The 57,671-nt window shown below is 62.8% G+C and carries 52 protein-coding genes and 1 other RNA gene (2 of these 53 only partly in view); 33 read left to right on the forward strand and 20 right to left on the reverse strand.

What is annotated here, in order from left to right:
• Positions 1-941: the 5' end (the start) of an alpha-2-macroglobulin gene (locus GL4_RS03490; protein ID WP_045364604.1), read on the reverse strand. The gene continues 4,276 nt to the left of window position 1, outside the view; 941 of the gene's 5,217 nt are visible here — the first part of the coding sequence; its start codon is at positions 939-941; its stop codon lies beyond the left edge, outside the window.
• Between the two features lie 197 nt (positions 942-1,138).
• On the reverse strand, positions 1,139-2,068 hold the full coding sequence (locus GL4_RS03495) for a LysR substrate-binding domain-containing protein (protein WP_045364607.1): 930 nt from the start codon (positions 2,066-2,068) through the stop codon (positions 1,139-1,141).
• A 269-nt stretch (positions 2,069-2,337) separates the two neighbouring features.
• Between GL4_RS03495 and GL4_RS03500 the strand changes: the two genes are divergently transcribed.
• The 6 genes from GL4_RS03500 to GL4_RS03525 all read left to right on the forward strand — a co-directional run bounded on the left by GL4_RS03500 (position 2,338) and on the right by GL4_RS03525 (position 11,459).
• Positions 2,338-3,615 carry an imelysin family protein gene (locus GL4_RS03500; protein WP_082025440.1) on the forward strand — a complete coding sequence of 426 codons (1,278 nt, stop codon included), beginning with the start codon at positions 2,338-2,340 and terminating at the stop codon, positions 3,613-3,615.
• 148 nt (positions 3,616-3,763) lie between these two features.
• Entirely contained in the window at positions 3,764-5,173 is a 1,410-nt protein-coding gene (locus GL4_RS03505) for a carbohydrate porin (RefSeq protein WP_052464088.1), read from the forward strand.
• Positions 5,174-5,290: 117 nt separating this feature from the next.
• Entirely contained in the window at positions 5,291-6,757 is a 1,467-nt protein-coding gene (locus GL4_RS03510) for a di-heme oxidoreductase family protein (protein WP_082025441.1), read from the forward strand.
• Between the two features lie 59 nt (positions 6,758-6,816).
• Complete coding sequence (locus GL4_RS03515; protein ID WP_052464089.1) at positions 6,817-7,929, forward strand: imelysin family protein; 1,113 nt, start codon at positions 6,817-6,819, stop codon at positions 7,927-7,929.
• Positions 7,930-7,931: 2 nt separating this feature from the next.
• The gene (locus GL4_RS03520) at positions 7,932-9,029 is read left to right on the forward strand and encodes a DUF1513 domain-containing protein (RefSeq protein WP_045364615.1); all 1,098 of its coding nucleotides are present in this window, start codon (positions 7,932-7,934) and stop codon (positions 9,027-9,029) included.
• Between the two features lie 165 nt (positions 9,030-9,194).
• Positions 9,195-11,459 (forward strand): AsmA family protein, encoded by a 2,265-nt coding sequence (locus GL4_RS03525; protein ID WP_172653281.1) that lies wholly within the window; start codon positions 9,195-9,197, stop codon positions 11,457-11,459.
• 27 nt (positions 11,460-11,486) lie between these two features.
• Here GL4_RS03525 and GL4_RS03530 read toward each other — a convergent pair whose 3' ends face one another.
• Positions 11,487-12,080, reverse strand: coding sequence for an invasion associated locus B family protein (locus GL4_RS03530; RefSeq protein WP_208430896.1), 594 nt, complete (start codon positions 12,078-12,080; stop codon positions 11,487-11,489).
• Positions 12,081-12,243: 163 nt separating this feature from the next.
• Here GL4_RS03530 and rimO point away from each other — a divergent pair, with 163 nt between their 5' ends.
• Entirely contained in the window at positions 12,244-13,626 is a 1,383-nt protein-coding gene (gene rimO, locus GL4_RS03535; protein ID WP_197539059.1) for a 30S ribosomal protein S12 methylthiotransferase RimO, read from the forward strand.
• Here the strand turns inward: rimO and GL4_RS03540 are convergent.
• Together GL4_RS03540 and GL4_RS03545 are read right to left on the reverse strand one after the other, a co-directional pair.
• Positions 13,623-14,213, reverse strand: a complete 591-nt coding sequence (locus tag GL4_RS03540) for a TadE/TadG family type IV pilus assembly protein (protein WP_156137373.1) — start codon at positions 14,211-14,213, stop codon at positions 13,623-13,625. The genes rimO and GL4_RS03540 overlap by 4 nt on opposite strands.
• A gap of 11 nt (positions 14,214-14,224) precedes the next feature.
• Positions 14,225-14,692 (reverse strand): TadE/TadG family type IV pilus assembly protein, encoded by a 468-nt coding sequence (locus GL4_RS03545; protein ID WP_172653282.1) that lies wholly within the window; start codon positions 14,690-14,692, stop codon positions 14,225-14,227.
• A gap of 380 nt (positions 14,693-15,072) precedes the next feature.
• Between GL4_RS03545 and GL4_RS03550 the strand changes: the two genes are divergently transcribed.
• On the forward strand, positions 15,073-16,608 hold the full coding sequence (locus tag GL4_RS03550) for a vWA domain-containing protein (RefSeq protein WP_172653283.1): 1,536 nt from the start codon (positions 15,073-15,075) through the stop codon (positions 16,606-16,608).
• A gap of 93 nt (positions 16,609-16,701) precedes the next feature.
• Here the strand turns inward: GL4_RS03550 and GL4_RS03555 are convergent, their stop codons facing one another.
• The gene (locus GL4_RS03555; protein WP_082025444.1) at positions 16,702-17,211 is read right to left on the reverse strand and encodes a pilus assembly protein N-terminal domain-containing protein; all 510 of its coding nucleotides are present in this window, start codon (positions 17,209-17,211) and stop codon (positions 16,702-16,704) included.
• Between the two features lie 208 nt (positions 17,212-17,419).
• Between GL4_RS03555 and GL4_RS03560 the strand changes: the two genes are divergently transcribed.
• Positions 17,420-17,926: an A24 family peptidase gene (locus GL4_RS03560; protein WP_045364636.1), complete on the forward strand. Its 507-nt coding sequence runs from the start codon at positions 17,420-17,422 to the stop codon at positions 17,924-17,926.
• A gap of 23 nt (positions 17,927-17,949) precedes the next feature.
• On the opposite strand, the gene GL4_RS17690 is transcribed toward GL4_RS03560, so the two are convergent.
• Positions 17,950-18,099 carry a hypothetical protein gene (locus GL4_RS17690; protein ID WP_172653284.1) on the reverse strand — a complete coding sequence of 50 codons (150 nt, stop codon included), beginning with the start codon at positions 18,097-18,099 and terminating at the stop codon, positions 17,950-17,952.
• An 81-nt stretch (positions 18,100-18,180) separates the two neighbouring features.
• Between GL4_RS17690 and cpaB the strand changes: the two genes are divergently transcribed.
• Genes cpaB through GL4_RS03595 form a run of 7 tightly spaced genes read left to right on the forward strand, consistent with a single transcriptional unit; the run spans position 18,181 to position 26,168 of the window.
• Entirely contained in the window at positions 18,181-18,969 is a 789-nt protein-coding gene (cpaB, locus tag GL4_RS03565; RefSeq protein ID WP_045364639.1) for a Flp pilus assembly protein CpaB, read from the forward strand.
• A 38-nt stretch (positions 18,970-19,007) separates the two neighbouring features.
• Complete coding sequence (locus GL4_RS03570; protein ID WP_045369350.1) at positions 19,008-20,573, forward strand: type II and III secretion system protein family protein; 1,566 nt, start codon at positions 19,008-19,010, stop codon at positions 20,571-20,573.
• An 18-nt stretch (positions 20,574-20,591) separates the two neighbouring features.
• Complete coding sequence (locus GL4_RS03575; protein WP_045364642.1) at positions 20,592-21,350, forward strand: CpaD family pilus assembly protein; 759 nt, start codon at positions 20,592-20,594, stop codon at positions 21,348-21,350.
• A gap of 3 nt (positions 21,351-21,353) precedes the next feature.
• A complete protein-coding gene (locus GL4_RS03580) occupies positions 21,354-22,640 on the forward strand; it encodes a CpaE/TadZ family protein (protein WP_045364644.1) in 1,287 nt (428 codons plus the stop codon).
• A 9-nt stretch (positions 22,641-22,649) separates the two neighbouring features.
• Positions 22,650-24,197, forward strand: a complete 1,548-nt coding sequence (locus GL4_RS03585; RefSeq protein ID WP_045364647.1) for a TadA family conjugal transfer-associated ATPase — start codon at positions 22,650-22,652, stop codon at positions 24,195-24,197.
• Complete coding sequence (locus tag GL4_RS03590) at positions 24,184-25,176, forward strand: type II secretion system F family protein (RefSeq protein ID WP_342016317.1); 993 nt, start codon at positions 24,184-24,186, stop codon at positions 25,174-25,176. Before GL4_RS03585 ends, GL4_RS03590 begins: the two co-directional genes overlap by 14 nt.
• 14 nt (positions 25,177-25,190) lie before the next feature.
• Entirely contained in the window at positions 25,191-26,168 is a 978-nt protein-coding gene (locus tag GL4_RS03595) for a type II secretion system F family protein (RefSeq protein ID WP_045364652.1), read from the forward strand.
• Positions 26,169-26,321: 153 nt separating this feature from the next.
• On the opposite strand, the gene GL4_RS03600 is transcribed toward GL4_RS03595, so the two are convergent.
• Together GL4_RS03600 and GL4_RS03605 are read right to left on the reverse strand one after the other, a co-directional pair.
• Positions 26,322-27,320: a tetratricopeptide repeat protein gene (locus GL4_RS03600; RefSeq protein WP_052464091.1), complete on the reverse strand. Its 999-nt coding sequence runs from the start codon at positions 27,318-27,320 to the stop codon at positions 26,322-26,324.
• Between the two features lie 226 nt (positions 27,321-27,546).
• Positions 27,547-28,239 (reverse strand): glutathione S-transferase family protein, encoded by a 693-nt coding sequence (locus GL4_RS03605; protein WP_244462670.1) that lies wholly within the window; start codon positions 28,237-28,239, stop codon positions 27,547-27,549.
• 57 nt (positions 28,240-28,296) lie between these two features.
• Here GL4_RS03605 and GL4_RS03610 point away from each other — a divergent pair, with 57 nt between their 5' ends.
• Both GL4_RS03610 and GL4_RS03615 read left to right on the forward strand, forming a co-directional pair.
• Entirely contained in the window at positions 28,297-29,715 is a 1,419-nt protein-coding gene (locus tag GL4_RS03610) for a leucyl aminopeptidase family protein (RefSeq protein WP_045369354.1), read from the forward strand.
• Positions 29,712-30,569: a C40 family peptidase gene (locus tag GL4_RS03615; RefSeq protein ID WP_045364655.1), complete on the forward strand. Its 858-nt coding sequence runs from the start codon at positions 29,712-29,714 to the stop codon at positions 30,567-30,569. Before GL4_RS03610 ends, GL4_RS03615 begins: the two co-directional genes overlap by 4 nt.
• Positions 30,570-30,578: 9 nt before the next feature.
• Here the strand turns inward: GL4_RS03615 and GL4_RS03620 are convergent, their stop codons facing one another.
• The 7 genes from GL4_RS03620 to GL4_RS03650 all read right to left on the reverse strand — a co-directional run bounded on the left by GL4_RS03620 (position 30,579) and on the right by GL4_RS03650 (position 41,456).
• Positions 30,579-32,213 carry an ABC transporter ATP-binding protein gene (locus GL4_RS03620; protein WP_045364658.1) on the reverse strand — a complete coding sequence of 545 codons (1,635 nt, stop codon included), beginning with the start codon at positions 32,211-32,213 and terminating at the stop codon, positions 30,579-30,581.
• Positions 32,210-33,127 carry a cation diffusion facilitator family transporter gene (locus GL4_RS03625; RefSeq protein WP_045364661.1) on the reverse strand — a complete coding sequence of 306 codons (918 nt, stop codon included), beginning with the start codon at positions 33,125-33,127 and terminating at the stop codon, positions 32,210-32,212. Before GL4_RS03625 ends, GL4_RS03620 begins: the two co-directional genes overlap by 4 nt.
• 9 nt (positions 33,128-33,136) lie before the next feature.
• Positions 33,137-34,300, reverse strand: coding sequence for an ABC transporter permease (locus GL4_RS03630; protein WP_045364664.1), 1,164 nt, complete (start codon positions 34,298-34,300; stop codon positions 33,137-33,139).
• Positions 34,300-35,418 carry a microcin C ABC transporter permease YejB gene (locus GL4_RS03635; RefSeq protein WP_045364667.1) on the reverse strand — a complete coding sequence of 373 codons (1,119 nt, stop codon included), beginning with the start codon at positions 35,416-35,418 and terminating at the stop codon, positions 34,300-34,302. The genes GL4_RS03630 and GL4_RS03635 overlap by 1 nt, the downstream gene beginning before the upstream one ends.
• Before the next feature lie 381 nt (positions 35,419-35,799).
• The gene (locus GL4_RS03640) at positions 35,800-37,629 is read right to left on the reverse strand and encodes an extracellular solute-binding protein (RefSeq protein ID WP_425283189.1); all 1,830 of its coding nucleotides are present in this window, start codon (positions 37,627-37,629) and stop codon (positions 35,800-35,802) included.
• 43 nt (positions 37,630-37,672) lie between these two features.
• Positions 37,673-39,595 (reverse strand): extracellular solute-binding protein, encoded by a 1,923-nt coding sequence (locus GL4_RS03645; protein WP_244462672.1) that lies wholly within the window; start codon positions 39,593-39,595, stop codon positions 37,673-37,675.
• 298 nt (positions 39,596-39,893) lie between these two features.
• Positions 39,894-41,456, reverse strand: coding sequence for a c-type cytochrome (locus tag GL4_RS03650; RefSeq protein ID WP_052464092.1), 1,563 nt, complete (start codon positions 41,454-41,456; stop codon positions 39,894-39,896).
• 158 nt (positions 41,457-41,614) lie between these two features.
• On the opposite strand from GL4_RS03650, the gene GL4_RS03655 reads away from it, so the two are divergent.
• The 8 genes from GL4_RS03655 to recR all read left to right on the forward strand — a co-directional run bounded on the left by GL4_RS03655 (position 41,615) and on the right by recR (position 48,547).
• A complete protein-coding gene (locus GL4_RS03655; RefSeq protein WP_045364670.1) occupies positions 41,615-42,352 on the forward strand; it encodes a 3-deoxy-manno-octulosonate cytidylyltransferase in 738 nt (245 codons plus the stop codon).
• A gap of 31 nt (positions 42,353-42,383) precedes the next feature.
• Positions 42,384-43,259, forward strand: coding sequence for a prephenate dehydratase (locus tag GL4_RS03660; RefSeq protein ID WP_082025445.1), 876 nt, complete (start codon positions 42,384-42,386; stop codon positions 43,257-43,259).
• A 118-nt stretch (positions 43,260-43,377) separates the two neighbouring features.
• Positions 43,378-44,442, forward strand: a complete 1,065-nt coding sequence (locus GL4_RS03665; protein ID WP_244462673.1) for a linear amide C-N hydrolase — start codon at positions 43,378-43,380, stop codon at positions 44,440-44,442.
• A 112-nt stretch (positions 44,443-44,554) separates the two neighbouring features.
• Positions 44,555-44,655: signal recognition particle sRNA small type (gene ffs, locus GL4_RS17085), an RNA gene on the forward strand.
• Positions 44,656-44,738: 83 nt separating this feature from the next.
• Positions 44,739-46,583, forward strand: a complete 1,845-nt coding sequence (locus GL4_RS03670; RefSeq protein ID WP_045364674.1) for a DNA polymerase III subunit gamma/tau — start codon at positions 44,739-44,741, stop codon at positions 46,581-46,583.
• Between the two features lie 53 nt (positions 46,584-46,636).
• Complete coding sequence (locus tag GL4_RS03675; RefSeq protein ID WP_045364676.1) at positions 46,637-46,957, forward strand: YbaB/EbfC family nucleoid-associated protein; 321 nt, start codon at positions 46,637-46,639, stop codon at positions 46,955-46,957.
• 267 nt (positions 46,958-47,224) lie between these two features.
• The gene (locus tag GL4_RS03680; protein ID WP_045364680.1) at positions 47,225-47,773 is read left to right on the forward strand and encodes a peroxiredoxin; all 549 of its coding nucleotides are present in this window, start codon (positions 47,225-47,227) and stop codon (positions 47,771-47,773) included.
• Between the two features lie 162 nt (positions 47,774-47,935).
• Complete coding sequence (gene recR / locus GL4_RS03685; protein WP_045364683.1) at positions 47,936-48,547, forward strand: recombination mediator RecR; 612 nt, start codon at positions 47,936-47,938, stop codon at positions 48,545-48,547.
• A gap of 1 nt (position 48,548) precedes the next feature.
• Here the strand turns inward: recR and GL4_RS03690 are convergent, their stop codons facing one another.
• Together GL4_RS03690 and GL4_RS03695 are read right to left on the reverse strand one after the other, a co-directional pair.
• Complete coding sequence (locus GL4_RS03690; protein ID WP_045364686.1) at positions 48,549-48,773, reverse strand: hypothetical protein; 225 nt, start codon at positions 48,771-48,773, stop codon at positions 48,549-48,551.
• Positions 48,770-50,119 carry an AmpG family muropeptide MFS transporter gene (locus tag GL4_RS03695; protein ID WP_082025446.1) on the reverse strand — a complete coding sequence of 450 codons (1,350 nt, stop codon included), beginning with the start codon at positions 50,117-50,119 and terminating at the stop codon, positions 48,770-48,772. The genes GL4_RS03690 and GL4_RS03695 overlap by 4 nt, the downstream gene beginning before the upstream one ends.
• A 56-nt stretch (positions 50,120-50,175) precedes the next feature.
• Between GL4_RS03695 and GL4_RS03700 the strand changes: the two genes are divergently transcribed.
• The 5 genes from GL4_RS03700 (at position 50,176) to GL4_RS03720 (ending at position 54,455) form a co-directional block, all read left to right on the forward strand.
• Positions 50,176-50,637, forward strand: a complete 462-nt coding sequence (locus GL4_RS03700; RefSeq protein ID WP_045364688.1) for a VOC family protein — start codon at positions 50,176-50,178, stop codon at positions 50,635-50,637.
• A gap of 157 nt (positions 50,638-50,794) precedes the next feature.
• Positions 50,795-51,715, forward strand: a complete 921-nt coding sequence (locus GL4_RS03705; protein WP_425283182.1) for a metal ABC transporter substrate-binding protein — start codon at positions 50,795-50,797, stop codon at positions 51,713-51,715.
• Positions 51,716-51,742: 27 nt separating this feature from the next.
• Positions 51,743-52,648, forward strand: a complete 906-nt coding sequence (locus GL4_RS03710; protein WP_045364690.1) for a manganese/iron ABC transporter ATP-binding protein — start codon at positions 51,743-51,745, stop codon at positions 52,646-52,648.
• Positions 52,645-53,562, forward strand: a complete 918-nt coding sequence (locus GL4_RS03715) for a metal ABC transporter permease (protein ID WP_172653285.1) — start codon at positions 52,645-52,647, stop codon at positions 53,560-53,562. The genes GL4_RS03710 and GL4_RS03715 overlap by 4 nt, the downstream gene beginning before the upstream one ends.
• Complete coding sequence (locus GL4_RS03720) at positions 53,562-54,455, forward strand: metal ABC transporter permease (RefSeq protein ID WP_045364693.1); 894 nt, start codon at positions 53,562-53,564, stop codon at positions 54,453-54,455. The genes GL4_RS03715 and GL4_RS03720 overlap by 1 nt, the downstream gene beginning before the upstream one ends.
• On the opposite strand, the gene GL4_RS03725 is transcribed toward GL4_RS03720, so the two are convergent.
• Both GL4_RS03725 and GL4_RS03730 read right to left on the reverse strand, forming a co-directional pair.
• Positions 54,452-54,943: a potassium channel family protein gene (locus tag GL4_RS03725; RefSeq protein ID WP_082025447.1), complete on the reverse strand. Its 492-nt coding sequence runs from the start codon at positions 54,941-54,943 to the stop codon at positions 54,452-54,454. The genes GL4_RS03720 and GL4_RS03725 overlap by 4 nt on opposite strands.
• 30 nt (positions 54,944-54,973) lie before the next feature.
• A complete protein-coding gene (locus GL4_RS03730) occupies positions 54,974-56,212 on the reverse strand; it encodes a DNA recombination protein RmuC (protein WP_082025448.1) in 1,239 nt (412 codons plus the stop codon).
• Positions 56,213-56,341: 129 nt separating this feature from the next.
• Between GL4_RS03730 and def the strand changes: the two genes are divergently transcribed.
• Positions 56,342-56,860, forward strand: coding sequence for a peptide deformylase (gene def, locus GL4_RS03735; RefSeq protein WP_045364696.1), 519 nt, complete (start codon positions 56,342-56,344; stop codon positions 56,858-56,860).
• Between the two features lie 50 nt (positions 56,861-56,910).
• A protein-coding gene (fmt, locus tag GL4_RS03740) for a methionyl-tRNA formyltransferase (RefSeq protein WP_052464094.1) crosses the window boundary here: on the forward strand, positions 56,911-57,671 show its 5' portion. 166 nt of this gene lie beyond the right edge of the window; only the first 761 of its 927 coding nucleotides appear in the window; the start codon lies at positions 56,911-56,913; its stop codon lies off the right edge, out of view.

Consider the following 57,671-nt stretch of genomic DNA (forward strand, 5'->3'; position numbering starts at 1 on the left):
TCGCCGATGCGATACAGTGTGACATCGAGCGCGCCGGTATTGACCGATTGCAGCGGGATGCCCTGCTGGCCGGTGCTGGGCAGCACGTATGCCTTGCCGATGGGCCGCACCGACGGCGTGCGATCGCGCACATAGATCGTGAACGGGGCATTCTTGATCAGGTCCTCGTGGACGGACGAGGGCAGGCCCGCACGCAAGGTCACTTTGTAAGACTCGCCGTGTTTCAGGCCCTCCACGCAAAGCTGTTTGTCGTCGAGCGACAGGGCCGGTTTGTCCTCGCCGGCGACGGCGACGAAGGGGGCGTAGTCCGCGCGGGCAAGCAGGGGCTCGGTGAACTGGAAACATGCCCGAGGAGACGTTGCGTCGGAGTCCACGCTGAAATCGGCGACACGGAATCCGTACTTCTCGCGAAGCTGCGCGTAGGTGGCCGCCAAGCCCGGATCGTCGTCGAGCGTTGTGGCCAGCCGTAGCGCGTTCAGCGCCGGACGCCAGTCGCTGCCCTTGGCAAATGCGTTCGCGAGAGACCCGAGTGCGGCGGCTTCGCCCTTAGGAGTCTTCGCCTGGGTGTAGGCGATATAGGCGGCGGTCCTAGCATCGCGATAGCGCTCGCTGCCGTCGTCGTCTTCGTCCGGCGGGATCGCCAGCCAGATATCGGCCAGGCGGCGCCAGGCCTCGGAGTCGTTCGGCGCAGCGGTGACGATCTGACCATAGATAAAGGCGGCGTTCCCGAGATACTGCTTTCGCAATTGCGCCGCGGCCTGCTCCTTGAGCATCGGCACCGGCCGTTCGATCGTGCCGGACTCATTCTTCAGATCGGCTTTGAGCGTGATGGCCGCTTCGTCCAGCGCGTCGTCTTGATAGCTCTTGTCGGCGGCGAAAGCGGATAGGGAGACGCAGGCGAAAAGCACAGCGGCGAAGCCGGTGCGAAACCACACAACCATGGGTGTCCTCCAGGCGCCCGGCCCTCGGCGTCGAGCGGGCGAGGGCTCCATGGTAGCGGAGCATCATGACGGAAACAATTGAGCGGTTGTGGGCGCGTTGGCCGCAACGTGACCGCGCCGCTGACGCCTGATGGGTGAGGCATTTCCCACGCCGTGCTGCTGGCCAGACCGGTCAGCGCGCCGATCGGCCCGTCACGTCAGCCCGTCAAATCCTGGGCGAGAAGGTCCTGGGCCAGAAGAGAAAACTCGCCCCGGAGCCACTGATGGCATTCGTCCCGGTCATAACTCGTGTGCCACAACAGGCGCACCGGAAACGTTACGGGCTCGACCGGTTGTTTGATCCGCGAGAGGCCGAACTGACGTTCCAGCAAACTTGCCAGCGACGCCGGGAGCGTGAGCAAGGCGTCGCTGTTGAGCGTCGCCATGACGCCGACCAACGCGGAGGAGACCTGAGACGTTCGCCGGATGTCGAGCCTCGCCTCCGCCAGCCGTTCGGTGAGACCCTGGAAACCGGGGAGGGAGTGGACGGCTACGTGCTCCGCGGCGGCGAAGGCTTCGCCATTTGGACGCCGCTTGGAGAAGGGGTGTCCGGGGCGAGCCAGGGTTGCGAGCGCGTCGTCGAACAGCTTAGCGGCCCGCACGTCCGGCGCCTCGGCGCTCTCGCCCATGATGTCGATAACGAAGTGGCAGCGGGCGTTGCGCAGTTCGTCGATCGTCGACTCCATGTTCGACGAGGTCCAATCGACCTGGACGCTCGGTGCGCTCGCCTGCAAGCGCTTGCGCAGGGGCTCGACGAGGATCAATTCGCCGGCCTCGCTGGAGGCTGCGGCAAACGCGCGCATCGTCAGGGACGGGTCGAACGGCTTGTTGGGGCGAAGCAGGCTTTCCATGCCCGCCAGGATCACGTGGACCGTCGGCGCGAGTTCCTGAGCCCGGGCGGTTGGAACAAGCCGCTGCCCGGCGCGCACGAAAAGCTCATCGTCGAACAATTCCCGCAGCTTAGCCAAAGCATGGCTGATGGCGGAGGCGCTCCGCCCGAGCCGTTCGGCGGCCCGTGTGACGCTGGCGTCGACCAGGAGCGCATCGAGCGTCACGAGCAGATTGGCGTCGACTTCCTTAAGATGCATATCGCTCAACTATTATTATGAAAACAGTTCACTTCATTCATGATACGGCCCCCCCTAGGGTTATGGCAAGACATTCGGCCGCCCAGCCCGGGTGTCTGAAGTGTTTCAGCCCGAGCCGAAACGCTTCCTCATCTCAGCCTTGTGGCGGCCCACGGTCCCTGGCCGTTGGGTCGTCACATTCTTCGCCCCGCTGATAGGGTGAGACGATTGAAATTATAGATTGTGATAGAAAACGACCGGCGAGTCGTAGCAACGTGAGAGGGAGTTCGATGCTTCGAGGACTAAAGACGATGGTGCCGGCGGCAGCCCTGGCAATTGGCTTTTGCGTGGCGCCCGCGCTGGCCGATGGCCCCAAGGACGTCTTGAAGAACTACGCCGATATCGCGCAGGCCGGATACGAAGACTCGCTCGAGACTGCCAAGACCATGCAGCTCGCGATCGACGCGTTCTTGGAGAAACCGACCGAACCGAACCTGCGCGCTGCGCGCGCCGCCTGGATCGCCGCGCGTCCGTCCTACATGCAGACCGAGGCGTACCGCTTCGGAAACCCAATCGTCGACGATTGGGAAGGCAAGGTGAACGCCTGGCCGCTGGACGAGGGGCTCATCGACTATGTCGCCGAGGTCTACGGCGACGAATCACCCGAGAACGAACTCTACGTGGCCGACGTGATCAAGAACGTCTCCCTGTCTCTCGGCGGCAAGAAGATCGACACCTCCAAGATCACAAAAGAGCTGCTTGCCGACACGCTGCAGGAAGCGGGCGGCGTCGAGGCGAACGTGGCGACGGGGTATCACGCCGTCGAGTTCCTGCTGTGGGGACAGGACCTCAATGGAACCGAAGCTGGTTCGGGCGAGCGTCCGGCGACCGACTACGACCTGAACAACTGCTCCAATGGTAATTGCGAACGGCGGGCCGAATATCTGAGCACCGTCACCCAACTCCTGATCGACGATCTCCAGTGGATGGCCGATCAATGGAAAGAGGGCGGTGATGCGCGCAAGGCCGTCATGGATGCAGGCGATCAAGGCGGTCTGACCGTCATCATGACCGGTCTCGGCAGCCTGTCCTATGGCGAACTCGCCGGCGAACGCATCAAGCTCGGCCTGATGGTGCACGACCCGGAAGAGGAGCATGACTGCTTCTCCGACAACACCCATGCCGCACACTTCTTCGACGCGCTTGGCATCCACAATGTCTACACGGGCCGCTATCGCCGCGCTGACGGGTCCGTCGTGTCCGGCCCCAGCGTCTCCGACTTGGTCAAGGCCAAGGATCCGAAAGTGGACGCCGAGGTTGTCGCAGCGCTCGACGCCACCATGGACGCGATGAACACGCTCTATCTGCGTGCCCTGACCACCGAGAACTACGACCAGATGATCGGCGAGGGGAACGAAGAGGGGAACAAGGTCGTCCAGGACGTGGTCGACGCCCTGCTGGTTCAGACCAAGGCGATCGAGCGGGCCGTGGCGACACTGGACCTGAAGTCCATCGAGTTCGAGGGATCGGACAGTCTAGATGCGCCCGATAAGGTCGGGGCTGAATAGGCAAGGGACGACATAGGCAAAGGGACGATTTGACGACTAGAAGAAATTTTGTGAAATGTTATAATGTATCATTCCACATTCGGAATATCGGCAAAAGCCGAACACGATCGACGAAACACGAACCAGAAGCCGTTGGGGGGCTGATTAAATGGGATTGATTGAGAGAAATCGCGGTCCAGCGACCGAAGACTTGGGTGGTCTTTTCGGCACGTATGTGCGGAAGGCAGCCATCGCGGGGGCCGCGCTGGTTATGACAATGGTTGCTTCGCCGGGGCTCGCATCGGCCGCTTGCGAAGTGGAACTCGATCCGCGCGATTTCATTGGTGAAGAGAATGGCGAACTGAACGCCATTGAGCACCTCGCCGGAGGCACGGTCTCCAGCTTGAACCGGGCGGGCATAGATATCGGCGGCGCCTATGTCGCCGAGCCGTTCTACAATTGGGGCGGTATCGACGAAGGCGGCGAGTATCAAGGTGTGCTTGAGCTCTACGTCAACGCGGACATGAAGAAGCTCGGTCTGTGGGATGGTCTTTGCTTCCACGCGAACGGCTATCAGATCCATGGCAACTCCATCACGGGCTCCAATATCGGTTCCCTGATGCCTGTCACCAGCTTCGAGGCGAATGACGCGACGCGCCTGTTCGAGATCTGGTTCGAGCAGTTCCTGTTCAATGACACGGTTTCGGTCAAGGTCGGACAGCTGGCGGCGGATGCCGAGTTCTTCTTCGCCGAAGGCGGGGGCTACTTCATCAACGGCACATGGGGTTGGGCGCCGATCGCTGCCGAAAACAACCCCGGCGGCGGTCCGGCCTACCCGCTGGCGACGCCCGGCGTCCGTGTCGCCATCACCCCGACGGAGCAAACCAGCCTGATGGTCGGCGTTTACAACGGTAATCCGGCGCCGGACTGCGCTGCGGACGATCCGCAAGTGTGCAACAACGACGGTCTGGATTTCGGTCTGCGGGATCGGACGCTCTTGATGGCGGAAGGCGCCTACAGCTATTCGCTGGCGGGCGGTGAACTGCCGGGCCAGATCAAGGTCGGTGGCTGGAACCACTTCGGGGACTTCAACCACATCTATACCGATGCGGGCGGCAACCCCATTGCGATCTCCGGTAATGACGGCAAGCCGCTCGACAACGATTACGCGCTCTATGTGATCTTGGACCAGTTGCTGTGGCGTGTGCCGGGCAGCGAGGACCCGCAAGGGGTCGGCTTCTTCACCCGCTTCGCCGGAGCGCCGGACGATCGCAACTATGTCGACTTCTACTTCGACGTGGGTCTCACCTTCACCGGCATGATCCCGGGCCGTCCCGACGACGCCTTGGCCATCGGCTATGCCTATACGAGCATTTCCGACCAGGCGCAGGCGTTCAACGTAACCAATGGCGATCCGGCCGGCGAGGGCTACGAGGCTCTGATCGAGATCGCGTACACCATGGAGGTCATCGACGGTTGGACGTTGCAGCCGGACTTCCAGTACATCTTCAATCCGGATGGCGGCGTAGAGGCCGAAAATGCAACGGTCGTTGGCGCACGCAGCACGTTCGCATTCTAGAAAGGTGGGCGCGTGAACACAGCACGGTTCACGCCGTCTCAGAGTCAGTCGACCCCGACAGCACCGTCAAGTCACGCGAAAGCGTGGCTTGGCGGTGTCCTTCTTGTTGGGGGCTGCGTGCCTCTGCTGGCGGGCCTTGTATTGTATGCGGGCTCGGCCGGCGGGACGGGAGCGTCCGACGTTCCGGTGCCGCCTATCGACTTCACGAAGGCCGAGCCGGGGGAAGACCGGCCGGGCGGCGGCGCCACATCCCGCGCCGCGACCGACACTGCCAATGCGTTTTCCCAATCTTCCGGCAACATGGGTTTCCGCAAGGAACTCGACTTCAAGATCGGGAACAGCATTTTCCGACGGCACTGGGTTTCTGCGCCCGCCTCCACCGATGCCTCGGACGGTCTCGGGCCGCTCTTCAACGTGCGTGGCTGCCAGGACTGCCATATCAAGGACGGACGCGGCCATCCTCCCGTCGCCTCGAACACGCCGGGGCCGACGGGTTCGCTCCTGTTCCGCCTCTCGGTGCCCGCCAAGACCGATGACGAGAAGGCGCTCCTTGCCTCCGGCAAGGTGACCGTGCTTCCCGATCCGGTCTACGGCGGACAATTGCAGGACATGTCGATCCAGGGCCACCAGGCGGAGGGCGCCGTCAAAGTGACGTACGAGGAGGAGGAGGTCTCTCTCGCCGGTGGCGAGAAGGTCTCCTTGCGCGTGCCCCGCTACGAACTGTCCGGACTCAACTACGGCCCCATCAGTCCAGACGTGATGCTGGGTCCGCGCATCGCGCCGCCTATGATCGGACTCGGCCTGCTCGAGGCTGTTCCGGAAGAGCAGATCATGGCAAATGCCGACCCGGAGGATGCGGACGGGGACGGCATTTCAGGGCGTCCGAACCGTATCTGGTCAGAGCTGCACGACAAGGAGATGCTGGGCCGTTTCGGTTGGAAGGCGAATGTGCCGACCATCATCGAACAGAATGCCGGTGCGTTCTCCGGCGATATCGGCATCTCGACAACGCTCCATCCGAGCGGCGCGGGCGAATGCACGGAGCGGCAGACGTCGTGCACCGACGCGCCGTCCGGCAACTCGCCCAGATACCAAAACGTGGAAGTGGGCGACGAGCTGTTCGATCTGATGACGTTCTACACGCAGAACCTTGCGGTTCCGCCACGCCGCAATGTGGACGTCCCCGACGTGCTGAAGGGCAAAGAGCTTTTCTACCAGGTCGGCTGCGCACAATGTCACCAGCCCAAGTTCACGACCGGCGACGTGCCCGAGCAGCCCCATCTGTCGAACCAGCTCATCTGGCCCTACACGGACATGCTGCTCCACGACATGGGCACGGGGCTCGCGGACAATCGGCCCGACGGCAAAGCGACGGGGAGCGAATGGCGTACGCCGCCGCTCTGGGGTATCGGTCTGACCGAAACAGTGAGCGGCCACACCCAGTTCCTTCATGACGGCCGGGCGCGCAATCTCACGGAGGCCATCCTGTGGCACGGCGGCGAAGGGCAAGCGGCTCGCGACCGCTTTGCCGCGCTGGAAAAGGAAGACCGGGAGCGCCTCTTGGCGTTTTTGAACTCGCTCTGATTGCGACGACCAGGCTACGCCACGCGCAACGCCGGAAATCAGATGTTAGACACATGCCAATGACCCGTCTGCCAACGATCCGTTTCCTCCATTCGGTCCTGTCTTTGGGGGTTCTGCTTCTTGCTTTCTGTTCGGCCGGGACCGTAGCGCGGGCGGAGGCCGATCACGGCGCCGTTGCCGAGGCTGCGCTGACGAAAGTCATAAGGCCGGGCTACGACGCATTCGCAGCCGATGCCGCGACCTTGGCAGCCAAGACCGCGGTGCTCTGCACGGACCCCTCGCACAAGAGCCTCGCGGACGCCCGCGCGGCCTTTGTCCAAGCGGTGAAGGGCTGGAGCGCAGTCGAGAACTTTCAGTTCGGGCCGGTCAACCACGAGCATCGCTACGAGCGGCTTTTCTTTTGGCCGGATCGGAAGGGCCTTGGCTACCGGCAGGTGCAGCGGGCTCTTTCGGACAAGGACGAGAGTGTGACGAGCGTCGAGACGCTCGCCAAGAAGAGTGTCGCGCTCCAGGGCTTGCCCGCGCTCGAAATCCTTCTTTACGGTAAGGGCTCCGACGCACTTGCGAGCCGAGGGGACGATGCGGTGTTCCGCTGCCGCTTCGCCGCTGCGGCAGCCGGCAATATCGCGCAACTTTCCAAAGACCTCGTCCAGGCGTGGGCGCCTGGTGCACCCTTCACCAAGAGTTTTCTGGAACCCGAGCCCGACGGCGCGCTTTACCGTGCCCCGAAAGACGTGACGCTGGAACTCTTCAAGGCCTTCAGCGGCGGTATCGAACGCGTGCGTGATCAAAAGCTCGGCCGGGTGTTGGGCGAGTCCGCCAAACGCTCCCGGCCGCGTCTGGCGGCGTTCTGGCGAAGCGGCCAGACCTTTCCGAACATGGCCGGCAATCTTCGCTCCGTAAGGGCCCTGTTTGTCGACGGAGGCTTTGCCGGGATCGTTGCCGACCAGTCGCCGGGTGTCGAGGACTCGATTTTGTTCGACCTCAACCACAGTATCGACGTGCTTGCCGCCGAAACCGAGCCGGTCGCCGAGGCGGTGACCGATCCCGAACAGCGGGGCAAGCTCGAGGCTTTGCGTGTCGGGTTGAAGAGCGCCAACACCACCGCATCCGGATTGATCGCCGAGGGCGCGGGCCTCAGCTTCGGGTTCAACGCGGGCGACGGAGACTAGCCATGACACTCAACCGCCGCACATTCCTCACCGCGCTCGCCGGATCCTCGCTGGCGCTGACCATGCCCGCTCGTCTCGCCGCTGCGTTTTTGCCGGAGCGTTTCGCCGCTGCGCGCATGGACGATCAGGGCAACTACTCTGCGGCACTCTTCGATCTCGAACACGGTGATATCCGCGAGGTCCTGCTGCCGGCTCGCGGCCACGATGTCGCGCTGCGTCCGGGCGGTTCCGAATGGGTGGCCTTCGCGCGCCGGCCCGGCCGCTTCGGCGTCGCCGTTCCCATGGATGCGCGTGAGCCGGTTTGGTTCTCCGCGCGCCCCGGCCGGCACTTCTACGGGCACGGCGTATTCTCCGCTGACGGCAGGCTGCTCTACACAACCGAGAACGATTACGACGGCGGGCGCGGCGTGATCGGCGTCCGCGACGCAGGCGCCGGGTACCGTCAGATCGGGGAGATACCCAGCCACGGCATCGGTCCGCACGATCTGGCGCTGCTTTCCGACAAGCGCACGCTGGTCGTGGCCAATGGCGGCATTCAGACCCATCCGGACCGAAGGCGTGAGGAGCTGAACCTCGCCAGCATGGAGCCGTCGCTCGCCTACGTGGATATCGAGACGGGAGACCTGCTGGAACGGCACGGTCAGCCCGAGGAACTGCGCCGTCTATCCATTCGGCACCTGACGGTCGCGGGGAACGACATCGTGGCGTTCGGTTGCCAGTATCGCGGCGATGCCGACGATCTGCCGCCCCTGATGGGATTCCACCGGCGCGGCGAAACGCTGACCGTCATTCCGGCGCCGGAAGAGACTCAACTCACCCTGAAAAACTACATCGGCTCGGTAACAGCCGATTCGAACGGCTCGGTCGTGGCGGCGTCCGCGCCGAAGGGTGGGGTCGTGACCTATTGGGATCCGCAAGCGCGGCGCCTTCTCGGGTCGTGCAGTCTGCGCGACGGCTGCGGACTGGCGCCGACCCACAAGGGTGCGACATTTTTGCTCACCAGCGGCGAAGGCTGGCTCCTCTCCGGGAGTGCGGATGGCCTAGGCCCGCGCCATTCCACGCGTTTTCACTGGGACAATCACGCAATTCTCGTGAGCTGAGCGGCGCAACTCAACATACCGGATAGTTTGTCCGTGGGCGAAGCGCGCGGTCTTGCACTTCGTTCCAATTCTCACCGCATTTGTCGGGCTAATTCGAATAGTTCGTCCGGGGGATCAATGCAGCGCCACACATCTGACAAGACGCGACAGCGTTCGCGCGCACTCGTGCCTGTTTCGCGATCGCTGCACCCGGCAAATGTGCGGCTTCGCGGCGTCGAGTTGGAAGGCGCGGCGATCTCGCAACATCCCCGGCGCCGCGCCTGGCGCCTCGGACTAAAGATTCTCGGCGGAGTCATTGCCGTCTACGCCATCGCGTTGGCCTCCGCCAACATTCTGGCTCCGTCCGGCTGGGTCGAGACGCGAGCCGTTGCTTGGCTCAAGGCGCACACCGGCCGCGATCTTGTCGTCAACGGCACCACGCGGCTCCTCTTTTTGCCGACGCCGCACATCGACATCACTGATGCCGTCATCAGCGCGCCGAACGCCCCGGCGCTTAAGATTGCGAAGCTCGAAATCGATCTCGGTTTTTTCGAGCTTTTTGGCGCCCCCACCTCGTTTGAACGTGTTGTCCTCATCCAGCCGGTCTTGTCGCTGGACGCCGGTGGCGGCCTGCCAGACCTGTCGCCAATTCGGGGCGTCGGACAGACGGGTGACGCGAAGACGGAACGAGACTTCGCTATCGACGAATTGCTAATCCGCGACGGCACGATTCTTCTTCACAGCGCTCGCCGGGCTGCACCGCACCGCTTCGAGCGCGTCAACGCCACGCTGACCATCCCGGCTCTCACCGACCCGATGGCAGGGCGCGGACACCTCAACTGGAAGGGCAAGACCGTCGGCTTCGAGCTTGAGCTCGCATCCCCCGCCGCCATCGCAGGCCAAGGCGCCGCGCAGCTGCAACTGGCCGTCGAGGCGGATACCGTGTCCGCGCGCTACGAGGGCGACATCGCAATGGTCCCGCGCGTGTCGGGCCAAGGCACGCTCTTCGCCAAGACCCGCTCCGTTCGCCAATTCCTCGCTTGGCTGAAAGGCGTTTCCGGCGCTGTCCCGGTGACGGGCGAAGGCGAGATGCAGGCCGCGGTGGCTTGGACCGGTGATCAGGCCGACCTCAGCGACATACGTTTTGTGCAAGAGAATGCCCGAGGCGAAGGGAGCGCGAAGATCGCACTCACCGGCACCCGCCCCCGCATCGAGGGATCGTTCGTCGTCGACGAACTCAATCTCGGTCCGGTTCTGGCGCTGGCTAACCGGGGATCGCTGGCCGAGATCCAAGCCGCGGCGCCATTGGCATTCGCAGCTCCAAGGCCGGCCACCACGAGCGCGGGTTTCGCCACGCAGGTCGAACAGGACATCGCGCCGCCGCCGAACCCTCACGCCGCCTCGAACGGCCCGCGACTCTTGAAACCGGGCCCGGGCGTGGTGCAGCCCAGCCTGACGATTTCAATGCCTCAGGAGGCCATCGACCAAGTGCTGGCGACGGCTGCCGTCCCTCAGTCCAACGAACCGCTCTTCGACGCCGACGTCGACTTGGATATCCGAAGGGCGCAGCTCGACGGCGTGCAGATCGGACCGAGCGCGGTGAGTATCGACTTCGCGAACGGCACCCTCGCGGCCACGCTCTGGCACATGGCCTTCTATGGCGGCAGCGGGCGTGGAACGCTGACAGCCGCCTTGGCCGATTCCGTTCCGAGCTTCGCCGGCGATCTTCGCCTCGAGGATGTCGACACCCGCTCGCTGCTGAAGGATGCATTCGGAACGGAGCGGATCGGCGGCAAGGGAAAGCTGACGCTCAACGTGTCTGGCATCGGAGGGGACTGGGAAGAGATGGCGTTGTCCCTCATGGGCAATGGCGCCTTCGCGATTGCGGACGGTGTTGTCGACGGGATGTCGGCGCCCGCGCTCGTCAGCGCACTCGAGGCCGGGAAGCTCGACCTGCGCCTGGAGCCCGCAGCGACAATGCCGTTCAGCCTGCTCGCGGGCAGCTTCGACATCAATCACGGTCTGGCCTCGACACAGAACCTCAGACTGCGAAGCCCGTCGGCGAATATCGATGCCGACGGCGTCGTAAACCTTCCGCGCGATAGTCTCGATCTTGTGGTGAATCCGGGGCCGGTCGAGAAAACGCAAGGTGGCGGCGTGGCCTCGACGGCTGAACACCTGCCGCCGCTTAGGATTGCAGGCCCCCTGACGAACCCCCGGATCGGGATCGGGGGTAATCCGCTTGTGGCCGGAGGCGGCGAAACCGCCACCGAGATCGTCATTCCGGGCGTGGCTCTCAATGACAAGCGTGGCATTCGTCGCCGCACGCAGATCACGAGCGGTGCAGCTGCGGGCCAGAACCCGCAGCCGAGCGCGCTGGCGCCATCCTTCTCCGTGGCGCCGGCAGACAATGACGGCTCACCGCCCCTGCGGATGCAATCGCTACGCTAGGTTTCGCGATGCCGGGTCTTGCCGACGCTAGTTCTGCTTTGCCATGGCAGCGCTCTTCTTGTCGAGGGCTTCAAGCCCCAACGTGAGCCCGTCGAACTCGGCGACCGTCTGGATCTGTTTTCCGTTCAGCGCGTAGACGACGATCGTTCCCGTTTTCGACGCCAGCAGATCCTGCCGCATTTCGTCGGGCACCAGATAGAGCGCCTTGCAGCCCATGGGGAGACAGGTTTGATAGGGCATCGTGTAAACCTTGCCCGAGTCGGTCGCGAGTTGCACGCCCTGCTGGAGCGCGACGCCCGTCGGGCCGTCCACGCGAAGTACCAGCCGCGCCTTGGGTCCATAGACCAGGATCACGCGGAAGATCAGTTTCTGCGTCTTCTTCTCGATCAGCGGCAGGACGAGCGAGCACCGCTCCTCCGCGGTCTTCGGGTCCCCCTCCTTGCCGCACAGAAGCGTCCAGTTGCCGTAGCTTCCGGCGACCCGTGTCGTGGGCTTGTTGGGATCGGTTTGAGCGGGTGGGGTTTTTTTCGCCGATGTGGTTTGGGCCGAGACCGTGCCGAGCGGCGCGCCGCACACAAGGACGCCGGTCAAGAAGGCCAAAAACATCGGACGCAGTCGCATAAGCAGGACCCTTGTCGCGCGCTGAAGCGCCGTCGTGCCGGCGGCTCTCAGCCACCGGGAGATAAACGCCAAACGCGGTCGCATGCAACGGCCTTGGCCGGAGCTCTGCCCTTGCCGTTCGTTCTCTATTGTTTCGGGCCCCGGCAGCCTGTAAGTGCGACCGATGACTGAGATGAGCGAAACCGCACCCGACAAAGATGCGCCGCGCGGCGCTCCCGCCCCGAAGATCGGCCTTGTGAGCCTTGGCTGCCCCAAGGCCCTTGTGGATTCGGAGAGGATCGTCACGCGCCTGCGTGCCGAAGGCTACGAACTGTCGCCGGACTATGCGGGTGCGGATGCCGTCGTCGTCAACACGTGCGGCTTCTTGAATAGCGCCAAGGAAGAGTCGCTGCAGGCAATCGGCGAAGCCTTGGCGGAGAATGGCCGTGTGATCGTTACGGGCTGTCTCGGCGTCGAGGCCGGACGCATCCGCGATCAGTATCCCGACGTGCTCGCGATCACCGGACCGCAAGCCTATGAGGCCGTGGTCGAGGCCGTGCACAAGGCCGTGCCGCGCGCCCACGATCCATTCTTGGACCTCGTGCCGCCGCAAGGCGTACGGTTTACGCCGCGTCACTACGCCTATTTGAAGATCTCGGAAGGCTGCAACCATTCCTGCAGCTTCTGCATCATTCCGCATTTGCGGGGACCGCTTCGGAGCCGGCCGTTCACGGACGTGATGCGCGAGGCAGAACGGCTCGTTGACGCCGGCGTTCAGGAACTGCTGGTGATCTCGCAGGATACGAGCGCCTACGGCGTGGATCTCAGCTATGCGGAGACGGAGTGGAAGGGCCGGCAAGTGCAGACCCGCTTCGCCGATCTCGCGGCGGCGCTTGGCTCGCTCGGGGTTTGGGTCCGCATGCACTACGTCTATCCGTATCCGCACGTGGACCAGATTTTGCCGCTGATGGCCGAGGGACGCATCCTGCCCTATCTCGACATCCCGTTTCAGCATGCCAGCCCGCGCATCCTGAAATCCATGCGCCGGCCAGCCCATCAGGAAAAGACGTTGGAGCGTCTCGCGCGCTGGCGCGAGCAATGCCCCGATCTTGCCGTTCGGTCGACGTTCATCGTGGGCTTTCCCGGCGAGACCGAAGATGATTTCGTCCAACTGCTCGACTGGCTGAGCGAAGCGCGACTCGCGCGGGTCGGATGCTTCAAATACGAAGACGTCGATGGGGCGCCGGCGAATGCGTTGACGGGCCAAGTCCCCGAAGAGGTCAAGGAAGAGCGATACGCTCGTCTCATGGCGCACCAGCAGGCCATCAGTGCTGAAGTGCTCGGCGCCCGTGTCGGCGAGGAGCTCGAGGTCATCGTCGACGATGTCGATGCGGAGGGCGCGATTGCGCGCTCCCATTGGGATGCACCGGAGATCGACGGGAATGTCTTCATCGACGATTGCGAAGGTCTCGAGGCGGGCGACCGGCTATTGGCAAAGGTGACGGATGCGAGCGAGTACGACCTTTGGGCAAGTCCTTTGCACCAGCCCGCGGGAACCGCTGCCTAGCAGGAATTGTCCGTCTTCTTGACGGTCAGGCTTCGCCGCGGCCGCGCATAGAACGTCCGTTCCATATTATACGACCCGGGACTGAAGAACCCGCTGAGCCCGAGCAGCGGCTTGAAGGCATAGGTCACCTCAGCCACGATCACGCTGCTGTCGGGTTCGGTCAGTCCATTCGGGACTTTGAACGTCGAGCCCGTGGTGCGCGCGGCGCCTGTGTTGGCGCAACTCCACTCGACCTTGCCCACGTTGTTGTCGTTTGCGACCACACTCGTCAGGACGATCTTGAGAGGGCCGGTTGAGTAGGGAGTTAGGATGCTCGTTGCCGCGGCCTGAATGTCGGCGATGTCGGTCTTTGTGACGGTCTTGACCTGCGCGGTGAGATCGGCGGCCGTCGTCGCAACCTGCATGGTCCGGCGATAGACCGTCAGGGCGTTGTTCACCTCGACAGCACCCGTATACAGAATGAGCATGACGGGCAGGATGAACGCGAACTCGATGGCCGAGGCGCCGCTGCGTGCGTCGGCAAGACGGCGCATCAGGCGCTTCATGGAGCGCCGGTAACGCGATCCGATGCGTCGAGTTGATGGCACGCGGCGGCTCCCTACAAGTACGGTTCGTTACGGAACGCGGCCGTCGATACGAGCATGCGGTCTCCGTCGGCCATGTTACCCATGCTGCCGAGCCCATATGCGGACGGGAAGAGCGACCCGATCTCCAGCGGATAGAAGGCGCGGACGATGACCACCTGCTCCGGGCTGCCGGGATCGAAGGCCACGTTGTTGTTCATTTTTCCGTCCGAATCGAGAGGCGGGGTCAGTCCGGCCGCAGCCGCCGAGAAGTTGTCGTAGCTGCGCACGTCGAGCATCAACTTGCCGCATGACAGCGGGCCGACAAGCCCTTTGCACAATTCTTCTTTGAATTTTGCCGCATCGAAACCGTGCAACTGCGCTTGGCCCGTCCGGATGAGGCGCGCTCCGTTCGAAACCGCCCCGTCGAGGGCGAAGTTCGCGAAGTAGACGTATCCGATCTGCATGATGGCGAGCAGGAGGAAGATAAACGGAGCCGCCACGATGGCGAATTCGAGGGCGGAGGCGCCACTGTGATCGCGCGCAAAGCGGGCGCCGGCCCCGATGCGCCGCGACCTCGCGACTAGCTGTCTAAGCGGGATAAGCATGTTGAAACGAATAGAGGCTGTACGTTTAACGGTGAGTAAATGTTAAGTTCTGCTATGGGCAAAGGTAAACAGAGAAGTAATGCGTATTAAATCTAAGTATATTTGAATTTTAGCGAACTGGGAGACGGGCCGTAAGGACGTTTCTGCTTAAGTGACGCCCGCTGGACAAGGGGCGCGTCAAAGGATGCCCCTGCCGGCCAAACAGACAGGGGTGTCAAATGCTAAAGGCTTGGACGGCGTGCGCGCGCCGCTTTTCCCGTGACAAACGTGGCAACGTGGCGATTCTTTTCGGCATCGCCATCGTTCCGGTCATTCTTTTCGTCGGCGTGGCCGTCGACTACGGCAGGGCCATGACGGTTCGGGGCACGATGTCCGATGCTGCCGACGCGGCGGCTTTGGCCATCGGTTCATGGGTTGGGCTGTCCGAGTCGGAGCTCGAAGACAAGGCGAAGAAGTTCTTCGAAGCGAATTACGCGTCGACCCTGTCCTCGGACATCAAGAGCAACTTCGAGGTCCGTTTCGTCGGCGACGATATCGTCGTCAACGCAACGGCCTCGGTGCCGACAACCTTCATGCGGCTTGCCAACTTCAACGATATCAACGTCGGCATCCAGAATACGATCACGAAACGACAGCGTAATATTGAGCTCGCCCTGGTGCTGGACACAACAGGCTCCATGGGGTCCAGCGGCAAGATGAACGCCATGAAGGACGCGGCGAAAAAGATGGTCGATGATCTTTTCGGCAAGACGTCCATCTCGGACACGCTGGACGTCGCCGTTGTACCCTTTGCCGCTGCGGTGAATGTGGGCTCGGACAAGATCAACGAAGACTGGCTGGACAAGGGCGAGTACCCAAATATGTCGTCGATTTCCAAGGAGAACTTCGACTTCGAGAACGGAGAAAGCATTCTGGCGTTCTTCGAGAAGCTCAAGCGCAAGCGCAGCAGCTGGGCCTGGGATGGCTGCGTGCGCGAGCGTGCGGAACCTTACGAACTGACGGACGCAACGCCGGTGCAGGGCAACAAGGAAACGCTGTTCACGCCATACCTCGCGCCGGATGAGCCCGACGAGGACAACGGGGGCTCCTACAACGGTAATACCTACATCAAGGACGACGGCTGCGGCGCGAGCAACAACAACGGCGGCGGCTGGGGCTGGGGCTGGGGCTGGGGCGGCGGCTGGGGCGGAAACAATAATAACCCCTCGCCCGAGGAGTGCCAGGAATACACCGGGAAATACGCGTCTCCTTCGACCGACCGGAGCGGCGCCACACCCAATCTGTATTGCCCGCCCACAGCGATCACGGCCTTGAGCGATAGCAAGAGCACCGTGAAGGATGCGATCAACGCCTTGCAGCCCTCCGGCAACACGGTGATCCCGGCCGGTCTGCTTTGGGGGTGGCGTGTGCTGTCTCCCAGCGCCCCCTTCACGGAAGCCGAGGCCTATGACGAGGAAGAGCGGGTCAAGGCCATCGTGCTGCTGACGGACGGCGAGAACAACGTGAATGGCGGCCAAAGCTTCAACGGGTCTACGTTCAGTGCGTTCGGTTACAAATCGAACGGCCATCTTGGCAGCAACCCTAACGCCGAGCTGAACAATAAGACGCAGGCGGTGTGCAACAACATCAAGGCCAAGGGTATTCAGATCTATACGATCGGGTTTCGCGTCAACGACTGGACGACCCAAAATCTCCTGAGGGATTGCGCGACAAAGCCGGACATGTACTACAACTCGCCGTCCAATTCGCAGCTTGCGGCGATCTTCAGCGAGATCGCGCAAGGTTTGAGCGAACTGCGCATCGCGCAATAGCTTCGAGACTGAATGGAATGCTGTATCTCGAAGCCCGGCGAGCCGATCGCGCCGGGCTTCGGTGCATTTGGATGCGGGAAGGTGCGTGGCGGGCTATTCGGCGGAGGCTTGGCCTTCCGCCGATGTCTGACCGATACCTTGCTTGATGCGAACCTCTTTCGCGATCGAGTCGAAGTAGGTGGTGTGGTCGCCGATCACGAGCGGCGTCTCGCAATTGGGCGAGCAATGGACGGTCTCGCGGCTGGCGCCCCGGTAGACGGTGATGAATCCCCCGTCCGGCTCCTGAACAACGACGCGGCGATTCACGAGAACCTTCCCCTCCCGATCGGTCACGATCAGGTTGGTTTCGCCGAATGACTTGCCCGTCAGGACGAGCGTATTGCTGCTTTGCACCGCGACATCGGCGATCGAGGGATTGCCGATCACGATTTCCGCCGCGGGACGTTCCAGCCGCACCATCATCGCTTGGTCCATGAGGACCTCGATGTCCCGGCCCGAGGCGTTCATGCCCGAGGCCCACACGGGTAGGATGGAGGCCATGGCCACGGCAGCGGCAACTGAGATACCGCAGGCCTGACGACCCGGGCGAAAGCGGAATGCCATTGGCTTCCTATCCCCTACGCTCAACTAATAACGAGGACTGAATGTCTAGAGTGATCTCAACCGGAAAAGGTGAAGGATTGGCAAACCTTGTTCACCACCGATCGGTTAACGCGGTCTTTAATCCTTGGCAGCAAGACTTCGCCCGCTGCACGGAGTCGCCAGATCTCGTGCGAGGCCCTTAAAGCGTTCGGTAGAGGCACAACGTTACATGGTAACCGACCTACTCATCATCTCGATCTTTCCATTGGCGATGGCGTTCGCGGCTGCCTACGACCTGTTCTCAATGACGCTGCCGAATTGGATCTCGCTGGCGTTGATCGCCGGCTTCGCCGTGCTCGCCCCGCTGGTCGGCATCGGCTGGGAGACCGCGGGTCTCAGCGTCCTCTTGGCTATCGGCGCGCTCGTGCTCACCTTCGCGATGTTTTCCATGGGGTGGATTGGCGGTGGCGATGCGAAGTTCTTCGCCGCCACGTGCCTGTGGGTGGGGCCCGAGAGCATCTTGGCCTACGCGCTCTACGCCGCTGTATTTGGCGGGGTTTTGACGCTGCTTCTGCTCGCGATGCGGTCGATGCCGCTGCCGGCGGCACTCTACTCGCAACAGTGGATCACGCGGCTGCACGACTCCAAAGAGGGCGTTCCTTACGGCATCGCGCTCGCAGCTGCCGGCCTTCTGGTCTACCCCCATACGGCATTCATGGCCGCGTTTGGTGGGTAACGCGCCCTAGCGCACCTCCACATCTACCCGATTGACACCTGTTTGCGGTGCCAGAGTTCTGGCGCCGCGATGCTGTTTGCCTGGACTTCGTTTTCGGCGCCGGGTCCGGCCTCGTTTCCGACCTTCACCGCAGGCCCAACGCCATGGTGCTGCACCCGAATTGGCACAGTCATTAACTTCGCGTTGAGGTTTGGTGGGGCACAGTCAGCCTCAACTGGCGCGTTGTTTGGAGCGCCGAAGGGGAAGGGCTGACAATGAAAAAGGGAAGGGCCGTCGTTCTGGTGATCGCCGCAACAGCAGCGATCGCCGCGGCGTGGATGGCGAACTCCATCGTTTCCCGGCCTCCCGAAGTGCAGGAGGTCGAGAAGACCGTTGGCTCCACGGATGTGCTCGTTGCGTCGAAGGACATCAACCTCGGCGACAGCGTGGATGCAGCCGATTTCAAGTGGCAGCAGTGGCCTGTCGAGGGTGTGACGCCTGGGCTCATCACGCGGGAGAGGCAGCCAGATGCGCCATCGGAGCTTTCTGGCGCCGTCGCCCGCGCGCCCTTCATCACGGGCGAACCCATCAAAGATCAGAAGCTCATCAAGATCTCCGAAGGCGGCGTCATGGCCGCCATCCTGCCGCGCGGCATGCGGGCTGTGTCGACGCCAATTCAAGAGGAAACAGCCGCTGGCGGGTTCATCCTGCCGAACGACCGGGTCGATGTCATCCTATCGCATCGCCAGCAAGTCGGGCGGAAGGAGCAGATGGTCAGTGAGGCTATTCTCCGCAACATTCGCGTGCTCGCCATCGGCCAGGCACTGGAAAATGACGATGGCGAGAAGGTCGTCTCTGGAAAGACGGCCACGCTAGAGCTTTCTCCGCGTCAGGCGGAGGTGCTGATGCTCGCGCAATCCATCGGCGAAATCTCTTTGTCGCTTCGCAGCCTTGCCGACGCGCAGACGAACGGAGAGTCCTCGGCGCCGATCGGCGACGATGGTTCTAGCACGGTGAAGCTTCTGAAATACGGCGTGCCCTCACGCGCCTTTGGGGTCAACTGAGAAAGCGCATGACGAATACAACAAAAAAAGGCAGCAGGATGCGTCGCTCTCTCTTTGCTTCCCTGATCGCGTCGGCAGCAATCGCCGCAGCCCTCGCTGCGGCGATGACGATGGCGCCGCGATCAGGCTATGCTCAAGCCTATCACCAGTCGCTGTTACGCGTCGGCGACGGCCAGGTCCGCCAGATCAAGCTTGGGCTCAACAAGTCGATGATCGTCGAGCTGCCGCGTCCGGTGCGCGAAGTCATGGTGTCCAATCCCGAGCAAATCGACGCGGTGATGCAGAGCGCCACCCGCGCCTATCTCATCGGCAAGAATCTCGGTGAAGCCAACATTCTCTTTATCGACAACAACGGCGGTCAGGTCGCTGTGCTCGAGGTCACAATCGAACGGGACCTCGGCGCGCTTGAAAACCTGATTGCGCGCCTCGTCCCCGGCTCGCGCGTTCATGTCGAGACAGTTGGACAGAACGTAGTGCTGACCGGGAGCGTTCCCACACCGATCGATGCGACGCGCGCAAGCGAGATCGTGAACAGTTTCCTGGATTCCGGCGCCGCAGCGAGCAGCACGACGGCCGGCGGCGGCGGCGCCGCGGTCACGATCAACAACAGTAGCGGTGGCGGCGGCTCCGGTGGTGACCAGGGGTCCAGCCGGGTTATCAACATGATCACTGTCGAAGGCCGCGAGCAGGTCCTGCTGAAGGTCTCCGTGGTCGAAATGGAGCGGAACGTCGTCAAGCAGCTTGGCGTTGATCTGGCTGCCATCGTCAATTCCGGCAATTTCGGTTTCGCCGCGCTCTCGGCCTTGCCTTACCCCATCAACGGTGCCGTGGGCGCCGCCGCGGGCGGATTGCTCGGGGCCGGCGGCCTTCCCAATCTCGTCGACAGCCGCCCCGGTGCTGCGCTCGCCGGTGTGGGCTGGCAATCCGGGACGAGCCAAGTCGACGCCGTCTTGCGCGCGCTCGACCAGAATGGCCTGATCCGTACGCTTGCGGAGCCGAACCTCACGGCTATTTCCGGAGAAACGGCGAACTTCCTTGCCGGCGGCGAGTTCCCGATACCTGTCGCGCAGCAGCTGGATCAGATCACCGTCGAGTTCAAGAAGTTCGGTATCGGCCTGTCCTTCACCCCGGTCGTGATGTCCGAAGGCCTCATCAGCCTCAAGATTTCGACGGAAGTCAGCGAACTGTCGACCGAAGGCGCGGTGGTCTTGAGAAACATCTCGATCCCGGCTCTGAAAGTCCGCCGTGCAGAGACCGCGGTCGAACTGCCGAGCGGCGGATCGATCGTGATCGCCGGGTTGCTGTCGGATCAGTCCCGGCAAGCCATCAGCGGATATCCCGGGCTGAAAAGCCTGCCCGTCCTTGGGACTCTGTTCCGCAGCCGCGATTTCCAGTCGAAGGAAACCGAACTGGTCGTTCTGGTTACGCCCTATGTGGTCAAGCCGGCTGCACGCCAGCAGCTCGCGACGCCTAGCGACGGCTTTGCCTGGGCGTCGGACGTGAACAGCGATCTCCTTGGCCAAATGAACCGGATTTACGGACGTGATCCCGAACGTGCACCCGCCGGCGATTACGCAGGCGACGTCGGATTCATCGTCGAGTAGAGGGAAGAGGAAAGTCAGATGAAGTCAACCGCTCAAGGTCTCACGGGCTTTGCTCGACCGAAGATTGCTCTGCTCGCAGCCGTGATGGTGGCAGCGCCCACGATGACGCTCTCGGTTGCCGGGTGCGCCCAAGGTCCGCGCATGCAGGCCCCCTTCACGCTGTCCGACCCCACGCAGCGCCATCCGATACAGGTCGGCGAGGGCGAGGCGATGCTCGATATCGCCGCGCCGCGCGGTACGCGCGGCCTGACCGGCACGCAGTGGAACCGGCTTTACGGCTATCTCTCCAACTACCATGAGCGCGGAACCGGCGGTCTGGTGGTCAGAACGCCGTCGGGCAGCGGCAATCAGGCCGAGGCCAAGCGCGTCTACGGCGATGTACGCCATGCCATGCGCCGGAGCGGTATCAGCCCGCGGGACGTCCGCGTGGAGCCCTACTACGCGAATGGCGACCCGTCGGCGCCGGTGCGACTGTCCTATATGGAGTTCCGCGCCAAGGGCCCCGACTGCCCCGATTGGTCGGAGAACCTTGCGAGAAATCCCGCCAATCTGCCGTCGCCGAACATGGGCTGCGCCACGCAGAAAAACCTGGCCGCCATGATCGCCGATCCGCAGGACCTTCTGTCGCCACAGCCGGAAGCGCCGCGTCCGGGCGAACGGCGCGATACGGTCTGGAGGAAGTACGTCAAGGGCGAACCGACGGGCGCCAAGTGGGCTCCTCAGAATCAGCCTTTGCCTGAGCGCGCACTCACGAGTGAATCGGCCGTAGGAAACTAACGTATGTCGAGCAACGTCGCCTATTCTCTGGAGTCAGCGCCGCAGTCCCACCAGGATTTGCCCGAAGAGCCGCGTGCGCGTCCGATTCCGCGAGTCAATATCCAAGCGTTCTGCGAGGACCAGGAAACCGCATCTGTCATCCAGAAGGCCTCGGAAGATCGGCGCCTATCCAAAGCGCACGTTACGGTGCGGATGGGTGGCGTCGAGGCAGCCGTCGCGTTCTACCGAGATGCGTCCACGCCCAATCTCATTATCATCGAGTCACTCTTGGACAGGAACGAGATGCTGGCCGATCTTGAGCGTCTCGCGGAGGTCTGCGACTCTGGTACCAAGGTCGTCGCGGTCGGCCATGTCAACGACGTCGTGCTCTATCGCGAACTCCTGCGCCGTGGCGTCAGTGAGTACGTTGTTGCGCCAACGGGCGTCGCGCAGATGATCGAGAGCATTGCCTCGATCTACGCGGATCCATCGACCGAGCCGGTCGGACAGTCGATTGCTTTCGTGGGCACGAAGGGCGGCGCGGGGTCCAGCACCGTTTGCCACAACACCGCATTCGCCATCGCTGGCGCTTTGGAAAGCGATGTGGTCATCGCCGATATGGACCTGCCTTTCGGTACGGCCGGGCTCGACTTCAACCAAGACCCGCTGCAAGGAATCGGCGATGCCTTGTCCGCGCCGGAACGCCTAGACGAGGTTCTTCTCGATCGTTTGCTCTCGCGGTGCTCGGAGCACTTGAGCCTCTTTGCCGCTCCCATCGCCCTCGACCGTCCCTATGACGTCGACCCGCACGCGTGCGAGTCCGTGCTCGATATTGTCCGTGAGAGCGTGCCGTGGGTCGCGATCGACGTCCCGCATATGTGGACGGCCTGGGCCAAGGACGTGGTTCTGAAGGCCGACCACGTGGTGTTGACCGCGATGCCCGATCTGGCGAGCCTGCGCAATACCAAGAACCTCGCCGACCAGCTCAAAGCCGCCCGTCCGAACGACCGTCCGCCAATGTTGGTGCTGAACCAGGTCGGCGTGCCCAAGCGTCCCGAGATTCCGGTCAAGGACTTCGGTCAAGCGATCGAACTCGAGCCGCGCGTCGTCATCGAGTTCGACGCTCAGCTTTTCGGTACGGCCGCGAACAACGGTCAGATGATCGAGGAAGTTTCCGACAAGGCGAAGGCGGCTGAGGCGTTCCGGAGCCTTGCGAACCTTCTGACGGACAGGGTCGAGCACAAGAGCGAAGGCTCGTCTCTACTTGCTCCGCTGCTCGAGCGGCTCAACCTCAAGAAAGCACGCAGCTAGTACGTCGCCATGTTTGGAAAGAGAAACAGTTCCGGACCACAGGTCAGTCCCAAGCCGGCGCCCCAGCAGGGGCCTAAACCGGCTCCCAATCTAGCTCCGAAGGCGCCTCCCGCCGACGTCAGCGAAGCGCCTGCGCCGCCTGCCGACCAAAGTGAGGCGCCGTCCCCTGCTTTGCCGGGTCAGACGCCGCCCACCCCGGCCGTACCTGCGCCACGCAAGGCGCCGGAGTCCAAGCGTTCCGAAGAGTATTACGACGTTAAGACGACGGTCTTCAACGCGCTGATCGATACGATCGACCTGACCCAGCTCGGGAAACTCGACGCCGAGGCTGCGCGTGAGGAGATCCGCGACATCGTCAGCGAGATCGTGGCGATCAAGAATGTCGTCATGTCCATCGCCGAGCAGGAAGAACTGCTCCAGGACATCTGCAACGACGTGCTCGGCTATGGCCCGCTTGAGCCCTTGCTTGTCCGTGACGACATTGCCGACATCATGGTCAACGGCGCGGAAACAACCTACATCGAAGTGAGCGGCAAGGTCGAAGCGGCATCGGTTCGCTTCGCCAGCAACGCACAGCTGATGAACATCTGTCAGCGAATTGTCAGCCAGGTCGGCCGGCGCGTCGATGAGTCGAGCCCGATCTGCGATGCGCGACTCCCGGACGGAAGCCGCGTGAACGTGATCGCGCCGCCGCTGGCGATCGATGGCCCTACCTTGACCATTCGTAAGTTCAAGAAGGATCGGCTGACGCTCGACCAACTGGCGCGGTTTGGTACGATCAGTCCCGAAGGCCGCACGCTTCTGTCGATCATCGGGAGGGTACGGTGCAACGTCATCATTTCCGGCGGCACGGGCTCCGGTAAGACGACTCTACTCAACTGCCTCACTGCGTATATCGATCAGGACGAGCGTGTCATCACCTGCGAGGACTCGGCGGAGCTTCAATTACAACAGCCGCACGTGGTCCGGCTCGAGACACGGCCGCCGAACCTGGAAGGCGAGGGCGAGGTCACGATGCGCGACCTCGTCAAGAACTGCCTTCGCATGCGTCCCGATCGCATCGTAGTCGGCGAGGTGCGCGGCGCGGAAGCGTTCGATTTGCTGCAGGCCATGAACACGGGTCATGACGGCTCCATGGGGACGTTGCACTCCAACAGCCCGCGCGAATGCCTGAGCCGTTTGGAGAGTATGATTCTCATGGGCGGGTTCAACCTTCCGGCCAGAACCATTCGCGAAATGATCACGTCATCGGTCGACATCATCGTGCAGGCCTCGCGGATGCGCGACGGTAGCCGCAAGATCACGCACATCACCGAGGTCGTCGGTCTGGAGGGCGACGTGGTGACGCTGCAGGACCTGTTTATCTACGACCACATGGGCGAGGACGCCAATGGCCGCATGGTCGGCCGGCACCGCTCGACGGGAATCGCGCGCCCGATGTTCTACGACAAGGCTGTTTATTTTGGCGAACATCAGCGCCTCACCGAGTGTTTGGCTTCGGCCGAGGTCAACGACGAGAACGGCCGCCCGCTGGGAGAGAAGTTTGCTACCGCCTGAGCTCATGCAGTTCGCCGCCATCGCGCTGGCCGCGCTCGCCGTCGGCGGCGTGGTCTATGTTTTGGTGATGCCGTATCTCAGCGGCGAACGGAATGTGGACAAGCGCTTCGAAGTCGCCGCCAAAGGACAGACGACGAAGCGTCAGCGCGCTGTCGTGCCGCAGCAGCTGCAAACCCGGCGCCGGCAGGTTCAGGACACGCTCAAGGACATTGAAGCCAAGCAGAAGAAGCAAAAGCGCCCTTCGCTGAGGGTGAGGCTCATGCAGGCTGGGCTCAATGTGAAGCCGCGGATGTACTACATCTTCTGTATCGTCATGGCGCTTCTCGGCGGCCTGGCCTTTCTTCTGTCCGGACTTTCGCCGATCGTGTCGCTGCTTGGCATGGTGGTTTGCGGGATTGGCTTGCCGCGCTGGCTTTTGTCCCGCCGTATCCGCTCTCGGCAGGCAAAGTTCCTGACCGAGTTCGCAAACGCGATCGACATCATCGTGCGTGGCATCCGGTCCGGTCTTCCGCTGACGGACTGTATGGAAGTTATCGCGACAGAATCGCCCGAGCCCGTTCGCAGCGAGTTCCTGGAGCTCGTGGAGCAGCAACGAATCGGCATCCCGCTGCCGCGGGCGTTCGAGCGTCTGTACGAGCGCGTACCGCTCCAAGAGGTCAGCTTCTTCTCGATCGTCATCGCCATCCAGTCGCAGACCGGCGGCAATCTTGCCGAGGCGCTCTCCAATCTGTCGGGCGTGCTGCGGGACCGCTACAAGATGCAGGCCAAGGTCAAGGCGCTCAGCGCAGAAGCCAAGGCTTCGGCCATAATCATTGGGGCCCTGCCGCCTCTCGTGATGGCGGCTGTGTTCTTTATCTCGCCAGACTATATCTCCCTGCTTTGGACTCGGAAGGCGGGGCAGTTCATGCTGATTGCAGCGGGCGTGTGGATGCTGATCGGCATACTGGTCATGCGCAAGATGATCAATTTCGAGTTCTGACGAACGGGCAAGCCATGTCGACCCTTATCGATTTCGTGACCGATCCGAAGGCCATGGTGGTGCTCCTCACCGCGATTGCTGCCTTCGCCACGGTTGCCTCGCTGATCATGCCTTACTTCGCCGGCGACCGATTTGGCGCGCGCATGAAGTATGTCTCAAGCGAGCGTGACAAGCTCCGGGCCGAGCGCGTGGCGGCGATGGCCGACGAGAACCGTCAGGCGCGTCTGCGCAGGGAGCCGAAGAGCTTCATGAAGCAGGTCGTGGAGAGCTTCAATCTCAGCAAGGCGCTGGAGACGGACTCGACCCGGAACCGGTTGAAGATGGCGGGCTTCCGTGGCCAAGCGCCGGTCGTTGCGTTCCTGTTTTTCCGGGCCGCCTTGCCGTTCGCCGGCTTCGCCGTCGCGTTTGTCTATCTGTTCTTTGTGAACGACTTCGACCTGCCAACGATAGCGCGGCTGGGAATCTCGATCGGCGGCGCCTATCTCGGGTTCTATTTCCCGGACATCTTTATCAGCAATCTCATTCAGCGCCGGCAGAAGTCGATCACGAGCGTCTTTCCCGACTCGCTGGATCTGTTGCTGATCTGCGTCCAAGCGGGCATGTCGGTGGAGGCGGCAATGAACAAGGTGGCCGGCGAGATCGGCCCACGCTCCATCGAGCTGGCCGAAGAATTCAGCCTCACTACGGCTGAGCTATCCTATCTGCCGGAGCGGCGTCTCGCCTATGAGAACCTTGGCAAGCGGACGGGACTTGCTGCCGTGAAGGCCGTTGGGACGAGCCTCATTCAGGCGGAACGATACGGAACGGCCGTGAGCGAGGCCTTGCGCGTGCTGGCGCAAGAGAGCCGGGACATGCGCATGTCCCTTGCCGAGAAGAAGGCCGCAGCTTTGCCGCCGATGCTCACCGTGCCGATGATCGTATTCTTCCTGCCGGTGCTGTTCGTCGTCATTCTCGGTCCGGCCGGCATCCAGATCATGGACAACTTCCGTTAGTTCATCGCAATTGCTGAGTCTGGGTGTTCTGTCTTCCGGGGCAGGCGATCCGCGAGGACGTCACAAGCGCGGTCACAAGAAAGGCGCTCCGAAGAGCGCCTCCCTCGTTCCCTCAAAGATCGTGCTGGATCCCGCTGCGCAGTGCCCGGTGCTCTACCGCGACGACGATTTGGAGAACGTCGAGGTGCCGGGGCTTGAGGCCTGCGCGACCTTCGGCGGCGCGGAGATGACTTCCTCGACCGGCTTGACCATCTGAACCGTCGGAAGCGGGCGCGCTTGCTGGTGGCTCGCCGCCGCGACGGCGGGCGCTGCGGTCTTGGAGGGCGCGGTCGAACCGAAGGGCGACCAACCCTGGTCTGACTGAGCCGGAGCTTCCGGCTCGGCGGCGGCGACCGTGGTGGGCTTGGAGAGCATGTTCTTCAAATACGCAACGCTCCGCTTGGCCTGGGTCTCGCCGACATCGACGGCGGCGACGTCCTTGGCCTCGTTGTACTTGCCTTGGACGCCGAGAACGAGCGCGAGATTCTGGCGCAAGCGTTTGTCGCTGTGACCCTCCTTCTCGGCCTTGCGAAGGAGGGCTTCGGCCTGCTTGGCCTTGCCGTCCAACGCATAAGACAGAGCTAAGTTGTTGATCACGGACGTGGAGTCGGGCTTCTGCCGCAGGGCCGCCTGATAGTATTGCTGAGCCTTCGCGTGGTCGCCGCTCTTGGCGGCGAGCGTGCCCTGAGCCGAAAGCGTCTTCCAGTCCTTGACGCCTTTCTCCTCGGCGGTCTGGAGCGCCTTGGTGGCGACGCTGACCTGGCCGGTCTCGAGCGCGACCTTGCCGATCTCGGCGGCGAGCTCCGGATTGTTCGGATTGGCCGCGTAGGCGGTCTGCAGCACTTCGAACGCGCGCTTCTTATTGCCCAATGCCCGCAGGGCTGCGGAATAGCCGAGCGCATTGCGCGCGTTGGTGGGGTCCTTGTTGTAGGCGTCGTTCCACTTGGTCGTGGCCTCGAACGCCTCGGCGGCGGTCATCTGTACTTCGGGCGGCTTCTTCTTGAAGAGGCCGAGCCCGCCATTGGCGAGTCCGCCGCCCAAACCCCCGCCGGAATGGCCGCAACCTCCAAGGAGCACCGCGGCGGCGGATGTCGCCAGCAGCGCTATCAGCATCGAATGTCGCGGAGAATGGTTGCGGACCATAAGTGTGACTGTCCCCAGCGGGCGAGGGTCGGTGCGCCCGGCGTTTCTGGCATGCTTTGTTGAGTGTCATGATGTGGGACAGATGTATAAAAAGTCTTAACCATAAGACGGCGCACGCACCGCCATGGCTCACGTCCCGGCGCCGCGGCCGCCGCCGGTCCGCGCGCGATTGCACGGCACTCGAGGAGAAGTCGGGCTAGACCAGCTCGCGCTCGCGCATTTCGACCTCCGCTCCCGCAAGCCAATCGGCCATGTCGGGCATCGCGTAGATGGCGTCTACATAGTCCGCGGCCGTACCGTCGTCGCCGAAATCGGCGAGAGGCACGCCATAGGTGCGGAAGCGAGTCGCGACCGGAGCATACATGGCGTCGGCATTGGTGAAGCCGCCAAACAGCAGCGGTCCGCTCTGACCGAAGCGCGCTCGTGTGTCCATCCAGATTGCCACGACCCGGCGGATATTGTTCTCCAAGGTCTCGCTCAGCTCCGGCATCGGAAACCGCGAAATGAGATCCATGGGCATGTCGTTGCGCAAGGCCTGAAAGCCCGCGTGCATCTCGGCCGAGACGCAGCGTGCGGCGGCGCGCGCGGCGGGATCCGCCGGCCACAGCCCGACTTGCGGGTATTGCTCGGCGAGATATTCGACGATCGCGAGACTGTCGTAGATCACGCCGAGCTCGGTCTTGAGAGCGGGAACCTTGCCTGAAGGCGAGCGCTTGAAGATCTCTGCCTTGCTCTCGGGCATCCTCAGGCGGATGCGGTCCTCGGCGAACGGAACCCCGCAAGCCTTAAGCGATAACCAGGGGCGCAGGCTCCACGACGAGTAGTTCTTGTCGCCAATTACCAACGTGTAGCCCGTACCGGTCATCGTTCCGCCTTCCGTCGTTGTCATGTTTCCGCTCCCCTGCCATTAATGCGCGGCCCCTTCAAGACTCATCCGGGATTTTTCATGCAAACACACGTGACCTCGCTCGATCCTTTGCGCCAAACGCTCGAAGACTTGGTTCTGGAGCCGGGCTCGCCCTCCATCCCCATCGAACTCGTGGCGTCGGGTGAGGATGTGTCGCGGCTTGGCACCCGCGCGGCGCGCTGGGTCGAAGCGCGGGGGTGGAAGCCCAGCCAAGGGTCGGTGCTTCTGGTTCCCAGCGGGGATGGCGCGATCGAAATGGTTCTTTTGGGTACGGGCGGATCGGATTGGGTCGCGGAAGCTCCTATGCTCACGGGTGCGCTTCCTGGCGTGCTGCCGGCGGGCGACTATCGCTTTGCCGGGGAACTGCCCAACCCCGATCTGGCGGCGCTCGGTTTTCTGAAGGGCTGCTACCGATTTACCCGCTACAAGTCCGGCGGCAGCGGCGACGCGAAGCGCCTCGTACTGCCCGAGAGGGCGGATCGCCCACATGTCTTGGCGTTGGCGGAGGCCGTTTATCTCGGGCGCGACCTCATCAATACACCGGCCAACGATCTGGGGCCTGGCGAGCTCGAGGCCGTGGCGCGCGACGTCGCCAAGACGTTCGGGGCAACCATCAAGGTCACCGAAGGCTCGAACCTGCTGGCCGACAACTTCCCCATGATCCATGCGGTCGGCCGTGCGAGCGACCGGGCTCCGCGCCTGATCGACCTTCATTGGGGATCGGAAAGCGCGCCGAAGGTCACCATTGTCGGCAAAGGCATCTGCTTCGATACGGGCGGACTCAACCTCAAGCCGGGCAACGCCATGAACCTGATGAAGAAGGACATGGGCGGCGCCGCTGCGGCGCTGGCGTTCGCGGTGATGGTGATGCGCACCAAGCTGCCGGTCCGCCTGCGCGTCATCATCCCGGCTGCGGACAACTCGGTTGCAGGCAACGCCTTCCGCCCCGGCGACATCCTGCCCAGCCGCAACGGCATGACGGTCGAGATCGGCAACACCGACGCGGAAGGGCGGCTGGTGCTGGCCGACGCGATCAGCCTGGCCGACGAAGAGGCGCCCGATTATCTCGTGACCTTCGCGACGCTGACGGGCGCGGCGCGCGTGGCGCTGGGGCCCGATCTTCCACCGTTCTATGCAACCGACGAGGCGTTCGCCGAGGGCATGATCCAGGCGGCGTCCGCGGTCGGCGATCCCATCTGGCGTATGCCGTTCTGGGCACCCTACGACAACATGCTCAAGAGCAGCATCGCCGACGTCAACCACATCTCCGACGGTCCATTCGCCGGCTCGGTGACGGCGGCGCTCTTCCTCAAGCGTTTCGTGAAGGACGCCAAGTGCTACGCACATCTCGACATCTACGGCTGGGTCCCGAGCGCGCAGCCGGGGCGTCCGCGTGGCGGCGAGCCTCATGCGGCACGCGCGTTGTATGAGTACTTTCGCGGAGAACTGAACGCGTGACCAAGCTCGATCCACGCCGGCTTGCTTTCCGCAGCGATCTCGCGGCCGAGAGTTTGCGTGGTGTGGTCGACGCGCGTCGCTACGTGCAAGGAGAGCGCCGCCAGGTCGCTGCCGGCACCTTGCCGTTGCGCCGTGAGCCGCGTGACGATGCCAATCTCGACACCGAGGCGCTGCATGGCGAGACCCTTGTCGTGTTCCACGAGGCCGACGGCTGGTCCTGGGTCCAACTCGATCACGACGGCTATGTGGGCTACGTGCCGAGCGCGGGGCTAGGCCGCGTGGGCGCACCGGCGACCCATCGGATTGCCGCCCTTCGCACTTACGTCTTTCCGGAGCCAGACGCCAAGGTGCCCCCGCAAGGGATGCTCAGCCTGAACGCACGCGTGAGTGTGAGCGAGGAGGGCGGGCGTTATGTCCCCCTCGACACCGGCGGCTACGTCTATGCCAGCCATATCGTGCGTGTCGGCGAGCATGCGCCGGATTTCGTCACGGTCGCCGAAGGATTTCTCGGCGCGCCTTATCTGTGGGGCGGGCGTACCAGCGTCGGACTGGATTGCTCCGGGCTTGTGCAATTGGCAGCCGCGGCCGCAGGGCATGCGTTGCCGCGCGATGCGGACATGCAAGAGGCCGAGGCCGGCGAGCCGCTCGACATTGCGGGGGGTGTCGACCTCCAGCGCGGCGATCTCGTTTTCTGGGAAGGCCATGTGGGCATCATGACCAGCGCCGACGAGTTCTTGCACGCCAACGCCTATCACATGGCAGTGGAGCGCGAGCCGTTCGAAGAGGCTCGGCAGCGCATCAAGGACGCAGGCTTCGAGGTCACGAGCGCGCGGCGCCTCGTTGCCAAGCCCTAACCCGAAGCTTTAAGTGGAGACTGCGTCAGCGGGTGTCGTCTCGAGCTCGAAGGCCGCGGCCAACAGCGCCTTCGTATAATCCGTCTGCGGATTGGCGAACACCTCCTGCGACGGGCCTTGCTCCACGACCTTGCCGTGCCGCAGCACGATGATCGAGTTGGCCAGCGCGCGGACGACCTTCAGATCGTGGCTGATGAAAAGATAGGCCAGCCTGTGTTTCTTTTGGAGGTCCCGCAGCAGGTCGACGATCTGCGCCTGCACGGAGACGTCGAGCGCCGACGTCGGCTCGTCAAGGATCAAGAATTTCGGTTCGAGCACGAGCGCGCGGGCAATGGCGATGCGCTGACGCTGGCCGCCTGAGAACTCGTGCGGATAACGGTCACGAACCTTCGGATCGAGCCCCACCTCTGTGAGTGCCCGCGCCACCCGCGCATCGCGATCCTCGCGCGATATGTCCGGATTCTGGATCAGCAGACCTTCCTCGATGATCTGCCCGATGGACATGCGCGGACTCAAGGACCCGTAGGGGTCCTGGAACACGATCTGCAGATCCTTGCGCAAGGGCCGCATCTGTTTCGAGTTGTAGCCGTCGATGCGCTGGCCGAGATAGACGATCGGGCCGTTGCTGGAGATGAGACGCAGGATTGCCTGGCCGAGCGTGGTCTTGCCGGAGCCGGACTCTCCGACCACACCGAGGGTCTGGCCTTCCCTGACATCCACATCGACGCCGTCCACCGCTTTGACATGGCCGACCGTCTTGCGCAGGAACCCGCGCTTGATCGGAAACCACACCTTCAGATCGTCGGTCTTGAGAATCGTCTTCGCGTTGGCGTCGGCCGGGGGTGGGGAGCCTTTCGGCTCCGAGGCGATGAGATGCTTCGTGTAGTCGTCCTGCGGGTTCTCGAAGATGTCTTTGGTCAAACCATGTTCGACAATCTTGCCGCGATGCATGACGCAAACATGGTCGGCCATCTTGCGCACGATTCCGAGGTCGTGCGTGATGAGCAGCATCGCCATGTTGAACTCGGCCTTGAGGTCCAACAGGAGTTCGAGGATTTGCGCCTGGATGGTCACGTCGAGCGCCGTCGTAGGCTCATCGGCGATCAGGAGATCGGGCTCGTTGGCCAGCGCCATAGCGATCATCACGCGTTGGCGTTGACCGCCCGACAGCTGGTGCGGATACGAACCGAGCCGCTCCTCCGGATTCTGTATGCCGACCTTGGTGAGAAGATCGAGAATGCGCGAGCGCGCCTTCGCCCCCGTGATCCCCATATGGATACGCAGGACCTCGGCGATTTGCTGATCGATCGTGTGAAGCGGATTGAGCGAGGTCATCGGCTCCTGGAAGATCATAGAGATCTGATTGCCGCGCACATGGCGCAGGCCTTCAGGCGGCAGCGCCAGGAGATTCTCGCCTTTGAAGTGGATCGCCCCGCGCGGATGCGAGGCCGCTGGGTAGGGGAGAAGCTGCAGGATCGACAAGGCCGAGACGGTCTTGCCGGACCCGGACTCGCCGACGAGCGCGAGCGTCTCGCCGTGGTCAATCTCGAACGAGACATCCTTGACCGCGTGTGTGACCTTGTCGCCCGCGTGGAAATTTACGCATAGATTGTCGACGGTCAGAAGCTTGGGCTTGTCGGTCATGGGAAAGCTCGATGAGGTTCATCCGTCGCGTCGGCGCACGCGGTGCACTCGACTTCAACCGTCGCGTGATCCAGATTGAATTTTTCCTTCAGCCGCGCTTTGACGCCCTTCACGACCGTGTCGATCTGCGCCGCGTCGCCGATGACCGCGTGCAGGGTCGCCATGCGGCGCGACTGGGTGATGGACCACACATGCACGTGGTGGACCTCATCCACCCCGGGTACGTTGTCCACGAGGTCCGGCGCGATGTCGCGCGTATCGAGTTCCTGCGGTGCGCCCTCGAGCATAATATGCGCCGACTCCGTCACAACGAACCAGCCGCTCCGCAGGATGATCACCGCGACAAGGATCGACAGCAGCGGGTCGATCGGCGTCCAGCCGGTCAGCATGATGACCGCGCCCGCGATCAACGCAGCCACCGAGCCGAGCAGGTCGCCCAGCACATGCAGGGCCGCGCCGCGCACATTGAGGTTCTCGCGGTCGGCGCCGCGCAGAAGAACGAAAGATATGATGTTGACGAGCAGGCCGGCGACGCCGATGACGACCATGATGCCGCCTGCTACATGAGCCTCGCCAGCGATCAGCCGGCTGATGGCCTCGTAGACGATCCAGCCGGCGATCACGAATAGAGCGAGGCCGTTGGTGAAGGCAACCAACACCTGAAAGCGGTCGAAGCCATACGTGCGCTTCCAGTCGGCAGGGCGCCGCGCCAGCCGGAACGCGAACCACGCAAGTCCGAGCGCCGCGAAATCGGTCAACATGTGCCCGGCATCGGCGATCAGCGCCAAGGAGTTGGCGACGATGCCACCGGCGAGCTCGACGATCATGAAGCCGCCTGTCAGAAGGGCGGCGATTCCCATGCGGGTTTCGTTCTTTGCAGTCACCGTGTGGCTATGGTCGTGCGAACCGTGCATTGAGCTCCCTCAGGTCAGCGTCTTGCGCGGATCGAGCGCGTCGCGCACCGCCTCGCCTACAAAAATCAGAAGGCTGAGCATGATCGCGATGACGAAGAAGGCCGTCAGCCCGAGCCACGGCGCCTGGAGATTGTCCTTGCCTTGCGCCAGCAGCTCGCCCAGCGACGGCGATCCCGGCGGCAAGCCAAATCCGAGGAAGTCCAGCGACGTGAGCGTGGTGATGGAGCCGTTCAGGATGAAGGGCATGAAGGTCAGTGTGGCGACCATGGCGTTGGGCAAGAGATGCTTGAAGATGATCTTCCCGTTGGGCAGCCCCAGCGCCCGCGCGGCCGTGACGTACTCGAAATTGCGCGCGCGCAGGAACTCGGCCCTGACCACGCCCACGAGGGCGACCCATGAAAAGGCCAGCAGGATGCCGAGCAGGATCCAGAAATTCGGTTCGATGACCGCCGCAACGATGATCAGCAGATACAATTGCGGCACGCTGGTCCAGATCTCGATGAAGCGTTGAAACAGAAGGTCGGTCCAGCCGCCGAAATAGCCTTGGATTGCGCCGGCCGCGACACCGATGATTGTCGAGAAGATCGTCAGCACCAGTCCGAACAGCACGGAGATGCGGAAGCCGTAGATGATCCGCGCGACCACATCGCGCCCCTGATCGTCGGTGCCGAGCCAGTTCCACTCCAGACTGGAATCGCACGGGTGAAATCCCTTCTCGACGGCGAGCTCGCAATCCTTGTCGTTGAGCAGCCACGTCGGCTTCACCGGAAAGGCCATGGGTGGGTTCTTGTTCTGCGTGTTGTAGGAGAAGCGGATCGGCGGCCATAGCAACCAGCCGCCATTCTCGGTGATCAACTCTTGTACGACGGGATCGCGATAGTCGGCTTCCGTCTCGAAGATGCCGCCGAAATCCGTCTCGGGATAGGCCTGGAAGATGGGCCAATAATACCGGCCCTCATATTCTACCAGGATCGGCTTGTCGTTGGCGATGAACTCGGCGAACAGGCTGATCACGAAGAGGGTCAGGAAGATCCACAAGGACCAGTAGCCGCGCCGGTTGGCCTTGAAGGTTTGCCAGCGGCGCTTGTTGAGTGCGGAGACCCAAGCCCGCGGCTGCGGAATGCCTTCGGCCGCGACTTCCTCGGTGACGCTGACGTCTGTTGGTGCGTCCATCAGACCTCCCGCGTCTCGAAGTCGATGCGCGGATCGACCCAGGTATAGGTGAGGTCGGACAGAAGATTTATGAGCAGTCCGAGCAGCGAGAAGATGTACACGGTCGCGAACACGACCGGGTAGTCGCGGTTGACGATGGACTCGAAGCCGAGCAGGCCGAGCCCGTCCAGCGTGAAGATCGTTTCGATCAGAAGTGAGCCGGCGAAGAACGCGCCGATAAAGGCGCCCGGAAAGCCGGCGATAACGATCAGCATGGCGTTGCGGAAGACGTGACCGTAAAGCACCTGCCGCTCGGTCAGTCCTTTGGCCCGTGCCGTGATGACATATTGCTTGCTGATCTCTTCCAAAAACGAGTTCTTGGTGAGGAAGGTCGTCGTGGCGAAAGCCGACAGCGCCATGGCGGTCAGCGGCAGCACCAGGTGCCAGAAATAGTCGGCGATTTTCGCGTACCAGGGCAAGGACCAGAAGTCCTCCGAGACGAGCCCCCGCAAGGGAAAGATCTGCAGGAAGGAACCGCCCGCGAACAGCACGATCAGGAACACCGCCACCAGGAAGCCCGGAATGGCATAGCCGATGACGATCACGCTCGATGTCCAGATGTCGAACCGGGTGCCGTCTTTGACGGCCTTGCGGATTCCGAGCGGAATGGAGATCGCATAGGAGATGAGCGTCATCCAAAGTCCGAGGGAAATCGAGACCGGCATGCGCTCCGCGATGAGCTCCAGCACGCTCGTGTCGCGGAAATAACTCTCGCCGAAGTCGAAGCGCAGATAGCTCCAGATCATCTTGCCGAAACGCTCATGGGCCGGCTTGTCGAAACCGAACTGCTTCTCGAGGCTGGCGATGAACTCGGGGTCGAGACCTTGCGCGCCGCGGTATTTCGACGAGGCGCCGCTCACGTCGCCGCCCGGCATGCCCTGTTGACCGCCGCTACCGGCGAAGTCGCTCCCGCCGCCGCTGAACTTAGCCGTCGCGCCGGCGTCCGTGCCGGTCAGTTGCGCGATCAGGCGCTCGACGGGGCCGCCCGGCGCAAACTGCACGATGACAAAAGTCACCAGCATGATGCCGAGCATCGTTGGAATGATCAGTAAGAGTCGGCGAAGGATATAGGCGGCCAATTGTGTCGGGCTTCCCGTCGCTGCGCTGCCGGTTGCAAACGAGTGCCGCCGCTCAGGCCAGAAGGACCGGAGGATCGGCATTTGCAGCCTTTGCTTACTGGATTCTGGAGGCGAACGGAACCCGACAGAAGGCCCAGAATTATTGCAAGTTGGTAAGGCGCGGCGCTAAACGCCAGAAGGGCGGCCTGCCGGGCCGAAGAGCCACGGTTACGCCCGGCCCCTTGGGCCCAGCCGTCAGGCCCGGCACTTGGGCTCGAAAACCGGGTAGCGAAACGGCCGACCGCTGTGGGAGCTACACCGTTCGGGGCCCCCACCGACCGGCGTCAATCCAGCGCCGGTCTTTCGCCAGATCGAGCGCTTTGAGCGGCTGGCCTGAGCGCGCTACTGCTCACCGGCCGTCTGCTTCTCCGCGCCCTCGAACCACCAGGTGTCGAGGATGCCCCGATCGAATTTCGGTTTCGTCTCGGGTTGGCCGAACTTGTCCCAATACGCGATCGTGTGAGAGGCCTTATTCCAGTGCGGCACCCAGTAATGGCCTGCGCGCAACACACGGTCGAGCGCGCGGGCTGCCGTGTGCATGTCCTCGCGGTTCTCCGCGCTGATGATCTCTTCGATGAGCGCGTCCACTGCAGGGTCTTTGATGCCGGCGAGATTCAGCGAGCCAACCAAGTCGGCGGATCCTGAGCCGAAATAGCTGCGCAGCTCCACGCCTGGCGTATTGCGCATCACATAGCGTTGGGTGGTGATGTCGAAATCGAAATCTTTGAGGCGCTGCTGATACTGCGCCGGGTCGACGCGGCGGATCCGGGCGTCGATCCCGAGAAGCGAGAGGTTCTTCACGTAGGGCGCGACGATGCGCTCGAAGGTGGGCTCGAAGGTGAGGAACTCGACCGTCAGCGGCTCACCCTTCTCGTTCACACGCTTCTTGTCCTTGATGCGCCAGCCGGCCTCGTCGAGAAGCTTGCTCGCCCGCTGCAAGGACGCCCGGTCGCGGCCTGAGCCGTCGCTCACCGGCGGCAAAGGCACGGGTCCCAGCACATCCGGATCGACATCGACGCCGAGCCCCTCGATCAATGCACGTTCCGCGGCCGACGGTTCGCCTTCCGCCTTCATCGGGGAGTTCTCGAAATAGCTCTGCGTGCGGTTGTAGAGGTTGAAGAACATGTTGCGGTTGGTCCACTCGAAGTCGAAGGCGAGCCCCAAAGCTTCGCGGACCCTCTTGTCTTTGAACTTGTCGCGGCGTGTATTGATGAAGAACCCTTGCGTTCCCGATGGCGTCATGTCGGGCAATGTGTCCTTCTTCACGCGCCCGTCGCGGATGGCGGGAAAGTCGTATTCGGTCGCCCAGACCTTGGACGTGAACTCCTCGCGCAGGTCGTAGGTGCCAGCCTTGAACGCTTCCATGCCGGCCGTACGGTCGCGAAAATACTCGAAGCGGATCGTGTCGAAGTTCCAGCGGCCGTTGTTGACTGGGAGGTCCTTGGCCCAATAGTCGGGATTGCGCCGATAGGTGATGGTTCGGCCCTGCTTGAGGTCATCGACGAGATACGGGCCGGACCCCAGCGGTGGGTCCAGCGTCGTCTGGTCGAATGGCCTGTCCTTGTAATAGGCCGCGGAAAACACGGGCAGCTCCGCGACCGTCAGCGGCAGATCGCGAACGAGGTCTCCTTTGAAGGTGTAGCGCACGGTGGCGGGGGCGAGCGCCTCGGCTTTCTCCACGTCGCGCAGCATCTGCGCGTAAAGCGGGTGTCCCTTTTCCTTCAGGATGTCGAACGAGAACACGACGTCGTCGGCAGTCACAGGCGTGCCATCGGAGAAGCGGGCTTCGGGGCGGAGATAGAAGGTGACGGACTTGCCGTCGTCCGCGACGTCCGCGCTTTCGGCGATCAGTCCGTAGACCGCGTCTGGCTCGTCCATCGCCCGTACCATCAGGCTGTCGAACAAAAGCTCGAGCCCCTGAGCGGCATCGCCCTTGAGAATGTAGCTATTGAGGCTGTTGAACGTTGTGACACCGCCCCAGCCGATCAAGGAAAACGCGCCGCCCTTCGGCGCATCCGGATTGACATAGGCAAAGGCTTGAAAGTCTTCAGGCTGGGCAAGGTCGCCAAAGGCGGAGAGCCCATGGCTGCGCTCGGCGCTCACGGGCGGCGCCAGGAGAAGCGTGCAAAACAGGCCTGCCGCAAGAGCGGCTGTGGCGCGTGTCATTGTCATCGGGCAAAACATCGTCATCGACCGGACTCCCGCCCCGCTGGGATCAATTCGAGATTTGAGCGTCGGCCGCGGCGTTGTCTCTGTCGTCCCACCAAACCTGGAAGAACCCTGGCGTCAGTCCCGGCAGTTTGTCAGGCCGCCCGTAATGGCTTCGATAGGCTATACGCTGGTAGGGCGAGAACCATTGCGGCACCACGAAATCGTGCCACAGCAAGACGCGGTCGAGCGCATGCGTCGCGGCGACGAGTTCCTCGCGGTCCTTGGCGAAGATGATGTAGTCGATCAACTTGTCGATCGCCGGGTCCTTGATGCCGATGAGGTTCATGCTGCCGTCTCGGTCTGCGGCTTCGCTGCCCCAATAGTCGCGTTGCTCGTTGCCGGGCGACTCGGACTGACCGAAATTCCCGACAATCACGTCGTAGTCGAAATTGTTGAGCCGGCGCGTGTATTGCGCAGAGTCCACGAGACGGATTGAGCCCTTGATGCCGAGCCGGTTGAGGTTGCGCAGGTAGGGCTGAATGATGCGCTCGAACAGCGGCGAGACGATCAGGAACTCTATGTTCATCTGTTCGCCGGTCTTCGTGTTCGTGAGAGCTCCGTCCTTCACCTGCCAGCCCGCTTCGCGCAGCAGCATCACGGCCTTGCGCAAATTCTTGCGCATCTCGGTCTGATCGGTGTTGGTCGGGTTCTCATGCACGGTCGTGAAGACTTCCTCGGGGACCTCGTCGCGAACCGTCTCGAGGATTTCGAGTTCGCGTCCCTCGGGCAACGCCTTCGGTGCCGCTAACTCCGAATTTTGGAAGTAGCTGTCGACGCGCTCATACTGGCCGAAGAACAGGTTCTTGTTCGTCCACTCGAAGTCGAATGCCAGGTTCAGCGCTTGGCGCACGCGCCGGTCCTGGAATTTGGAACGGCGCTGGTTCAGCACGAAAGCCTGCATGGGCATGCCGCGCTCGAGCCGAACCTCTTCCCGCTTGATTTCGCCGTTCTCGACAGCGGGAAAGTCATAGGCCATGGCCCAGTTCTTCGAGCTCGACTCGTTCCAATAGTCCAGATTGCCGGCTTTAAAGCTTTCGAACGCGACGGTGATGTCCCGATAGGAATCGAAGCGCATTTCGTCGAAATTCCACATGCCTTTGTTCACGGGCAGATCCTTGCCCCAATAATCCTCGACGCGCTCGTAGCTGATCGAGCGGCCGGGGCTGACCGACTTGACCCGGTAGGGGCCCGAGCCGAGCGGCGGCTCCATCGTGGTCTTCATGGGGTCGCGCTTCTCTCCGTTGTCGTCCGTGCCGGTCCAAAAGTGTTTCGGCAGGATGGTGAGCTGCCCCATGATCATCGGCAGTTCGCGGTTGCCTTTACTGTCGAAGTAGAAGGTCACCTCGTTGTCGCCTGTCTTCTCCGCGTGGCTGACGTTCTTGTAGTAGAGGCCCATCCGCGGATTGGCCTCCTTGTTCACCTTGAGACTGTAGATCACATCCTCGGGCGTGATCGGCTCACCGTCGTGCCAGCGTGCCTCGTCGCGAAGTTTGAAGGTCACGGACGAATAGTCGTCCGGATAGGACGCCCATTCGGCGATCAGTCCGTACGACGTCGACGGCTCGTCGATACTGTCGACAAAAAGGCTCTCGTTGACGAAGCCGATGCCGGGGGCCTGCTCGCCGCGATACAGAACGGGGTTGAGGCTGTCGAACCCGCCGATCGAGGGCAGGCGCACAAGACCGCCTTTCGGGGCATCGGGGTTCACGAAGTCGAAATGGGTGAAGTCCGCGGGGTACTTGGGCTCTCCCACCAAAGACAGCGCATGATGCTTCGTCTGAGAAGACGCCTCCGAGGGGGCCGGCTTGGCCTCTTGGGCAACGGGCGCTTCGCCAACGGACTTTTGGGCAGAGCCATCCTGGGCAGCGGCCGGTCCGAGCAAGAGTGCGGTGAGCGCTGCGGCGAAAGTCAGTCTTGAAAACATCATGGGGAAATAAGCACCGTTCCGTGACTACGGGGACTGTCGCGGCGAGGCGGCCTGCGGCTGCCGGGCTGGTGGCCACGAAGCTTAAGCCTTGCCTAGAACCTTGCTATGGGGCCGCAAAAACCCCGGTGGGCAAAAAAGTTAGCATGCCGGGGTGCGGGGCCAAATGAATTATCGGTCATGTCGCGGCCCCTAGAGTTGCGGCGAGCCGCCGGCAGGACTTCGATGGAGCACGCCCAAAGAAAAAGGGCCCCGGAAGCGGGGCCCTTGATCGGATTGTTCTGTCTGAGACCGGTAAGGCCTAGATCCCGTCCGGCTTGCCGTCCGGATAGACCGGCTGCGGCTGCGACGATGCGCTGCCGCTGTCATCCGAAGCGCTGCCGCTGTCATCGGACATGCTCGGCTCGTCGGCCTGTGTCGTTGTCGACGACGGGTCGGAGGGAACGACAGGCTGCGGTTGGTTCGGAGAGGGCGCCTCGCCCTTGTGCGGCAGGGACGGAGCATCCTCCGAGACCATTGGCGAATTGACGATAGTTTCGTCCCCGCTCGCCGAATCCTCGGCCGCGGCGGGAGCATCGGCCTCCGCTTCCGAAGACTCTGCCGCAGCAGGTTCTTCCGCAGCGGGCTCTTCGGCAGCGGGCTCCTCCGCAGGCATGGCCTCTTCCTCAGCAGGAGCCGCCTCTTCAGCCGGCGCGGCCTCTTCTTCCTTGGCGGGCGCGGCTTCGTCGCTGGACTCTTCCGCAGCCGGTTCCTCAGCCGGCATGGCCTCGTCTTCGGCAGGCTTTGCCTCTTCCTCCGCAGGAGCGGCTTCGTCCTTGGACTCTTCCGCAGCGGGTTCCTCGGCAGGAGCTGCCTCTTCAGCCGGCGCAGCCTCTTCCTCCGCAGGCGCCGCTGCGGCATCTCCAGCAGGAAGCTCCGGCGGATTTTCCGTCTGGCTGCGCAGGAACGCAATCACATCGGCACGGGTCTTCGCATCGGGAATGCCGGGGAAGGCCATCGTTGTGCCGGGTGCGAAGGCCGCCGGGTTCGCAAGCCACTCGTCGAGGCGCTCATAGGTCCAATCCCCACCTTTTTTCTTAAGTGCGGCGGAGTAGGCATAGCCCTCGTGATGTCCGACCTGCGCGCCAACAACGTTGTGCAGGTTCGGTCCGATCCCGTTGGCCCCGCCGGCGTCGAAGGTGTGGCAGACCTTGCAGAGCGCAGCAGACTGCTCGCCCTTGGCTGGGTCGGCCTCCGCGAGAAGCGACAGGATTTCAGGCGCCGCCTTGTCGGGGCTTTCCTCTTTCGCGGACTCTTCCGCGGCGGGCGCGGCCGTGGGCTCGGGGATCGGCAGCGGGTCGTCGCTGTTCTGGTTCAGATAGGCGATGACGTCGGCACGCTTCTGGAGGTCCTTGATGCCGGGGAAGGCCATGCTCGTGCCGGGCGCGAACTCCGCCGGGTTCTCGAGCCAATGGTCAAGGTTCTCGAAGGTCCATTCACCGCCGTGATCCTTGAGGGCCGCCGTGTAGCTGAAGCCCTCATGCGCGGCGATCTTGTGCCCAACCACACCGTAAATGCCGGGGCCGATCATGTTCGGCCCGCCCTTCTCGAAGCTGTGGCAAACTTTACAAAGTCCGACGGCTTGCTCGCCCTTGGCGGGATCGGCCTTGTTCAGGGCTGCGATGAAAGCCGCGCCCTTGTCTTCTTCGCCGCCCTTCTTCTCGCCACCGTGAACAGCCTCTTCCTCAGCGCCGGCCACCTCGTAGCCCGGGGTCTCCGGCAGGTGTTCTTCGTAGAGAATGTCGATGAGTGTCCGTGTGCCAAAGAACAGAAGCAGTGCCAACAGCACCGCCATAGCGACTTTGTTCAAGTAGTAGTATTTCATGTTGGATATCCCCCCGGCAGGAAACAAAGGCTACTTCAGAATAGCTCTTGCGACGCTGGCTGACACTATAAGGGGCCGACGGCGGTTGCAACTGAGAGAATCAGCACAGCTGGCAAGGTCAGCCCATTTGGCATTTGAACGCTAACAAACGGGAAAAAATGACAAAATCAATCGTCGTCATTCCTGCAAGGCGCGCCGCAACACGACTGCCGGACAAGCCGTTGGCCGCGATCGCAGGCGAGCCCATGATCGTTCACGTCTGGCGCCGCGCGATCGAAGCGGAATGCGGCCCCGTGCTGGTGGCGACTGATTCTCAGGAGGTCCAGGATGCCGTTGCGCGCGCAGGTGGAGAAGCGGTTCTCACACGCGCGGACCATGCAAGCGGCTCCGACAGGATCTTCGAGGCACTTCAGGCCGCCGACCCGGAGCGGGAATTCGACGTGGTGGTCAACCTGCAAGGGGATCTGCCGACGCTCGATTCCGCCCTAATCGGGAAATGCGTCGAGGCTCTCGAGGAGGGCGAGGCGGATATCGGTACAATCGCGGCGGAGATCGTCCGCGAGGAGGAACGCACCAATCCCAACGTGGTGAAGGTAGTGGGATCGCCCCTGTCGCGCGGCGGCATTCTCAATGCCCTGTATTTCACACGCGCCACCGCCCCGCACGGCGACGGGCCGCTCTACCATCATATCGGGCTTTACGCTTATCGCCGCGCTGCGCTGGAACAGTTCGTGGGTTTGCCCCCGTCGCCGCTCGAAATGCGCGAGAAACTCGAGCAGCTCAGGGCGCTCGAGTCCGGCATGCGCATCCATGTCGGTCTCGTTGACACGGTTCCGCTCGGTGTCGATACTCCGGCCGACCTTGCGCGGGCACGCGAAATTCTTGAAACCGCGTAAGAATTTCCGATCCCCGCCCGCCCAACCGACGATGAAGCCCAAGACTGCGATGGCCACGAAGCGCGCAAATAGAATCGCCTTCCAAGGGGAGCCGGGTGCGAACTCGCACCTCGCGGCCAACGACGCTTATCCGGACATGGAGGCGGTGCCGTGCGCGACCTTTGAGGATGCGCTGGCCGCCGTCAAAACCGGCGCCGCGAAGCTCGCCATGATCCCCATCGAGAATTCGGTGGCGGGGCGCGTGGCCGACATCCATCATCTGCTGCCCGATTCGGGGCTATACATCATCGGCGAGCATTTCGAGCGCATCCGGCATCAATTGCTCACGCTGCCCGGCGCCAAGCTGTCGGATCTCAAATCGGTCCACAGCCACATCATGGCGCTCGGCCAGTGCCGCAAGGTCATCGCCGAATTGAGGCTCAAGCCGGTGACCGAGGCCGACACGGCGGGGGCCGCCCGTCATGTGAGCGAGGCCGCCGATCCGACCCAGGCGGCGATCGCCTCCAAGCTCGCCGCAGAGATCTACGGGCTGCGCGTCGCCAAGAAAGATGTCGAGGACGCGGCCCACAACACGACGCGGTTCGTGATTCTGTCGGCCAAGCCCGTGAAGACGAAAGCCGACGACGGCCCGGTCCTCACGACCTTCGTGTTCCGCGTGCGCAACGTGCCCGCGGCGCTCTACAAGGCGCTCGGCGGTTTCGCCACCAACGGCGTGAACATGACCAAGCTGGAATCCTACCAGCTCGAAGGATCGTTCAACGCGACCATGTTCTACGCGGACATCGAAGGTCATCCCGACGAACGCCCGGTGCAACTCGCCATGGAGGAGCTCGACTTCTACACGAGCGAGATCACGCTGCTCGGCACTTATCCGGCAAGCCCGTTTAGAAGCACGCTGAAGGCGTAGACGAGCGAGTCTCGATCCTCGACAGCTTGGTGCCACAAAACGGCGTTAGAGACCGACCCCCGATGATTCGAACGGTCTTTTAGTCTCGGTGCGCCGGGTCAGCAGGAGGAGATGTCACGTGAACAAAAAATCTCAATCAAAGGTGTGGAATCCGGTTTTGGGAGTGGCGCTGGCTGGCTTGGCGGTAGCCGGTTCGGTCACCGTCAGTGATGCATGCACGCGCATTCTCTATGAGACTGGGAGCAAGGACTTCATCGTCGGCCGCAGTATGGATTGGGCTGACAACACGCAGACGAATCTTTGGGCGTTTCCAAAGGGGATGGAGCGCAACGGCGGCGTGGGCGAAGGCTCGTTCACGTGGACATCGAAATACGGTTCGGTCATCGCCACGATCTATGACGTCGCCACGGTCGATGGGATGAACGAAGCCGGCCTCGTCGGCAACGTCTTGTACTTGGCCGAGTCCGACTACGGTCCGGCCGACGCTGGCAAACCGAAAATGTCCGTCGGCGGCTGGCTGCAATACGTCCTCGACAGCTTCGCGACCGTGTCGGAAGCCGTCGACGCGTTGAAGGCCGATCCCTTCACTGTCGTGGCGCCCAACCTTCCGAACGGCAAGGCCGCGACGGGCCATGTGGCCTTGTCCGACCCCTCGGGTGATTCCGCTATCTTTGAGTATCTCGACGGCAAGCTCGTCATTCATCAGGGGCCGCAAACGACCGTGATGACGAATTCGCCGCCCTACGATCAACAGCTGGCCATCAACACCTATTGGACGGGCATCGGCGGCAGTACGTTCCTGCCCGGCACGAATCGCGCAGCGGACCGGTTCGTGCGCGCGAGCTACTTCTTGAGCGCCTCGCCGAAATTCGAGGACAAGCGCACGGCGCTCGCCAGCGTTGCCTCGATGGTCCGGGCTGTCAGCGTTCCTGTCGGCGTCAAGGATCCGAGCAAACCGAATATCGCGACAACCCAGTGGCGGACCTACGCCGACCAGGGCATCAAGCGCTACTATTACGACTCGGTGTTCAATCCCGGTCTTTTCTGGGTGGATCTCGACAAACTCGACCTGTCCGAAGGCGCCGCGACAAAGAAGCTCGATCTGACCAGCTTCCCGATTCTGGCAGGCGAGGTCTCCGGCAGTTTCCAGGACGCAAAGCCTTTCAAGTTTCTCGCGCCTTGATCTGGAAGCGCGGGCTGCGCCCGTCGTCCAAACCCCAAGGGAATCAGGCCATCGCGAAGATTAGTGGCGCTCACGGTTGCCACGAGGCCCGGCTTCCCCGATATAGTGCACCAGGGAGGTTGGCGGCAGGCGCGTGCCTCGCCAACCGGGTCAGGTCCGGAAGGAAGCAGCCCTAACGAGCGTTTCGCGGGTTGATTGTCCAGCCTCCCACCTTTCCCGTGCGTCGCGTAAACTTCGCGGGTGCGATCGTCTTGCGCCCGAAAGGTTCATGAACCGGCCCCGATTGAAGCCATGGCGTGAGCGCTCCTTTTTCGATGTCCGAAGACAAGGCCCAAAACCCGACCCAAGACCCGACCAAGGATGCGGCGCCCAGCCATGCGGCGCTGGCGCGCAAATACCGGCCCAAAATCTTCGCGGAGCTGATCGGCCAAGAGCCCGTGGTGCGCACCCTGCGCAATGCCTTTGCGTCGGGCCGCATCGCCCAGGCCTATATGCTCACGGGCGTGCGCGGCGTCGGCAAGACGACCACGGCACGACTCGTGGCGCGGGCCCTCAACTATGAGGGGCCGAAAGGCGAGGGCGCCACGATCGATATCGAAGAGGAAGGCGTTCATTGCCGCGCCATCCTGGAGGGCCGCCACCTCGATGTGATCGAAATGGATGCGGCCTCCCATACCGGTATCGACGACATCCGCGATCTGATCGACAGCGCGCACTACAAGCCCAATTCGGCGCGATACAAAGTCTATATCGTCGACGAGGTGCACATGCTGTCCAAGCAGGCCTTCAACGGCCTGTTGAAGACGCTCGAAGAGCCGCCCGAGCACGTGAAGTTCATCTTCGCCACCACGGAAATCCGTAAAGTACCGGTCACGGTATTGTCGCGCTGCCAGCGTTTCGATCTGAAGCGCATCGGCGTGGAGACCCTGTCCGCCCACCTTGCGCGTATCGCCAAGGAAGAAGGCTCCCAGGCGGACCCGGCCGCGCTCGCGCTGATCGCGCGGGCAGGAGAGGGGTCGGTGCGCGATGCGCTCTCCATCCTCGACCGGGCCATTGCGTTCGGCTCCGGCCGGATCGGGCCGGACACAATTCGGGAGCTTCTGGGGTTGGCGGACCGGGGGCGCATCTTCGATCTGCTCGAGACGGTCCTGAAGGGCGATGCGGGCGGGGCACTCAAAGCCTTGGAACAGCTCAACCGCGATGGCGCCGAGCCCGGCCAGGTCATCACCGATCTTGCCGATGCCGTCCACGCGGTCACGGTAGCGAAGGCGGCGGGTCCGCAAGGGATTGATCCGGCCGCCGGCGAGGTGGAACGTGGGCGTATCGAAGACCTTGCCAAGCGGCTTTCCATGCCGGTGCTCGCACGCGCCTGGCAGATGCTGCTGAAGGGTCACGACGAAGTCCGCAGCAGCCCGCGGCCGCTCGCGGCGGCCGACATGGTGCTGGTGCGGCTCGCCTATGTGGTCGATTTGCCGCCGCCCGGCGATGCCGCCCGTCAGACCACGCCGGAGACGGGTGCGCCGAAAGCATCAGCCCCCGCTGATGCGCCTACCTCTGATACCACGTCGGCCAACGCGCCTGTCGCCGCCGGAAAGGCGCCTGTCAGCACACGAGAGGTGCGCGATGAACCGGCGGTGTTTGAGTCGGAAAATCCGGCGCCGCCCGACTTCGAAGAAGAGCCTGATTCAGAGCCAGTGCCGGCGTCGCCCATGCCGCAGAGTTTCGCCGACGTGGTGGCCTTGGCCGAGACGAAGCGCGACCTGAAACTGAAGAACGCGCTGCTGGAGCAGGTGCGTCTGGTCCGGTTCAAGCGGGGCAATATCGCCCTCAATCCGCTGCCGCTCGCGGCGCCGGATCTGTTGCAGGAGCTGATGCGCAAGCTCAAGGCGTGGACCGGTCAGGTCTGGATCGTGTCCACGAGCGAGCAGGAGGGCGAGGAGCCGCTGGGGGTTCAGCGCCGGGCGGCGGAAGCCCGCGAGATCGAGGCGCTTCATGCCCATCCCGCCGTTCAGGAAGTTTTTCGGCACTTTCCCGGCGCAAAGATCAAAGAGGTCCGCAACGCGGCGCAAGAGCCCGCTGAAGCAGACGAGCCCCCGGACGACATTGAGGACGATGTCTTCAACAGGGGCGGGACGAGTTAGGGCGGAAGCGCCGAAACTAAGATGACCCCTCAACGCGACAGATAAGGACCGCGATGAAGAACTTCATGGACATGATGAAGCAGGCACAGCAGCTCCAGGGCAAGATGCAGGACATGCAGGCCGAGATGGAGGCCATGACCTGCGAAGGCCGCGCCGGCGCCGGTATGGTGACTGTCACGCTCAACGGTAAAGGCGAGATGAAGGGTGTCGCCATTGACCCGTCGATGCTGAAGCCCGAGGAGGTGGAAATCCTCGAAGACCTGATCATCACCGCCCATGCGGATGCAAAGCTGAAAGTCGAGGAGGCCATGAAGGAAAAGATGGCCTCGCTGACAGGCGGATTGCCGATTCCCCCGGGCTTCAAACTCTTCTAGCCCTCGCCTTTATACAAAAAGACTGCGGCGACGCGTGCCGGCGGCACGATTTGTCGCATTGCTGCGTCGCAACGTCACCATGTTGCATCGCACTGCCTCGTGTATGATTCACACATCCCGGCTTTGAACGGATCGCATCCGTCGAGGTGGCAGGCGAACGCGCGTTTCCTAGCGGGAGCTGCGGCGTGCGCGCGAGTCGCATCGCAAGTCACATCGGCGGACGGGACGTTCAAACATCAGCTTCGCAAAACATTTCAAGGACCAAAAATGAAGACCGGATACAGACTCCCCGAGGTCACCTTTCGCACGCGCGTCCGCGACGAATCCGTCGGTGGGCCGAACCCCTACCGGTGGCAAGACATGACCACCGACGATTACTTCAAGGGCAAGCGCGTGATTCTGTTCTCGCTGCCCGGCGCGTTCACGCCGACCTGCTCGACCTATCAGCTCCCGGGTTTTGAGGCTTCCTTCGAGAAGTTCCAGGGCCTCGGCATCGACGACATCTACTGCCTGTCGGTGAACGACAGCTTCGTCATGAACAAATGGGCCAAGGACCAGGACCTGAAGCATGTGAAGGTCATCCCGGACGGCTCCGGCGAATTCACGCGCAAGATGGGCATGCTGGTCGACAAGGACAACCTCGGCTTCGGTATGCGCTCCTGGCGCTACGCCGCCATCGTGAACGACGGCGTGATCGAGGCGTGGTTCGAGGAGCCGGGCCTTTGCGACAATCACGCGGAGGATCCGTATGGCGTGAGCGCGCCGGAGACCCTGCTGCAGTATCTTCAGGACAGGGACGTCGAAAAAGCCGCGTAAGCCGCGCTCGCGTTCTCTCCACTCTACGACCTGGATCGACGGCACGACTCAGCTAAGCTGGGCCGTGCCGTCGGCGTTTTTGGCTGGGCGATGCCTGTGTCCAAACCGATTCCCGGTATACGGGGCTCAGCGGCTCCAGAAGTCTAGAAGAGGAAGCGGTCCATGGCGCGCGCAGCGGCAGGTCCCGAAATCGAGCGGCTCATTCAGCTCCTGGCGCGTCTGCCGGGACTCGGGCCGCGCTCGGCCCGGCGCGCGGCCCTGCATCTCGTAAAGAAGAAGGAACAGTTGCTGGACCCGCTGGCCGCGGCGCTCGCCGAGACACGGGACACAATTCTCACCTGCGATGTGTGCGGCAATATCGACACGCAAAGTCCCTGCACGCTGTGCCGGGATCAGTCGCGCGATCCGTCGCTGATCTGCGTCGTCGAGGAGGTGGGCGATCTATGGGCGCTGGAGCGGGCCGCCGTCGTAAACGGGCGCTATCACGTCCTTGGCGGTACGCTGTCGCCGCTCGACGGAGTCGGCCCCGACGATCTCAATATTCCCAAGCTCGTCGAGCGGGCGCGCGCGGACGAGGTCACCGAAGTTTTGCTGGCGCTGAACGCGACGGTTGAGGGACAGTCCACAGCGCACTATCTCACCGACCAGCTTGCCGGCTGCAACGTTTCGGTCTCGCGCCTGGCCCAGGGCGTCCCCATCGGCGGAGAGCTCGACTATCTCGACGAGGGCACGCTGGCTGCCGCCGTCAAGGCGCGCAAGGCGATGGGTGGGTAGGTTAGTCGGCCGCAGGTGGCGCTGCGGGTCCCAGATAGCTCTCGGCAACCCTGTTCGCCGCGGCCTCGAACTCCCGCAGGCACTCTTCCGGAAGGTTCGCCTCGGCGATGATTTCCCAATAGACGCTCGACTCGATCTCGCCGCCGATCCAGATCCCCGCAACTAGACCAACCGTTGCCGCGGCGAATACGCCGACAATCCACAGAAGCCGTCCGCCGTCGCTCACGGGCTCGCCTCCTCCTCAACGGCCGCCTGGTCTTCCAAGGCTTCTTTCCGAGCCTCCTCGCCGGGCGTCTCGTCCTTCTCGCTCCACGGCGCGACCTTGAGCAGCATCAGCATGCCGGGGATCGCGAGCAGGGCGCAGATGACGAAGAACTGCGTCCAGCCCACCGCTTCCACGATGAAGCCTGTCGTCGCGTTGGCGACCGTACGCGGCACGGCGATGAGACTCGAGAACAGGGCGAACTGCGTGGCCGTGAAGGCCTTGCTGGTTTCGCGCGCCATGAAGGCGGTGAGCGCGACCGTACCCAGCCCCACGGCGAGATACTCGCCGCTGACCACGACGAACAGACCCACCAGCGAATGCCCAGCCTGGCTCAGCCAGATATAGGGAACGATGGTCAGGAGCTGCACGAGGCCGAAAATCCACAGGGCCTTGTTGATGCTCAGCTTGAGCATGGCCGCGCCGCCGATCGTGGCGCCGGCGAGCACGGCCCATAGCCCGGCGAACTTGGCGACACTGCCGATCTCGGTCTTGGTGTAGCCCATGTCGAGATAGAAGGGCGTGGCCAGCGCCGTCGCCATGTTGTCCCCGAGCTTGTACAGGAACAGGAAGGCGAGGATGGCGAGCCCGGCCGCGATGCCACCACGGCTGAAGAACTCCACGAACGGATCGATCACCGCTTCGCGTAGCGTATGCGGCGCCAGATCGTCGTCGCTGACCTCTTTGACGAGCAAGGTGGTCACGATGCCTACAGCCATGAAGGCGGCCGTGATCCAGAACACGGAGGACCAGGGCAGGTGGTCGGCCAGGATCAGGGCCAGCGAACCCGGCACCAGTCCCGACAGGCGATAGGCGTTGATCCAAAACGAGGTGCCGGTGCCGAGTTCGTCGTCCGCCAGCAGCTCGCGCCGGTAGGCGTCGATAACGATGTCCTGGCTGGCGCTGAACAGGGCGACCGCGAAGACGAGCCAGACGATGGCTTGGATCGAGGTCGCCGGATTGAAGTGACCCAGCAGACCGATCGAAATCAGCAGGAGGACCTGCGTCAGTAAGGCCCAGCCGCGCCGCCGTCCCAGGAACGGCAGCTTGAAGCGGTCCATCATGGGGGACCAAAGGAACTTCCAGGTGTAAGGCAGGCCGACCAAGGCAAATAGGCCGATCGTCGCGAGATCGACGTCGTTGTCGCGCAACCACGCCGGTACCAGCGACACGAGCACGAACAACGGCATGCCTGAGCTGAAGCCGAGAAAGATGCACGCCAGCATTTTCCGAGTGAACAGGATCTCGGTCCAGCTGCGGCGCCCGTCCGCAGTGGTGGCTTGGTCGGTCGTTCCCTCGGTGCCCGTCATAGTCCTAAGCTCATAGCAGCCGGGCGCCCTGCCGTCATGACAAAGGAGTCGCGAGAATGGTCCGTGTCGTGGGGATCGATCATCTGGTCATAAAGGTGAGCGACTTCGACAAATCGAAGGCGTTCTACGGCAAGCTGTTCAAGTTCCTCGGCTTCGAGGTCCTGGACGAATATGCCGATGCCATCGGCTGGACCAACGGCAAGACCCGCTATTGGATTGGCCCTACGGACGCTGAAGGACAGGCGCGCGGCTATCGCACCGGCGATATCGGCTTTCACCACTACGCCTTCGAGTTGCGGAGCCGTAAGGATGTGGACGACCTGGAAGCCTTCCTGAAACGGGAGGGCGTGAGCATCGTGGACCCGGCGGACGAGTACTACGACGACTACTACGCCGTGTTCTTCCTCGATCCGGACGGCTTGAAGCTCGAGGGCATGAAATGGGGAGAGCGTGAGGCCAAAGCCCGTGCGGCCGAGACGAAAAAAGAGGCCAAGACGAAGGGCAAGCCAAAGAAATAGCCAATGTCGTGCAAGGCCCGGCGCCGATTTCACCCTTTCCGCTAAATCCTACTTGCGAATGATTTGCAACTGGGTCTATGCTGCGATGCGAAAAGGATGGTTCACGGCGACGAGGAGGTTCCTGGTGATAGCGTGTCTGGCAAGGCGGGCTCGGATTGTGTCCGCGATTCTGACCGTTTTGGGGGTATCGGTGCTTGCCGGTTGCGGCGATCAGGATTCGGCATCGAATAGTGCGGATGCGGGGAACGGCAAGTTCAAGGTCGTAACCACCTTCACCGTGATTCAGGACATTGCCCAGAACGTCGCCGGCGACGCGGCAGAGGTCTCCTCGATCACGAAGCCCGGCGCGGAGATCCACGACTATCAGCCGACCCCTGGCGACATTGTCAAAGCGCAGGACGCCGACCTCGTCCTTTGGAACGGGTTCAACCTTGAGCGGTGGTTCGAGAAGTTCTTTCAGAACGTCAAGGACGTCCCCAGCGTCGTGGTGAGCGATGGCGTCGAACCCATGGGCATCACGGAAGGCCCGTACAACGGCAAGCCCAATCCGCACGCCTGGATGTCGCCCACGAGCGCGCTCCAGTATGTGGAGAACATCCGCAAGGCGCTCGTCGAGTTCGATCCGAAAAACGCTGAAGTCTATAACAAGAACGCGGCGGCCTACGCGGACAAGATCAAGGCGATGGATGCGCCGCTGCGCAAGCGGCTCGCCGCGATCCCCGAGGACAAGCGCTGGCTCGTGACGTCCGAAGGCGCCTTCTCCTATCTGGCCCGCGACTACGGCATGCGGGAGGCCTATCTCTGGCCCATCAACGCCGATCAACAGGGGACGCCGCAACAGGTCCGCCATGTGATCGAGCTTGTGAAAGAGAACGGCATTCCCGTCGTGTTCTCCGAGAGCACGGTTTCCGACCGGGCCGCGAAACAAGTCGCCAAGGAAAGCGGCGCGGCCTACGGTGGCGTTCTGTATGTGGACTCGCTGAGTAAGGAGGGCGGCCCCGTTCCCACCTATCTCGATCTCTTGCGCGTCACCGTCGACACGGTCGCGAAGGGTTTTGAGACTGCACAAGGGTCGTAGGAACGCCGAAGGATCTACGAAAATCACATGGACCGTATCGATTTGCTGACCCGCTCCGACACCCTGGCCCGTCCCGCAAGCATCGCGGTCCAAGACGTGAGCGTCACCTATCCCAACGGGTTTACGGCGGTCCGCGACGCTTCGTTCGAACTCGGTCCGGGCACGATCTGTGCGCTGGTGGGCGTGAACGGCAGCGGCAAGTCGACCATTTTCAAAGCCATCATGGGCTTCGTCGCCCCGGCCACCGGTCAAGTGCGGCTGTGCGGTCTGCCCGTGGACAAGGCGGTGTCAAAAAACATCGTTGCCTACGTTCCCCAAAGCGAAGACGTCGATTGGAACTTCCCGGTTCTGGTCGAAGACGTCGTGATGATGGGCCGGTACGGCCATATGAATCTGTTCCGCATTCCCTCCAAGACGGACCGGCGCAAGGTCGACGAGGCCTTGGAACGCGTGAACATGAGCGCCTATCGCAAGCGGCAGATCGGAGAGCTCTCGGGCGGACAGAAGAAGCGTGTCTTTCTGGCGCGCGCCCTGGCTCAGGAAGGGCGCATCATCCTGCTGGACGAGCCGTTTACGGGCATTGACGTCACAACAGAGTCCGCGATCATCAATCTACTGCGCGAGTTGCGTGACGACGGTCATTTGATTCTCGTTTCGACCCACAATCTCGGCAGCGTGCCCGATTTCTGCGATCAGGTCGTCTTGCTCAATCGAACTGTTCTCGCGGCGGGGCCGACTGCCACGACGTTCACCCAGGAAAATCTCGAGCGCACGTTCGGCGGCGTGCTGCGCAATTTCGAACTCAGCGGGCAAGCCCTCCATGAGGACGACGACGCGCGCAGCCTCAACGTCATCACGGACGATGAGCGGCCGCTCGTGTTCTACGGTGTCAAGAAGACCAAGAAGAAGCCGGCCCGGGACAAGGCGAAATGAGCGGCATCCTGACCGAACTCATCGTCCCGTTCTCGTACGACTACATGTGGAAGGCAATGTGGGTCAGCGCGCTGGTGGGCGCGGTGTGCGCCTTTCTGTCCTGCTATTTGATGCTCAAGGGCTGGTCGCTCATGGGCGATGCCCTCGGCCATTCCATCGTGCCCGGGGTCGCCGGCGCCTACATCATCGGCGCGCCCTTTGCCGCGGGCGCCTTCTTCGCCGGCATCCTCGCCGCGCTCGGCATGGCCTTCGTCAAGGCGCACTCGCGGCTGCGCGAAGACGCCACAATCGGTCTCGTGTTCACGACGCTATTCGCGCTCGGCTTGCTCATGGCGTCGCTGTATCCGACCTCCGTGTCGATCCAGACCATCGTGCTCGGCAACATCCTCGCGATCCCCGACGCTGACGCGCTGCAGGTCGTCATCATCGCGGTCGTCTCTTTCGCGGTGCTGGCCTTCATCTGGAAGGACCTGATGGTCACGTTCTTCGACGAGACCTATGCGCGTAGCATCGGACTTCGGACGCGCACGCTGAAACTGGTGTTCTTTACGCTGCTCAGCGCCTGCACCGTGGCGGCGCTGCAGACCGTGGGTGCGTGTCTCGTAATTGCGCTGGTGGTGACGCCGGGCGCCACGGCCTACCTGCTCACCGATCGCTTCGACCGTCTGATCGCGATCGCCGTCGGGATCGGAACCGTCACCAGCTTCGTTGGCGCCTATCTGAGTTACTTCATCGATGGCGCGACCGGTGGAGTCATCGTCACGCTTCAAACGCTGCTGTTCCTTGCCGCATTCTACTTCGCACCGAAGCACGGCGTGATCGCCGCACATCGCAAGGCCCGCGCCGTCCGCGATGAGAATCTGCGTAACGGCAGCGCACTGCCGGAAAGCCGTCCCGTGCAGGAGGGCGCCTGATGGACCCGATTGCGTTCTTCGTAGAGCCGTTCGCCTATGACTTCATGCAGCGGGCGCTCGGCATGTCGCTTCTCGTGGCAGCCGTTTGTGCGGTCCTGTCCTGCTATCTCGTGCTGAAGGGCTGGTCGCTGATGGGCGACGCGATCTCGCACGCCGTGCTGCCGGGCATCGTCATCGCGTTTGTCCTCGGCATACCGTTGGCTGTCGGTGCGTTCGTCGCCGGGCTCGCCTGCGCGCTGATGACGGGCTATCTGAAATACAACAGCCGGGTTAAGGAAGACACGGTGATGGGCATCGTGTTCTCAGGGATGTTCGGTTTCGGGCTCGTGCTCTTCACCAAGGTCGAGACGGACCAGCATCTCAACCACATCCTTTTCGGCAACGTTCTCGGCGTGACCGCTGGCGATCTTCTGGAGACGGCGATCATCGCCGGTGGCACGCTCCTCATCGTGCTCGCCAAGCGCCGCGACCTCCTGCTCTATTGTTTCGATCCGAACCATGCCCGCGCCATTGGCCTGCCGGTCAACGTGCTGCATTACGGGCTGCTGATCTTGCTCTCGCTGACCATCGTCAGCTCGATCAAGGCCGTGGGCATCATTCTTGTCATCGCCATGCTCATCGCGCCGGGCGCCACCGCCTATATCCTCACGGACCGCTTCGAACGCATGCTGGTGATCGCCGTCGCGGTGGCCTGCAGCTCCGCAGCGCTCGGCACGCTCATCAGCTTTCACATCGATGGGGCAACGGGCGCTTGCATCGTACTGACTCAGGCCTCGATGTTCCTGATGGTCTTTCTGTTCTCGCCGAAGCGCGGGCTCTGGCCGTTGCCTAAAATCTTCGGCCGGCAGGAAAGCGGGTCGCCCGAACGCATTCGCGGCGCCGATGCGTCCTAACTCGCTTTTGGCGTTTGCACGGACCGGTGCAGCAGGTCGTAGACGAGCGCGGTCGACCAGCCGATCAGCATGACGCCATTGAGGGCCGTCATCGGGCCAAGCATGTGCCATTGAGGCACGGGCACGACGTCGCCGTAACCGAGCGTGGTGTAGTTGCCGAACGCGAAATAGATGAGATCGGTGTCCTTGGGAACGGCGCCGACCCACTTATAGACATACGCCCAGATCACGCATTCACCGAAATGGCCGACCACGAGAAGCGTGCCCGTGGCGACGATCACAAGCATGTACTGCACGAAGCCGGGGAACGAGGCGTCGGTGTTTGCGAGGTTCCGCAATGTTGCGGCGATGGCGCCGACCAGGATCGCATGAATGAAAAGGTTGACGAGGCTCGTCGCGCCGCCAACGGCGAGCTGATCGAGCATCGAGACGTTCATGGTGGAGATCCACATGGACTCCTTCACGGTCTCTGCGACGGTCGGATCCATCTCTTGTCCCCTTAAGTTCGTGTCGTGATGCTATTCGCCGGCCAACAGATCCGGCTGGCGGATGATGCGCGGCCCCTTGCCGGGCTCACGCGCGGCACTGGCCTGAGTGACATTGGGGACGGCTGCCGACGCAGGTGCCGCAGGCGTACCGTGCGGAACGGCTTTGGCGTCGCGAACCGTCTTGGCGTCTTCGTCGAAGTCGAGCTGCTCGATCTTCTGCCCGCGCTTCGTGATCTTGTCCGCCGAAGTGAGGATCTTGTCGATATCGGCGTTGGCCTGGCCGAAGTGCCGCTGCAGATCGAGCACGCGGTCGCGGAACCGTCCCATGTCGGCCATCAGGGTCGACACTTCCCGCTGGATGAGATGCGCCTGCTCGCGCATCTGCACGTCTTTGAGAATGGCCTGCATGGTCTGCACTGCGAGCATCAGCATGTTCGGCGCGCAGATCACGATGCGCGCGCGGTACGCCTTCTGGACGATGTCCGGGAAGTGCTCCGACAAATCCGCAGAGATGGATTCGGAAGGCACGAACAGAATGGCGGTGTCCTGAGTCTCGCCGGGGATGAGATACTTCTCGGCGATCGCATCGATATGCTTGCCCACATCGGTACGGATGCGCCGGGCGGCGGCTTTCTTCGCCTCATCGCTGCGCGCCGTACGGAAGGCCTCGAAGCCTTCCAGCGGAAACTTCGCATCGATTACGACGCCCGCCGGCGTGTTCGGCATATGCAGGAGACAGTCGGGCCGCGTGTTGTTTGAGAGCGTCGCCTGGAAAGAGTAGGCGCCGGCGGGGAGCCCGTCCTTGATGATGGCCTCCATGCGAACTTGGCCGAAGGCCCCGCGCGCCTGCTTGTTCGCCAGGATCTCCTGAAGGCTGACCATGTTGCCAGAGAGCTCGGTGAGGTTCTTTTGAGCCGTATCGATCACGGCCAGCCGCTCGTTCAGCCGCGAAATGGTCTCGTGAGTCTTGCGGGCGCTCTCGTTGAGATCGGTGCCCACCTTGTGGGTCATGCGGTCGAGGCGCTCGTTGACGGCGCGCGCCAAATCGCCGTGCCGCGTCACGCTGATTTCCGCGAGCGTCTGAAGCCGCACGCGCAGCTCGCCGAGCTGGTCTCCTTGCGCGGCGGCGTCCTGCTTTCGGCGGGCAAGATGGACGACCATCACGATCGCCAGAATCAGGAGCGCGAGCACAGCCACTCCGGCGAGCACAAGGCCCACCAGAACGGGGTCGATCATCACCGTCCCGATATGCAGGGGCTCAAGGACCATAGTGACTAGCTATAGGCTGATTCGGGAGGCTAGACCAAAACAGGAACACGCGCCCTGGCGGCGCTTCACACCCGCGGTCGATGCAGCACATTGACCGGAGCCGCATCGGTCCTTATGTCAGCGTCAGTCATGGCTACCATCCATCCCATCGTCACCATCCCCGATTCTGTACTGCGCCAGACGGCGGAGCCCGTCGAACGCGTGGACGACGAATTGCGCACGCTGATGGACGACATGCTGGCGACGATGTACGACGCCCCTGGCGTTGGCCTCGCCGCGCCCCAAATCGGCATCCTGCGCCGGGTGATCGTGATGGATCCGGCTCGAGACGAGGAGGAGCCCGCGCCCCTCGTCATGGCGAACCCTGTGATTCTGCAGCGATCCGACGAGATGCGCGTGCACGAGGAGGGCTGCCTGTCGATCCCCGACGTCACGGCGGAGGTCGAGCGCCCGGCAATGGCGCGCGTGTCCTATCTCGATCGCGAGGGCAAGTCCCAGGAGGCGGAACTCGAGGGCTTTCTGGCCACGATCGTCCAGCACGAGGTCGACCACCTGAACGGGGTCCTCTTCATCGACTATCTGTCGCGCCTGAAGCGCGACATGATCGTGCGGAAATTCACCAAGCAAAAGCGCGCCACGGCGGTCTAAGCCCGGCGAAGCGGCTTCCCATGCGCATCGAACCGGCCTAAGACCGGGCCATGCGGATCATCTTCATGGGCACGCCGGATTTTGCCGTTCCGGCGCTGCTGTCTGTTGCCAAGGCGGGCCACGACATCGTGGCCGTGTATACCCAGCCGCCACGGCCCGCCGGGCGCGGCATGGCCGTTCGCAACTCGCCGGTGCATCAGGAAGCCGAGGCGCTCGGGCTGCCTGTGCGTGTCCCAGAAAGTCTCAGAAGCCCCGCCGAGCAGAAGCGGTTCGCCGCTCTCGAAGCAGACGCGGCTGTCGTCGTCGCCTATGGGCTGATCTTGCCGGAGGTGGTCCTTAACGGCACGCGGCACGGCGTGTTTAACATCCACGCCTCCCTGCTGCCCCGCTGGCGTGGCGCGGCGCCGATCAATCGCGCGATCATGGCGGGCGACGCGGAATCGGGCGTCTCCATCATGCGCGTCACCCAAGGGCTCGACGAGGGCCCCGTCTGCCTCATGGACCGCGTCGCGATCGGCCCCGACATGACCGCGGGCGAACTGCACGATGCGCTTTCGATCCTCGGCGCCGATTTGATGGTGGAAGTGCTCGCAACGCTCGGTGAGGGCAAGCTCCACTGTGTGAAGCAGGACGGCGGACTCGCGACCTATGCGGCCAAGCTCACCAACGAAGAGACCCGTATAGACTGGGCGCGGCCCGCGCAGGAGGTGCACAACCATATCCGCGGCCTGTCGCCCTATCCCGGCGCCTGGTTTGAGCTCGTCCAGAAGGGCAAGACCGAGCGCGTCAAGGTTCAGGGCTCGACGCTGGA

The sequence above is a fragment of the Methyloceanibacter caenitepidi genome, from assembly GCF_000828475.1.
In the GTDB taxonomy this organism is placed as follows: domain Bacteria; phylum Pseudomonadota; class Alphaproteobacteria; order Rhizobiales; family Methyloligellaceae; genus Methyloceanibacter; species Methyloceanibacter caenitepidi.

Excerpts from the sequence above, each read along its gene's own strand:
- GL4_RS03495 (WP_045364607.1), bottom strand. The coding sequence starts at position 2,068 with ATGCATCTTAAGGAAGTCGACGCCAATCTGCTCGTGACGCTCGATGCG.
- GL4_RS03500 (WP_082025440.1), top strand. The coding sequence starts at position 2,338 with ATGCTTCGAGGACTAAAGACGATGGTGCCGGCGGCAGCCCTGGCAATT.
- GL4_RS03505 (WP_052464088.1), top strand. The coding sequence starts at position 3,764 with ATGGGATTGATTGAGAGAAATCGCGGTCCAGCGACCGAAGACTTGGGT.
- GL4_RS03515 (WP_052464089.1), top strand. The coding sequence starts at position 6,817 with ATGACCCGTCTGCCAACGATCCGTTTCCTCCATTCGGTCCTGTCTTTG.
- GL4_RS03520 (WP_045364615.1), top strand. The coding sequence starts at position 7,932 with ATGACACTCAACCGCCGCACATTCCTCACCGCGCTCGCCGGATCCTCG.
- GL4_RS03530 (WP_208430896.1), bottom strand. The coding sequence starts at position 12,080 with ATGCGACTGCGTCCGATGTTTTTGGCCTTCTTGACCGGCGTCCTTGTG.
- rimO (WP_197539059.1), top strand. The coding sequence starts at position 12,244 with ATGACTGAGATGAGCGAAACCGCACCCGACAAAGATGCGCCGCGCGGC.
- GL4_RS03555 (WP_082025444.1), bottom strand. The coding sequence starts at position 17,211 with ATGGCATTCCGCTTTCGCCCGGGTCGTCAGGCCTGCGGTATCTCAGTT.
- GL4_RS03560 (WP_045364636.1), top strand. The coding sequence starts at position 17,420 with ATGGTAACCGACCTACTCATCATCTCGATCTTTCCATTGGCGATGGCG.
- GL4_RS17690 (WP_172653284.1), bottom strand. The coding sequence starts at position 18,099 with ATGACTGTGCCAATTCGGGTGCAGCACCATGGCGTTGGGCCTGCGGTG.
- cpaB (WP_045364639.1), top strand. The coding sequence starts at position 18,181 with ATGAAAAAGGGAAGGGCCGTCGTTCTGGTGATCGCCGCAACAGCAGCG.
- GL4_RS03570 (WP_045369350.1), top strand. The coding sequence starts at position 19,008 with ATGCGTCGCTCTCTCTTTGCTTCCCTGATCGCGTCGGCAGCAATCGCC.
- GL4_RS03575 (WP_045364642.1), top strand. The coding sequence starts at position 20,592 with ATGAAGTCAACCGCTCAAGGTCTCACGGGCTTTGCTCGACCGAAGATT.
- GL4_RS03580 (WP_045364644.1), top strand. The coding sequence starts at position 21,354 with ATGTCGAGCAACGTCGCCTATTCTCTGGAGTCAGCGCCGCAGTCCCAC.
- GL4_RS03585 (WP_045364647.1), top strand. The coding sequence starts at position 22,650 with ATGTTTGGAAAGAGAAACAGTTCCGGACCACAGGTCAGTCCCAAGCCG.
- GL4_RS03595 (WP_045364652.1), top strand. The coding sequence starts at position 25,191 with ATGTCGACCCTTATCGATTTCGTGACCGATCCGAAGGCCATGGTGGTG.
- GL4_RS03600 (WP_052464091.1), bottom strand. The coding sequence starts at position 27,320 with ATGCTGATAGCGCTGCTGGCGACATCCGCCGCCGCGGTGCTCCTTGGA.
- GL4_RS03605 (WP_244462670.1), bottom strand. The coding sequence starts at position 28,239 with ATGACAACGACGGAAGGCGGAACGATGACCGGTACGGGCTACACGTTG.
- GL4_RS03610 (WP_045369354.1), top strand. The coding sequence starts at position 28,297 with ATGCAAACACACGTGACCTCGCTCGATCCTTTGCGCCAAACGCTCGAA.
- GL4_RS03620 (WP_045364658.1), bottom strand. The coding sequence starts at position 32,213 with ATGACCGACAAGCCCAAGCTTCTGACCGTCGACAATCTATGCGTAAAT.
- GL4_RS03625 (WP_045364661.1), bottom strand. The coding sequence starts at position 33,127 with ATGCACGGTTCGCACGACCATAGCCACACGGTGACTGCAAAGAACGAA.
- GL4_RS03630 (WP_045364664.1), bottom strand. The coding sequence starts at position 34,300 with ATGGACGCACCAACAGACGTCAGCGTCACCGAGGAAGTCGCGGCCGAA.
- GL4_RS03640 (WP_425283189.1), bottom strand. The coding sequence starts at position 37,629 with ATGACAATGACACGCGCCACAGCCGCTCTTGCGGCAGGCCTGTTTTGC.
- GL4_RS03645 (WP_244462672.1), bottom strand. The coding sequence starts at position 39,595 with ATGATGTTTTCAAGACTGACTTTCGCCGCAGCGCTCACCGCACTCTTG.
- GL4_RS03650 (WP_052464092.1), bottom strand. The coding sequence starts at position 41,456 with ATGAAATACTACTACTTGAACAAAGTCGCTATGGCGGTGCTGTTGGCA.
- GL4_RS03655 (WP_045364670.1), top strand. The coding sequence starts at position 41,615 with ATGACAAAATCAATCGTCGTCATTCCTGCAAGGCGCGCCGCAACACGA.
- GL4_RS03660 (WP_082025445.1), top strand. The coding sequence starts at position 42,384 with ATGAAGCCCAAGACTGCGATGGCCACGAAGCGCGCAAATAGAATCGCC.
- GL4_RS03675 (WP_045364676.1), top strand. The coding sequence starts at position 46,637 with ATGAAGAACTTCATGGACATGATGAAGCAGGCACAGCAGCTCCAGGGC.
- GL4_RS03680 (WP_045364680.1), top strand. The coding sequence starts at position 47,225 with ATGAAGACCGGATACAGACTCCCCGAGGTCACCTTTCGCACGCGCGTC.
- recR (WP_045364683.1), top strand. The coding sequence starts at position 47,936 with ATGGCGCGCGCAGCGGCAGGTCCCGAAATCGAGCGGCTCATTCAGCTC.
- GL4_RS03695 (WP_082025446.1), bottom strand. The coding sequence starts at position 50,119 with ATGACGGGCACCGAGGGAACGACCGACCAAGCCACCACTGCGGACGGG.
- GL4_RS03700 (WP_045364688.1), top strand. The coding sequence starts at position 50,176 with ATGGTCCGTGTCGTGGGGATCGATCATCTGGTCATAAAGGTGAGCGAC.
- GL4_RS03710 (WP_045364690.1), top strand. The coding sequence starts at position 51,743 with ATGGACCGTATCGATTTGCTGACCCGCTCCGACACCCTGGCCCGTCCC.
- GL4_RS03715 (WP_172653285.1), top strand. The coding sequence starts at position 52,645 with ATGAGCGGCATCCTGACCGAACTCATCGTCCCGTTCTCGTACGACTAC.
- GL4_RS03720 (WP_045364693.1), top strand. The coding sequence starts at position 53,562 with ATGGACCCGATTGCGTTCTTCGTAGAGCCGTTCGCCTATGACTTCATG.
- GL4_RS03725 (WP_082025447.1), bottom strand. The coding sequence starts at position 54,943 with ATGGATCCGACCGTCGCAGAGACCGTGAAGGAGTCCATGTGGATCTCC.
- GL4_RS03730 (WP_082025448.1), bottom strand. The coding sequence starts at position 56,212 with ATGGTCCTTGAGCCCCTGCATATCGGGACGGTGATGATCGACCCCGTT.
- def (WP_045364696.1), top strand. The coding sequence starts at position 56,342 with ATGGCTACCATCCATCCCATCGTCACCATCCCCGATTCTGTACTGCGC.